This window comes from Pseudomonadota bacterium (assembly GCA_039024915.1).
Classification (GTDB): Bacteria; Pseudomonadota; Alphaproteobacteria; order Rhizobiales; family MH13; genus MH13.
Window position 1 is genome coordinate 230,687 of record JBCCPK010000007.1, and the last position, 57,671, is coordinate 288,357.

Genomic DNA, 57,671 nt, shown 5'->3' on the forward strand with positions numbered 1-57,671 from the left:
TGAGATCTTTCGCTGCTTGCGAGTTGCGGTAGCTGAAACCCATATCCGTATGGCTCAGTGTTATAAGCTCCCCGGAACGGGTCACAGCATCGACAGACACAACGCGTTCGGTGGTTTCGACCCCATTGGCTCCAGCGTTCATCCTCAGCGCACCGCCAAGGCCGCCTGGGATACCGTGATAGAAGTGAAACCCGCCAAGCCCAGCATCGAGAGCGGCCGCTGCAAGCCGTTTATCGGCCATCCCCGCTCCTGCCGTTATGCGCATCCCATCTACCGCCACCTCGTTGAAGGGCCGGGCCGTCAGCCGAACGACCGCACCGGGAATGCCTCCATCGCGTATCAGAGAGTTTGAGGCCAGCCCCATGACATGAACGGGCACATCACCTGGCAGCGCCGCCAGAAACAGCTGAAGATCTTCAACGTCTGCGGGAACGAAATAGAGCGCCGCTGGGCCGCCCACACGAAACCAGGTGAAGGGCGCGAGAGGTTGGTTTGTGCGCAGCTTCCCTCGTAAGCGCTGCGTTGCGTCGCCGATACGTGTCAGAAGATCGTCGCCGTCCACCACCGTCATCCAGCCTGTTCGGAGAGTTGCTGGGGCAACGCATTGGCCCATTGCGTGATTGTGCCCGCACCTAGACAAATGACGCTGTCGCCCGCCTCCGCGACGCCAGAGATTGCGTTTGGTAGGTCCTCTGGCCCATCGATCGACGACACGTAACGGTGGCCGTGCGCTCGGATCGCAGCAACCAAATCGTCGCGCGATGCTCCTTCTATGGGCTGCTCTCCGGCCGCGTAGACTGGCGCCACCACAACGCGGTCAGCATCGTTGAAACAGGCGGCAAACTGATCAAACAGACTTTGTAGACGCGTGAAACGGTGTGGCTGAACCACAGCGATGACTTTGCCTGACGTCGCATCGCGCGCTGCTTTCAACACCGCGCTGATCTCAACCGGATGATGACCATAGTCATCGTAGATGTCGACGCCCTTCCAAGTACCGGTATGCGTGAATCTCCGTTTGACCCCGGAAAAGCGTGCCAGCCCCTCACGGATCGCATCATGAGGAATTCCCAAATGATGCGCGACAGCAATACCAGCGGTCGCGTTCAGCAGGTTGTGCAGGCCAGGCATCGGCAGCGAAAGGCCGTTTATGCAGTCGATCTGATCTGAGCCTCGGGCGCGCAGCTCGATCGCAAAATGGGAGCGCGGCCCCTCCATCCGAATGTTGACTGCCCTGACATCGGCTTGCGGGTTCTGCCCATAAGTAATGACGCGCCGATCCTCGATTCTGCCGATCAGGCTTTGAACCTCGGTATGATCGAGGCACATGACCGCAAAACCATAGAACGGCACGTTCTCGACAAATTGCTCGAACGCGGCTCGCACACCTTCGAAGTCGCCATAGTGATCGAGGTGCTCCGCATCGATATTGGTCACCACCGCGACATCGGCGGGAAGCTTGATGAAGGTACCATCGCTTTCATCGGCCTCGACGACCATCCATTCGCCCTCGCCCAGCCTGGCATTTGTCCCGTACGCGTTGATGATTCCGCCATTGATCACGGTCGGATCGAGACCACCAGCATCGAGCAGACTGGCGACGATGGATGTGGTCGTGGTTTTCCCATGCGTTCCGCCAATCGCTATCGCTGATCTGAGCCTCATCAGCTCGGCCAGCATTTCCGCACGTCTTACCACCGGGATGAAGCCTGCGCGCGCGGCCTGAAGCTCGGGGTTGTCTGGCTTGATCGCAGACGACACAACGACAACGGCAGCACCCTCGACATTTTCTGCACCGTGACCGACGGACACAGTGATTTCCATGTCACGCAGCCGTTGGACGTTCGCATTATCGGATATGTCCGAGCCCTGGACAGTATAACCGAGCGTGTTGAGCACCTCGGCGATACCCGACATACCTATCCCTCCAATGCCAACAAAGTGGATTGGTCCGATCTCCTCAGGAAGACGCATTGTCAGACCTCGCGTTGCTGGGTGACGGCTGCGTACGGGGGATGGCTTCGGTCGCACCAGCAACGGCTTGAACTTCGTCAGCCAGCCGCTCGACAGCGTCGGGGCGCCCGGTATTCTTCGCTGCGGCTGCCATGGCAGACAACTCGTCTGCGCCATCATCAACCAACCGCGTCAACAGTTGGGCCAAGCGCACCGGCCCAATGTTCTTCTGAAGGCTCACAATCGCCCCGCCTTCTGCCTCGATACGTTCGGCATTTTTGGCCTGATCATGGTCCAGCGCGTGTGGGTAGGGGACCAGAATGGAAGGGCGGCCAATCGCTGCCAACTCAGCCACAGTCGAAGCGCCCGATCGCGCAATGACCAGGTGGGCGGCAGCCATCCGTGCCGGCATGTCGACAAAGAAAGCACCAAGATCGTTGGGAATACCCATCACTTCATAGGCGTCGCGAACCCGAACCATATCTTCGGGGCGACACTGTTGGATGACACGAACCCGCTGGCGGACAGGCGCATCGCACTGTTCTAAAGCGGCCGGCACCAAGTCCGCGAAGACCCGTGCCCCCTGACTGCCGCCGAACACAAGAAGGTCAAACGGAGCGTCATCTTTTGGTATGCGGTAGGCGGTTTGCGATGCGGCTAGAACATCACCGCGGACGGGGTTGCCCGTGTGGATACGGTCGGCACGGACGCGTTTGGCAATACCATCGGTCTGCACAAAGCTGGTAGCAATGAGCTTAGCGTGCCGCGCCAGAGCGCCGTTTGCCCGGCCCAGAACAGCGTTTTGTTCATGAAGGACGATTGGTATTCCACGCATTCGGGCGGCAACAAGCGGTGGCAGTGTCGGATAGCCGCCAAAACCGACGATGGCGTCAGGGCGCTCTTTGCCCAAAAGCCCAAAGGCTTTTGTAAAGCCCTTACCAAGCGTGATGGCGCCACTTAGCGCCTTGAGTGGTGCACGTGGGGAGAGCGTCGCTGACGGGACAATGTGTGTTCGCCGAGCTGGGAACGAAACACCGTAACGATCAGCACGTTCGTCGGTCATCAGATCGACTGTATGACCGCGTTTCTGTAACGCTTCGCTCAAGGCTTGCGCGGGAAACAGGTGTCCCCCTGTACCCCCAGCGCACAAAATGAAATATGCCATCCGCCGCCTATACGGTCCGCTCGTTGGCTCGGCAAGCGCCCGGCGCCGCGAGCGTCAAGACGAGCGACCTTGCATTGACCACCGCCATGGCGACAGCGTGTGGCCGGTTGAGGGCTGCCCGGTTCGCGTTGCAGGTGTTCGGCGCGTCAATGCGAGCAGGATCCCTGATGTGATGCCAACAGAAAACAGTGAAGAGCCGCCATAGCTCAGAAATGGCAGAGTCATACCCTTGGCCGGCAGAAGCTGTAAGTTCACGCCCATATTGATGGTGGCCTGCATGGCGAGAAGCCCAACCAGGCCGACAATCGTGAAACGACTGAACAGGTCTTCCACTGTCAGCGCGCATCGAACGGCGCGCAGGAAAACAAAAAGGTAGAGTGCGACAATCATCAGGCACACGAGGATACCGAACTCCTCTGCGATCACCGCGAACAGAAAATCGGTGTGGCTGTCGGGAAGATGCTCTTTAACGACGCCCTCCCCAGGCCCCCGCCCGAAAAGTCCTCCCTCCACAAACGAGTCGATGGCTCGGTCTGTCTGGTGGTTGTCACCGCTTTCAGGGTTCAGGAACCGGTCAATCCGGCTCGCCACATGCGGAATGAAGACGTAGGCCGCACCAATACCCGAGAGGGCAAGCGAACCAAGCACTCCGATCCAAACCCAGCTCATGCCGGCTACGAAGAACAGCAAGCCCCAGACACCTGTAACGAGAACAGTCTGGCCAATATCCGGCTGGGCAATAAGAATGGCACCGGTCAGCACAAAAAGACCTGCCGCCATCAGATTGGCCTTCAGATCTGGCCGCTTCGCATGCTCAGCAAAGAGCCACGCGCACACAACGACGAGCGCGGGTTTGACAAATTCCGATGGTTGCATCTGGAAGAAACCGAGATCGACCCATCGCCGCGAGCCCTTGATCTCAGCACCGAACGCAATTGCAAGCAGCATGCCGCCAATCGCTCCGAAGAACAGCAGGAGGCTGAGCCGGACGATCAACTGCTTGTCCATCATCGACAGGGCCACCATTAAGCCCAGTGTTGGGATGAGGAAAACCAAGTGCTTGTGGACGAAGTGAAACTCATTTGACAAGTTGAGGTCGCGAGCGATTGGCGGACTTGCGGCAAACGACATGACAATGCCGATCGTCAGCAACAGGAGCATTGTCAGCAGCGACACCTTGTCAATCGTCCACCACCAGTCGCCCAGCGGAGAGCGATCGGCGCGCGTTAGTCGATTGGAATCGCTCGCAGGGGAGGACGTGCCAACGTCAGATAACGGCTTGCCTGAAGCCATAGGCGGTACTCACTACACTACACGCTCGCGCTTGCTGCCTCTATCCAGGTTGCAACCGCGCGCTTAAACGCCTCACCACGCGCTTCGAAGGATGCATACTGATCCCATGATGCGCATGCCGGAGATAGCAGGATGGTTGCAGATTGAGCGGCTGTCTCTGCCGCATCGTCCGCCGCCATTTGCACCGCCACATCAACAGTTCCGGCACGGACGAACTCAAGCTTTCCATCCAGGGTCGCCGCGAACCGTTCTTGCGCCTCCCCGACTAGATAAGCTTTGACGATTTGCGGAAACAAACCGTTAAGGGGCTCGATCCCATCACTTTTTGCCTGACCCCCAACGATCCAGTGGATCTTGTCAAAAGAGCTTAAAGCGCGGGCTGCCGCGTCTGCGTTGGTGGCTTTTGAATCGTTCACAAAGCGCATCCCACGCCATGTTGCGACTGGCTCCATTCGGTGGGCGAGCCCCGAAAAGCTGCGCAAGGCCGAAGAAAGCGCGGAAGGTTCTGTTCCAAGCGCCAGCAAACTTGCCGCAGCAGCACACGCATTTTGCGCATTGTGCGAGCCTCGCAGGCTCTCGACGCCTTCGAGGGAAAACAGGCGTTCCACCTCCCCGCTTTGACTACGCATGATTTCGCTTCCCCTGGCGCACAAACCGTCGGGCAAGGACTTCGTCACGCTGATACGGGTCACAGGCTTACCGGCCTTTACGCAACGCTCTGCGATCGCGTCGGACCAGGGATCATCGACCCCGACAATGGCATGCTGCGACGCCGTGACGAGCTTTTCCTTCACTGCCGCGTAGTTTGGCATTGTGCCGTGCCGTGCGAGATGATCCTCGGAGAGGTTAAGGTGGACGCCCACGGTCGGCGCAAGCCCGGGCGCCAGATCGATCTGATAGGACGAACACTCGATCACATAGGTACGCCCCGGCGCGAAAGCTGGCAGCTCCAGAACTGGCACCCCGATATTGCCGCCCATGGCAGCATCAACGTCCAACTCATGCAATGCATGAGCGATGAGGGCAGTCGTGGTCGACTTACCATTGGTGCCAGTTATGGCGATCACCGGCGCATCCGGGGCATCCGCTGCGCGCTGCGCAAAGAAAAGATCGATGTCGCCGAAAATCGGCACGCCGTGCCTATTAGCCAGTACGACGGAGACATGGGGCTCAGGGTGGGTCAGCGGGATGCCCGGCGAGAGAACCAGGCCATCAAGTTCCGACCAACGCATCGCCTCAGGCTTGGTAAGCTCCAGCGCCTCCTGTGCAGCGCGCGAGCGCGCGCCCTCGCCATCATCCCAGCAGACAATAGTCGCTCCAACCTTCTGCAGAGCCAAAGCCGTTGGCAGGCCAGAGCCGCCAAGCCCAACGACCGCCAGCCGCTGTCCGGCGAAGACTGTTGGGGCGATCATCGCAACTTCAGGGTCGAAAGGCCCGCGAGTGCGAGCACAAACGCAATAATCCAAAAGCGGATGACAACCTGCGGTTCGGTCCAGCCAAGCTGCTCAAAATGGTGGTGGATCGGTGCCATACGGAACACGCGCTTACCGGTGAGCTTGAAAGAAGCGACCTGAATGATGACCGAGAGCGCTTCAAGCACGAACAAACCGCCGACGATGGCGAGCACGATCTCATGCTTGGTCGCCACCGCGATGGCGCCCAACATGCCGCCGAGCGCCAGTGAACCTGTGTCACCCATGAATATCTGAGCCGGGGGGGCATTGAACCACAGAAAGCCGAGCGATGCGCCAATCACCGCGCCACAAAGGACCGCAAGTTCGCCCGTTCCCGGCGTAAAATGGATCTGCAAATAGTCCGAGAAGATGGCGTTACCAGCAAGATAAGCGATCAGACCAAACGTTGCCGCCGCAATCATCACAGGAACAATCGCCAAACCGTCAAGCCCATCCGTCAGATTGACGGCATTACCGGCGCCGACGATGACCACAGCCCCAAAAAGGATGAAAAACCAGCCCAGATTGATCAGAAGATCCTTGAAGAACGGGAAGGTCAGTTGATTGGCCAGATCGGGAGTGGAGACCACCGACAAAACGTAGACGGCACAAGCGGCAATGACGAACTCCACCACAAGGCGCGCCTTGCCTGAAAACCCGGCGTGCGACTGCTTGGTCACTTTCAAATAGTCATCGTAGAAGCCGATGCCGCCAAAACCCGCCGTTACAAACAAAACCGTCCAGACCAGCGGGCTCGTAAGGTCCGCCCACAGCAAGGTGGAAAACAGGATTCCGAACAGGATCATCAGACCGCCCATGGTGGGCGTTCCCTTTTTGGTCAACAGATGCCCTTCGGGTCCGTCTTCCCGGATCGGCTGGCCCCTGCCCTGCCGGACGCGCAAGGCACGAATGATGGTGGGTCCGAACAAGAAAACGAACAGCATGCCCGTCACTGTCGCCCCGCCGGTGCGAAAGGTTATGTACCGAAAGACGTTGAACAGCGGCACCTGATCGGAGAGTTGCGACAACCAGAAAAACATGACTTTGAAGGTCCTTCCTCGATCGCTCGACGGTCAGGCGCGCTCGGCACTGCTGAAGCGGTCTATGATCTTTTCTACCAGCGGCCCCATCTTGCTGCCCAGCGATCCTTTGACCATGACCGCGTCGCCAGGTGTCAGATCATCAAGCATGGGTTGGGCCAGTTCGTGCGCCGACGCGCCATAGTGACCGCGCATGTCCAAGGGTACAACGCGCCATAACGCCCGCATCAGCGACCCACTGGCAAACACTTTATCAACCTTCGCCGCGACCAACGCCTGCGCCAACCCGGCATGCATCGCCTCCGCCTGCTCTCCAAGCTCCAGCATATCGCCAAGAACAGCGATCCGCCGACCCCGCGGGCCGACTGGCATCCTCGAGAGCACCATCAGGGCCGCTTCGACCGAGGCAGGGTTGGCGTTATAGCTCTCATCCAGAAGCGTGATGGGGTCGCCTGCGGTATCGAGTATGTGTTGCCTGCCGCGACCTTCGGGCTGCTTCATTGAAGCCAGTGCCATTCCGGCCCGGGCCAGATCGATACCAAGAGCTGAGCATGCCGCGAGCACGCCCAGAGAGTTGATCACCAGATGCTCACCTGGCGCGCCAACCTTGTAGGTCAATTCGCGTCCGGTAATGCGTGCATTGACGCTGGAACAGTGAGGTAACAGCGCAACTTGAAGCAACTCAGCATCAAGACCAGCGCCGTGTCCAAACGTCAGAACTTGATCCGCGCCACAGCCCTTCGCACGGTCGATAAGCAGTTGCGACAGGTCAAGGTCACCATGAAGAACGGCAATCCCGCCATTCTCAAAACCTTCAAAGATGTCTGACTTTTCGCGCGCGATCGCTTCCAGCGAGCCGAGGTTTTCCAGATGAACCGCCGCAACGGTTGTGATCATTGCCAGGTCGGGTCGCACCAATCGCGACAGCGGAGCTATCTCACCGCGGGCATTCATTCCGATCTCAAAGACACCAAAATCAGCGTCGCGGGGCATCCTGCACAAGGTGAGCGGCACGCCCCAATGATTGTTGAAGCTCTTGACGGGTGCGTGGGTAACGCCAAAACCCGATAAGATGAGCCGAAAGGTCTCCTTGGTAGACGTTTTTCCAACAGAACCGGTTATCGCAAGGATACGCGCCTTGGTCCTTTCCCGTGCGGCGCGAGCCAGCGCGACCATACCATCGTAGGCGTCCGGAACGATGACCAAACCGCCACGAGGCGTTTCAATATCCGACGCTTTCTCGTCCGAGACCAATGCCGCCGACGCGCCCGCTTCAAGTGCTGCAGCCACGAAATCATGGCCATCAAAGCTGTCCCCCTTGATAGCGATGAACAAATCGCCCGGCGCAACCGTCCGGCTATCGATGGAAACACCGGAAACGTCGGATGGCTCACCTTCCAGGCAGCCACCCGTTGCAGCAACAATTTCGTCGATCGTCCAAAGCGCTTGAACCATCACGCGCCCTCCGCAAGCAGGCGCTCGATGACCTCATGATCGGAAAACGGGTGTTTCACCCCGTGAATTTCCTGGCCGGTTTCGTGGCCTTTTCCAGCGACCAGCAGAATATCGCCAGCATTCAACATCGCGATGCCCGCCTGGATCGCATCCCCGCGCTCGCCAATTTCAAGGGCGTCGGGAGCTCCATCAAGGACCGCCTTGCGAATGAGCGCGGGGTCCTCGGTTCTGGGATTGTCATCGGTGATGATGACCGCGTCGGCAAAGTCGGCTGCAGCGGCCCCCATCAAAGGGCGCTTGCCACGGTCGCGATCACCACCAGCGCCCAGGACAATGGTCAGCTGGCCATCTGTGAAGGGACGCAAGGCCTTGAGCGCTTCTTCGACCGCGCCCGGCTTGTGCGCGTAATCGACAAAGACGCGGCCACCGCGCTTGCTTTCACCAACGAACTCGAGCCGTCCGCGCGCCCCCTTGAGGCCTTCCAATGCAGAAAAGACGTGAAGCGGGTCGCAACCCGCACTGATCGCAAGGCCAGCAGCAACCATTGCGTTTGCAACCTGAAACAGGCCGGGTAGCGGCAGTGTGATTGACTGTGTCGTGCCTTCAAAAGTGAAAGAAACCTCCTGCAAAGGCCCAGTCGGTTTCACCGTCTGAACGGATAGATCACCGCGGCCCATCCCGGCCGTCAAAAGGGTCTGGCCGCGCGCTTGCGCGAGCTGCACCATGCGCTCTCCGTAGGCATCGTCCAGCCAGACGACGGCGCGCCCATCCGCCGGCAGCAAGGGGTCAAACAACCGGGCCTTTGCGGCAAAATACTCATCCATGGTAGGATGATAATCGAGATGATCCCTGCCGAGGTTGGTAAACGCCGCCGCCTTTAAAGCGACGCCATCGAGACGCCGCTGGTCGAGGCCATGGGAGGACGCTTCCATGGCCAAATGGGTGACACCGCCATCAGCAAGATCCTTCAACGCCTGGTGTAAGGAAACCGAGTCCGGCGTCGTCAACGCACCGGCCTGCGCCCCCTCGTTGCGGGTGATCCCCAGTGTCCCCATCGCAGCGGCTTCGTGACCGAGAGCCTGAAATAGCTGGCGCGTGAACGCAGCTGTGGAGGTCTTTCCCGAGGTGCCGGTGACCGCGACAATTGTCTGGGGCTGCCGCGCAAAAAAACGGGAGGCAATCAACGCGAAGCTTCGCCGCGCGTCAGCGGCGCGCAATTCTGTGACCCCAGGCGGCAAATCGACTTGCACATCACGGTCAAGCAATATGATGGCTGCGCCATCGATAACGGCTTGCTCGATAAAGTCTTTGCCATGACGCGCTGCCCCTTTGAGGGCCGCAAACAGGAAACCGGGCTGAACCCGGCGGCTGTCGAGCGCCAGACCCGCAACGGCCTGCTTGCCGGAACCTGAGACAATCTCGGTGTCTTTATCGATAAGCGCATCGAGGCGCGGGGAGCCGGTCATGCCTTGCGAAATCTCGTGCAGCAAATGCCTGTTAGACGTCCAATGATTCTGCGCTCTGCGCACCGCTACCGCCGGGCATAAGGCATTTCCTTCCAGCCGTCACGCCACAGCTCCTTCAGCTTACCCAGCGCTGATCACTGAACGCGGTCGGCCTGTGGCACCAGACCGAGCAATGGCCCGATACGCTCCACGATTTGCCGGGTCATCGGGGCGGTGTTGAGGCCTGCCGTTGCGCTGCGCTGACCCTCTGCTGGCTGGGGCTCATCAAGCACGACAATCATGGCGTAAGCGGGGTCATGCATCGGGAAGGCGGAAACGAAACTGTTCAACCGGTGATCACCTGAATAGGCACCATCAACGATCTTCTCGGCCGTCCCGGTCTTTCCCCCGACGTCGAGGCCATCCACAGCAGCACGCCGACCAGACCCATGATCAACATTCGCTCGGAACATCTGCCGCATGTGCGCGCTGGTCTGCTCCGACAAAACCCTACGCGCCGCACTCATAGCATCGGTCTCCTCGCGCGGCAGGAAGGTCGGTTCGATGTAGATCCCACCATTTACAGTAGCGGCGACCGCCGCCAACATCTGCAGGGGTGTGGTCGTCAAACCGTGACCGAAAGATATTGTCGCTGCCGACAGCCTCGACCATTCGCCTTCGGGGTAAAAAGGCCGTGCTGCGCCGGGTAGCTCGACATCAAGGCGCGAGAGAAGCCCAAGACGGTCGTAGTACTCGCGCTGCACGGGGATACCCATGGCTTCGGCAATACGAATGGTGCCGATGTTCGACGAAGATGTGAAAACTTCGCTGGTCGACAAAATCGCTCGGCGGGCATGGAAGTCATTGATCGTCGAATTGCCAATGCGAATTGGCCGCCGGGCGTCGTGCATCGAATCCATGGTGATAGCGCCGGAATCAAGGCCGCCCGCAATCGTCAATACCTTGAAAACCGAACCGAGCTCGTAGACGCCACCAACCGCGCGATTAAGCGCGGCATCCTCGCCGAGACCATCACGAGTATTGGGGTCGAAATCGGGTAGCGAGGCCATGGCCACAACTTCCCCTGTGCGGACATCAAGGACTGCAGCTGTGGCACCGATAGCGCTGTAGGTATCCAACGCCTGCGCAAGCACCTCGCGCACAACATGCTGGACCCGAACATCGATCGACAAGGCTTGAGGCGCAAATGCCACGTCCAGATCATCAAGAAACCCGAACTCTGCCAGATTGGCCAGTGGACCCTGATCGAGATACCGCTCCATGCCCGCAAGACCTTCATGGTCGACGTTTACGGCCCCCAGTACATGCGCCGCCAAACGTCCGCCCGGATAGAACCGGCGATTTTCTTCAAGGAAACCGACGCCCGGTATGCCTTGGCGCATCAGGGTATCGCGCTGCGACGGTGTCAGATCCCGCGCGATCCATTCGAACTGGCTTTCCCTTTCAAGCCGAGCGCGTAGCGCGTCACGGGAAAGGCCTGGCATGGCCTGCGAAAGCCTATCAATGGCATCGTCCACATCAACCAGAATTGACGGATCAGCATAAACCGCGGTCGCCGGCACATCTGTGGCGAGCAGAACACCGTTCCGATCAACAATATCCGGCCGGCTGGCTCGGATTTGCTCTTGCGGCGTTGCAGCAAGCACGGGAGCAGCAGGTGAGCGGGCCGCAAGTTCCAAAAGTCGCCCGCCGATAACAGCATAGACGCAGCACAAGATGATCCCGAACCAGACAATTCTTCCGCGCGTTTCCGAAGCCAGCGTCTTTGCTTCGCCTTGAATGCGGATCGGATGATCGGAGGCGCCTTGATGACCCGGCTTATCGGACGTGCTGACGTTCTCCACCATTGCCTGTGCGTGGCGCAGTAGATGCCCCGGCCCGTTCACCGCTCCGGGCATCGGGCCGCACGTGCTACTGGCCGGGGGAACCATACTCATTGCATACGCTCCAACAAATCACCGATACCGTCAGAAGCCGCAGGCGGTGCGACGATGAGGGATGGCCGTTCGCCCGGTGGCATTTCCGCAGCCGCGCGCAGGGGCTCGTCGGGCGATGCAGCTTGTTCGCGCTCGAGGATGTCAGCCAGAAGACCATCAATCAGACTGGCGGGCTGACCGTCGAGATCAATCGGCGAACCATCGTCGCCCGCGTCGTCTTCGGCGCTGATCGACCCGGTGGCCTGCTCAACCAGTTCCGAGCGAAACGGTAAATCTGACAACCGCACATAGTGTTCCGAACTGATCGGCTCCAAAGCGAAGACGTCGGGCATCGCCGAAACGATCGCAGCGATCCTGGCAGGCTTTTCCAGAGCCGCCAGATCGGCTTCGAGCAAACTGACGTCCTCATTCAAAAGCGTAATGGACCGTTCGAGATCACGGCGGGTGTCATGCGCCTGCTCGGCCTCATGCTTCACGTCATAAACATAGGCGGCGCCGACAATCACCAGCGCAAGGAAAAAGCCGTCAACCACGCGCATGCTGGTCTCCCGCAACCTTGCGAAAGGCGGGTACCTTGCGCCCACCACTCTCGATCAACTGCGGAACGCCCAATTCACGGGCGAAACTGACGAACTGTTGGTCCGTCAATTCATCGCCGCGCGGCGTGCTAATACGGACACCCGCTCGCAGTTTGGCCGAACGTGAACGAGGGTTGGCCTCCAGTTCACCGTCTGTTGGGACGACCGGCCGCCGCGTAACAACCTTAAAGCTACCCTGTTTGTGACCGAGCTCCGGCATATGCCGTGAGCCCGCATTCGCTGGCCCGGCCAAAAAGCGCTTCACGATCCGGTCTTCAAGTGAGTGGAAGGTGACCACCACCAGGCGCCCACCGGGCTTCAGCGATCGCTCAGCGGCAAGCAGCGCGCCCACCAATTCATTCAACTCATCATTGACGGCAATGCGCAGCGCTTGAAAGGTGCGGGTTGCGGGATGGATCATTGGTCCCTGCCCTCGGGACCGTGGGGGCAGCAGTTTTTCGATAAGATTGGCAAGTGCACCGGTTGTTTCTATGCGCCAGTCCTGCCGCACCTCGCAGATCAGGCGTGCAATCGCTCGTGAGCGGCGCTCCTCGCCATAGCGGTAGAATAGGTCCGCCAGGGCCGTTTCGCTCCACTGGTTGACGATGTCAGCAGCGCTCAGTCCTTCACCGCTCATGCGCATGTCCAGCGGTCCGTCATGCCGAAATGAAAAACCGCGTTCAGCTTGATCAAGCTGCATCGATGACACACCGATATCGAGAACCAAACCATCAACCGGCGCGAGATCATGCTCGCGCAAGGCGTGATCAATCTTGGAAAATGGGCTTTCGACCAGCGTGAACCTGTCGGGGTATCGAACTTGCAGCGCCTGCCCGGCTGCAATCGCTGCCGGATCCCGGTCAAAGCCTATGACCTTTGCACCCGAGCTCAGCAAAGCCTTGCTATATCCGCCTGCCCCGAAGGTCCCGTCGACAATGCGGGCTTCATCAAGTGGCGCCAAGGCTTCAAGCACCTCATTAAGAAGAACAGGAACGTGCGGGGTGGTGCTCATGAGCGATCCTCGCCCCCGCTGCCTTGAGCTGCGAGGGTTGCGCCAGACTGATCGCCCCAAAGAACCCGCCGCGCCTGCTCGATCGCTTTTTCGCGATACCGCGCATAGCGTTCGGGTGACCAAATTTGAAACTTGTACCCCTTGCCGACAAAGATCAGCTCGCGCTCGATGCCCGCCAGGGACTTTAATCGAGGCGAAAGCGAGATACGCCCCTCTTTCTCGACGGAAAGGATCTCGCTCTCGCCAAAGAAGGCGGTCGCAAGCAAGTCGTAGTCGAACGAAGTGGGGTCCAAAGCTGCGAGTTTTGCGTCCAGCATGCCCATCAGTTTCGAGCCGCCCGCATCGATCGACTGACCGTCTGGACTTGGTATGCAGTACAGCCCTTCGAAGCCGTCCGCGCGCAGAACCTCGCGGTAAGCCTTGGGTATGCTGACCCGGCCCTTGACATCCGTTCGCATCTCGAAAGTCGAAACGAAGGTCTGCATCGCGCTGATACGCTCCACCAAAACCATCGAATTCCGTAAGGGCACTCGATGAACTGTCAGACATAGCTTCGCCGGTCCGCCAAACCGCTTCAGCGGGCGAGGAAGTTAGTCTGCATGACGCCCCAGAGTGATTTTGGGTTACCATGGGATTTGATGGGTCACAATGGGAAAGGCCCCGTAAATTCATCCAATCACGGCAACAAGACACCGCTACTCACGACTAAAACATCATTAAGCTTAATGGCTGGTTGCCAACTTCCAGCGTCGTGCTGACAGGAATTGTTGTGCGCGTAGAGTGGGATGGCACCAACAGCTGAGGGATCGATCAAATTGTGACAACCCCACCCACACAAATTCACAGCCGGCAAAATGATTGCGGAAAAAAATTTGCGTAGCGAGCGCTGGGTGGGGGTGCCAGTCGGCCTGTAAGCCGGGTTCTGTCCCTTCGCGGTGCGAATTGGGCAGCCATTCCTCTAGGACGCCTCTTGCGAAACGTCTCAAGCAACCAACCCGAACACCTCACCTGAAGATGAAGCTGACACCAAAAAGTGTCACGGTGTTCCTATTTGGTCTTGCTCCCGATGGGGTTTGCCTTGCCGTTCGCGTTGCCGCGTCCGCGGTGGGCTCTTACCCCACCCTTTCACCCTGACCCCGAGCGAAACCCGAGGCGGTCTGCTTTCTGTGGCACTTTCCCTGGGGTCGCCCCCGCCGGGTGTTACCCGGCACCGTATCTCCATGGAGCCCGGACTTTCCTCCCGCGCCGGACAAGTGGCGCCGGCGACTGCCCAGCCGACTGGCGATGCAGCACTGGCACGCCCCTCAAGCTGCGGTCAAGCTGCGTCGGTAGACGCCTTCGAGGGTTCGGCATCCTCAAGTCCGGCGGCAACTTCAACCGCGTCAAGCACCTGGATAGCGGCCGGGTATACAGTCATGCGGCCGCGAAGGATCGATAAAGACCGAGCCAGCGCACGCCTTTCCCGGTCGCTGACGCAGCCCTCAAGTATGTGTCGTTCCAGCGTGTCAATCGCTTCGTTCAGCGCTGGGGAGCTGGATCGCTGCCGCAGCAATCGTGCCAAAGTACGCACATTGGAACGAACCGTATCGAATGCGGCTGCAGGGATGGGCTTGAAGGGCGGATCATTATCGGTATCCGCGGCACCAACCGACGCTTCAACCTCTTCGACCTCGCCATCAGCATCGATGGGCTGCGGTTGCACGGCCTCTGGGGTGTCCGTAAGGGGGGCACCTTCGCCCGCATCTTCGGCTGATCCGCTTTCATCGTGGAGCGCTTCAATTGCGCTTGCCGCGAGGCCAGCTTCCACCGACCCATCGCTTCCCTCGGGACCAACGGCCTTATCGCTCGGACCTTCCGGCGTCTCAGGGACTATAGTTGCAGCATCTAGTGCCCGGGCCAATTCAGCAACCCGTTCGTCCTCGCTGTCCTCTGAGGGTGCGGCCGGCGCGGGCTTCTGGCCAGGATCGTTCGCTGCCTCGAGCCGCAAGGCTGAGGTAATGGCATCTGCTGCGGCCTGCGCGGGATCAACGACCGCTGTTTCATCCCGATCTTCGGCAGCTGGCGGAACCAACGCAGATGATGGGGCAGACGCCTTATCCCCGATCTCGTCTTCAGGGCCAGACGATGCGGCCTCGGCTGGCGGTTCAGACGCAACCTTGGCCTCCTCCTCGGGAAAGATCGGCAAATCGATGCCAGGAAGCAGAACTTCGCGCCTTGAGTTTGACGAAACGCCTGACGATGACGCGCTCGATGTGCGCTCGTCGTCGGCCAACGGGACCTGCACGGGAATAGGAACCGGCCCCAAGGACGAACTTACGGGCGCGGAGACCAACGGCTGCGCTGCGCTGACCCGTGGACGGTTGGCTTGCCTCGATTGCGGCCGGCTGTGGCCCGCCCCCTGGAGTGCCGGCCCGAAATCCACGGATCGATGTTCGGCGTGGATATACAGCGATGACGCGACACGTTCAGGATCGGTCCACAACCGCTCGAAAGCCTCCAGACACAAATCGAGGAACGCCCGGTCTTTCGATGGCATGGCCAGCACATACCCGTTCGACAGGATCAAGCTCAGATGTTGCCGAGGCCTGAGGATAAAGCACCCTATAGCCGCCCCGATGACAGGCACGAGGCTCGCGGCGAACATGGCATAATCGGGATTGAAGAACTGGAGGGTCTGGGCGAAGGCAGCGCCAGACAGGCCCAAGGTCAGGACAAGCAGAACCAGCATCGCCAGAAATGACAAACGCACGCCCGGTGTGTCGAGGCGCGCTCCGACAATCGCGTCCCGGCGGACAACGACCCCGCCCGCCGAAAGGCGTTCGCCCTCCAGCGTGATTGACTGCACCCATTGGACCGCTTCGCTCAACACGCGATGCCGCACTCCCACCAGCTGCCCCGGCCATTTGCAGACCCGGCGTCTTGCCCAGCTTAGGCGATAAGGGCCGAAAGCAACTGATGCAAGGTTGAAACGGTCGAGCTGTCAGCCACTCCGTCCACGCGCGCCGGGCGAAAATGCCTCTGAAAGGCGCGAACGACGGCCTGTGTCTGCGCATCGTAGTGGCCAGACGTCGCCACCTCGTACCCGTACAGTTTCAACATGCCCTGAAGCGCCGCAACCGGCTCGCCGCTATCACCGATCGCCATGAACCTCCCGTCGGCTATGGGTGCAGCGGGAACATGATGCCCAATACCCGCAGCGGCCAAACGGTCCCACGGGAACAGTTCGCCGGGGTCTTGCTTCCGGTCGGGCGCTATATCGGAGTGCGCCAGCACATGCTCCTTCGCTATCCGGTGGCGCTCGACGATTGCTTTAGAAAGGGCGACAACCTGTTCGATCTGCTTATCGGGAAAAGCCCGGTAACCGTGCTCGTGGCCGGGATTGCAAATCTCGATGCCAACCGACCGCGCATTGATATCGTCGAGACCTTTCCAGGTCCCACGGCCCGCGTGCCATGCCCGCTCACCCTCATCGACCATCTGAACGATGCGGCCATCTTCATGGATCACGTAATGGCAAGAGACTTTCGACTGTGGATTTGCCAACCAGCGAACCGCAGCAGCGTCGTCGCGCATTCCGGTATAGTGCAAAAGCAGGATATCGACCGGGGCGCCTTTTCGGCTGTTGAAGTTGGGCGAGGGCACCACTTCGGCAAAATCGGGATAGGCCATCATCAGGCGCGTGCGCCCAGTTCGATCTGATCGAAGGCCGCGTTGATCGCCGCGAGCCGCTCGGTTGCAATCTTGACGAACTCGGCCGGAACTCCGCGCGCCATCAGGCGGTCTGGATGGTTCTCCGCCACAAGCCGACGGTAGACCCGCTTGATCTCATCGAACGGCATATCCGCGTTAACGCCCAACACGATGTAGGGATCGACTTCACCTTCGAACACGTGACGCGCGCGAATGCGGCGATAGGCACTATCATCGAGCCCAAACTCCCCTGCAACGGTTTGAAGGTAGGCCGCCTCCCGGTCGTGCAGGACACCATCAGCCATTGCGATATGAAACAGACCATCGAGGATGTCCTCAAGGATCTCGTGCTCCCCCTCGAACAGGCCACCGATCTTTCTGGCGTAGGCGTCAAAGCCCGCCACATCTTGCTTGGCCAGGTTATACAGCCGCGAAACGTTCAAGGCCTCCTCCGCGGGGAACTCGACCAAATCGCGAAAAGCATCGATCTCGTCGTTTGTCACGACGCCATCGGCCTTGGCCATCTTCGCTGACAAGCCTATCATTGCGACCGTGAACGCAACCTGACGGCGCTCTTCTTCAGTGCTCACCAAGTTGCGGAGGCTCTCGACCACGCCGCCCAACGCGGCCCCGGTGCCATATGCGACCTTGCCGATAAGTGCGCTGAGCGATGACCAGATCGTCGTGGGCATTGCGTTCACATCGCTGCGGCGGCGCGGGCAGCCTGATCGTACGAACCAGACAGGGTGCGCATCATCGCAGCCACCTTCGAGATGTCGCTGCCATCAAGGTTGAGCGTCTTGACAGCGTCAATGAACAGAGCTTCTCGCAACTCTCCGTATCGGGTGCACACGTCGGTTCCTTTAGGCGTAATTACGACGGTTTTTTCTTTGCCCTTGCGGCCCGTTTCGACGAGCCCACGTTCCGCGAGCTTCTTGACCGCATAAGTGACCAGATGCGTATCTTCGATGTTCAGAACGAGGCAGATATCGGCCAGTGTTTTCGGCCGATCCCTGTGATTAACGAGGTGCACGACCAGCACCTCAAGAGGTGAGAGGCCTTCCTCGCCAGCTGCCGTCATGCAACGCGTCATCCACCGGTGGAAAGCGTTGACGGTCATCGTCAGCGCAAACTCGAACTCCGATTGCGCGGGAATGGCGGAACGCGCCAGGTGTGCCGAAGACACCACTGGGCCAACGGTGGGCTTCGGGCTCAGTTGTTCGACAGCATCGTTTCGGGCAGCCATAGCGCGATCTCCGGAAAGGCCACCAGGAGCACAGTACCCAGCACAAGCAGGCCGAAGAACGGCAACGCGTACAGTGCAACCTGGAAGATGTTGCGGCCCGTCATGCCCTGAATGACAAAAAGATTGAACCCCACCGGCGGCGTGATTTGGCTCATCTCAACAACAAGCACCAGGAAGATGCCGAACCATATCAGATCGATGCCTGCTGCCTCGACCATCGGCAGGATAATGGATGTTGTGAGGACCACAATCGAAATGCCGTCGAGAAAGCAGCCCAGAACCACGAAGAACAGGGTCAACGCAGCAAGCAGCATATAAGGTGACAGCTCCATGACGCTGATCCATGACGCCAGTTCTCTGGGAATACGCGTGTATCCCATTGCGACCGTCAGGAACGCCGCGCCAGCGAGGATGAAGGCGATCATGCAACTGGTGCGGGTGGCGCCGAGCAACGCTTCAGTAAAACTCTCCCGTGTCAGCGTGCCGGAAAGCCACGATAGAACCAAAGCACAGAAGACACCGACGGCCGCCGCCTCCGTTGGAGAGGCAAGTCCTGCGTAGATCGAGCCAATCACAGCCACGATTAAAAGAATGACCGGCAAGAGCCGCCGAGTTGCAGCGATACGGTCGCGCAGAGGAATGGCATCTTCCGAGGCAGGCATCTTATCCCTGTTCGTGAGCGCCCAGACGGCAGTGAAACCCATGAACAGGGTTGCAAGCATGATGCCCGGCAACACGCCTGCAATGAAAAGCCGTGCGATCGACTGTTCGGTGGCAGCGCCATAAACGATCAAGATGATCGAGGGCGGAATGAGCAGACCCAGTGTCCCGGATCCTGCCAAGGTGCCAATTGCGATGCGCGGGTCATATCCCCTTTGCGCAAGCTCTGGCAGCGCCATGCGCCCAATCGTGGCGGTCGTGGCCGCCGACGAGCCCGAGACCGCCGCAAAGATGGTGCAGCCCAGTATGTTCACATGCAGCAACCGTCCAGGTAGCCCGCGCATCCACGGTGCAAGACCGGCGAACATGTCTTGGCTGAGCCGCGAGCGAAACAGAATTTCGCCCATCCAGATGAACATGGGCAGCGCGGTCAGCTCCCAGGAGTTGAGCTTACCCCAAATGGTCGTTGCCATAACGGTTCCGACCGGAACATTGGTGGCGATCACGATCCCCACAATAGCCACGGCAGCAAGGGCCAACGAGACCCATAAGCCTAAGGCCAAAGCGGCAAGCATTAACCCGCCCAACAGTAGCGCGAGCGTCTCAATCGCCATTAGACGCGCCCTTCGCTTGGATTGGAGCTATCCACGACAGGCGCATTGAGCGCATCGGCCTTGCGCTCTTCCCACGCCTGGTAGGTTGGAATGCCCTGGGTCACCACACGGGCAAACTCATCAAGCAGCGAGATTGCAAAGACGATCAGACCAGCTGCCAAAGCCGATTGCGGAATCCACAGCCGAACCGGGATCACCCCAAAAGAAACCGAGTTGAACTGGATGGAATCGATCACAAGCAGCACAGCATGGTAGGACGCGTAGGCTGCCAGGGCAGCGCCCAAAGCCAGAACAAGCGCCTCCAGCCATCGCCTAACGTGCAACGGCACAGCCTTGATCAGCATCGAAACACGGATGTGATCAGCTCGTCGCAGTGTCGAAGCAAGCGCCAGAAAGGTCGCCGCAACGAAAAGAAAGCCCGCAATCTCGTTGAGGGAGGGCACCGTTAGGCCGAGGATCGGCAAATTGAATGCGCGCAAAACGCCATCAACGATCCGGCCGAATACCTGAACCAAAACAAGGGCCGCGATCAGACAAAGGCAGGCGGCGGCGGCAAAAGATGATGCTTTATAGAGCCCGTCGAGAACCGATCGCATGAAGGCCTCCCTTCGCCAGCGATGTGAAAAGGCTTCAGTGGAAAATGGGCGGCGCCTTCAGCACCGCCCAATCCCTTTTTCTTACATTCCGTCTTCGTAAGCCTGGATGACCGCCTGGCCAGCCTCACCGGCCTCCGAAAGCCATTCTGCCGTCATGGTCTGCCCGATGCTGGACAACTGAGTGGACAGGGTATCGGACGGTTCAACCACCGACATGCCATTTTCCGAGAGGGTCATTGTCTTTGAGCCGGTTTCCTCTTCTGACATGGCCCAACCGCGCGTCTCGGCGGCCTCAGCGGCTTCCATCAGAGCGGCCTGCTCTTCTTCTGTAAGTGCGTCAAACGCGCTCTGATTGACGATCACCATGTTCTTGGGCAGCCAGGCGCGCGTGTCGTGATAGGTGGAAACGAAGTCCCAGGCCTGCGACGCAACGCCCGTCGACGGCGAAGTGATCATGGCATCAACGCGGCCGGTCGAGAACGCGGTCGGGATGTCGCCGGCTTCGACCTGCGTCGGCACCGCACCCATCAGGCTGGCAAGTCTCTCGGTCGCAGCATTGTAGGCACGGAAGCGCACCCCATCCATTTGCGTCGCATCGGTCACTTCCATGCCCGCGTAGATGCCTTGCGGTGGCCACGGCACGGCAAACAGAAGCATCAAGCCCTCTTCCGCCAGGAGTTCGGCGATTGCGGGCTCGGACGCTGCCCACAGCGCCGCGGCTTCTTCGTAGCTTGTGGCGAGGAAGGGAATGGAATCGATGCCGTAAAGCGCATTTTCGTTCGACAGCCGCGAGATCAGCACTTCACCGATCGGCGCAAGCTGACGGCGAACCGAATCCTTGATCTCCGGATGGCCAAACAATGAACCCGCCGAATGGACGGTGATATCCAGCGTGCCACCGGTCGCTTCACGCACATCATCGGCAAACTGTAAGATGTTTTGCGTGTGAAAGATGCTGTCACCGTACGGCGTCGGCATATCCCAGGCGGTCTGCGCCCAGGCGCCTGATGCCGCCATCGAAACAGCTCCAGCAAGAGCCATAGTCTTGAAGACGTTCATAATTTTCCCCTCTGTAACCTACGTGCTCGGGGGCCTTACGCCCGCCTGCACGCTTATTGCTGACGGAGCAGCAAGGGGAGGTTGACGCCACACTGACAATTTGTCAACATTTTACCAGTGATTAGTTGTTGTTGCGCTGCACAAGCAGTGAGCATGCCTAGGTTTTGCTCACGAGGTAGCGCGCAGATGGGGGTGCGGACACCATGGCGAAGACACAAATGGCCGGGGCGGAAGACGCCTCAGGTGGCCGATGGGATTTCTGGATCGATCGCGGTGGCACCTTTACCGATATCGTCGCGCGCACACCGCAGGGTGAGCTGCGGACGATGAAGATGCTTTCGGAAAATCCCGAAGCCTATCGGGATGCCGCCGTTGAAGGCATTCGGCGTTTCATGGACGTTGCTGCCGGCGGCAAGGTGGCTGCCGATCAGATCGCCACCGTCAAGATGGGCACCACGGTGGCCACCAACGCACTTCTTGAGCGCAAGGGTGAGCCGACGGCCCTTCTGATCACGAGGGGTTTTCGCGACGCCTTGAAGTTAGGCTACCAGGCTAGACCCGACATCTTCGCCAAGAACATTATTCTCCCCGAACAACTCTATGATGCCGTCATCGAGATTGATGAGCGCGTTCTGGCGGACGGCACGGTCGAGTTGGAGATCAAAGATGAGGCGATCGACCGGGCGCTCGATGCCGTTGAGAAAGGCGGCTACAAGGCGATAGCGATTACTCTCATGCATGCCTACGCCTACCCCGAACATGAGCGACGGATCGCAGAACGCGCCCGAGCACGCGGGATCCCCCAGGTTTCGGTGAGCCACGAGGCATCACCGCTGGTCAAACTGGTCGGGCGCGGCGATACGACGGTGGTCGATGCCTATCTTTCCCCGATCCTGCGCCGCTATGTGAATCAGGTTGCTGACGAATTGGGTGTCGAAGGCTCCGGCTGCCGCCTGATGTTCATGATGTCTTCGGGCGGATTGACGGCCGCCGACCTCTTCCAGGGCAAGGACGCCATACTGTCCGGGCCCGCAGGCGGTGTTGTCGGTGCAGTGCAGACCGCCGCGATGGCCGGTTTCGACAAGATCATCGGTTTTGACATGGGCGGCACATCCACCGACGTCTCCCACTATGCCGGCGGCTACGAACGCGCCTTCGACACGGAAGTTGCCGGCGTCCGAATTCGCGCGCCGATGATGCGCATTCACACGGTTGCCGCCGGTGGCGGTTCCATCCTGCACTACGCCGACGGCCGCTTCCAGGTTGGTCCGGACTCAGCGGGAGCGAACCCAGGACCCGCCTGCTACCGGCGCGGCGGCCCGCTTGCGGTGACCGATGCAAACGTGATGGTTGGCAAACTGCAACCCGACCTGTTTCCCGCGATCTTCGGACCCGATCAGGACCAGCCGATCGACGCAGAAGAAGTCAGCAGAAGGTTTGCCTCGCTTGCCGCCGAAATCGGCGATGGCCGAAGCCCTGAAGAGATCGCCGACGGCTTCCTGCGCATTGCGGTCGAGAACATGGCGAATGCGGTCAAGACCATCTCCGTGCAGCGCGGGTACGATGTGACCAATTATGCACTGGTCTCGTTCGGCGGCGCCGGTGGCCAACACACCTGCGCCATCGCCGACAGGCTGGGGATGACCACCGCGCACATCCACCCCTATTCCGGTTTGTTGTCGGCTTATGGGATGGGGCTTGCCAGCATCTACGCATCCCGAACGAAAGCGCTTGTTGAGCCACTGGGTGGCGAAGCTCAAGCGGCACTGGACGCCCTTATCGATGAGCTTCGGAAACAGGTCTTCGACGAATTAGCTGCCCAGGGCGTCGGTCGGCGGGCCGTCCGATGGTCACCTGTCCTGCATCTGCGCTACGAGGGCACCGACACGACAATCGACCTCGACTTCTCCAGCCGCGACATCTGCGCCGTGCGCACGCACTTTGAAGCAGAGCACAAGGCGCAATTCGGCTTCACCTATCCTGGCCGCACAGTGATCATCGAAAGCGTGGAGGTTCAGGGTGCAGACGCCACAACCGCCGGTCGACCCGAGGAGGAAGTCTCCACCGTCGAGGGGGAAGCACAGGCCTACAAGTCAACGCGCATCTTCACCGGCGGCGAATGGCACGACGCAGCGATCTTTCGCCGCGCCGACGCTCATCCAGGGCAGACGGTCACCGGACCGGCAATACTCGTCGAAGACCACCAGACGGTGGTCATCGAACCGGGCTGGCAGGCGCAGATAACGGCGCGCGACCATCTGGTTCTCAAGCGGATTGAAGCAAAGAAACGCGACAGCGCAATCGGCACCGACGCAGACCCGGTGATGCTCGAGGTCTTCAACAACCTGTTCATGTCCATCGCCGAGCAGATGGGCGAGACACTGCAGAAAACATCCTCCTCGGTGAACATAAAAGAGCGGCTTGATTTCTCCTGCGCGGTCTTTGATCGCCATGGCGCACTGGTCGCGAACGCACCGCACATGCCGGTGCATCTAGGGTCCATGGACCGCTCGGTCGAAGCCATCATCCGCCAGAACGAGGGGTCCGTTCGGCCCGGCGACGTTTATGCGCTGAACGCCCCCTACAATGGCGGCACGCACTTGCCCGATATCACAGCCGTCACGCCGGTCTTCGATGAAGCCGAGACGGACATCCTGTTCTGGGTCGCCTCACGCGGGCACCATGCGGATGTCGGTGGAACGGCGCCGGGGTCCATGACGCCACTTGCCACCTCTGTGGAAGAAGAAGGCGTCCTGTTCGATAACTTCAAAGTCGTCGACCAAGGCGTCTTTCAGGAAGCCGCGTTACGCACGCTGCTGACCGACCACCCCTACCCTGTCCGCAACCCTGACCAGAACGTTGCGGACCTCAAGGCGCAGATAGCAGCCAACGAGAAGGGTGTGCACGAGATGCGCCGGATTACCGAGCAATTCGGATGGGACGTCGTCTCGGCCTATATGGGCCATGTTCAAGACAATGCCGAAGAGAGCGTGCGGCGGGTTCTCGAACGGCTTGACGACTGTGAGATCGAGTATCCGACTGATCAGGGCGCTGTGATCAAGGTGCGCATTGCGGTTGATCGTCAGAAGAGGGAAGCGACCGTCGATTTCACCGGCACCTGTGAGCAGCAACCCAACAATTTCAATGCACCTGAACCGGTGTCGAGAGCCGCGGTGCTGTACGTATTTCGCGTTCTCACCGAGCAGCCGATCCCGATGAACGCAGGCTGCCTGAAACCGATCAAGCTGATCATCCCAGAAGGCTCCATGCTGCGCCCAAGCTTCCCTGCTGCGGTGGTGGCAGGCAATGTCGAAACGTCGCAGCATGTGACCAACGCGATGTTCTGCGCCACCAAGGCGCTTGCCGCCGCGCAAGGCACAATGAACAATCTCACATTCGGCAACGCGACCTACCAGTACTACGAGACCATCTGTTCCGGCGCGCCCGCTGGGCCTGGCTTCTCGGGCACCTCGGGCGTCCATACACATATGACGAACTCACGCCTTACGGACCCGGAAGTACTGGAAATGCGCTTCCCGGTTGTCCTTGAAGATTTCCACATCGAAGAAGGTTCGGGCGGGCGCGGGCATTGGTCAGCAGGCGATGGAACCCGGCGCGCAATCCGGTTCTTGGAAACGATGGACTGCGCGGTTCTGTCTTCCCATCGCCAAATTCCACCACCTGGCGTTGATGGCGGCGAGCCGGGGCGACTGGGCAGAGCCGAGGTGCGCCGCAACTCCGGCGACATGGAAACCCTGCGCAGCTGTGACCAAACGGTTCTGCAGCCCGGGGAAGCGATCATCATGACCACGCCAACGGGCGGCGGATATGGACGCAAGAGTTGACGAAAACAGCGTTTAGGCGCTTGGTCGTGTCATGACTATCGAACTCTATCTCGCCTACGTCTTCGCCACTGTGGTGGTGCTTGCAGTTCCCGGCCCAACCATCCTGCTCGTCATCTCGTACGCGCTGAGCCAAGGGCGGCGCGCGGCCTTGTCCACCGTACTCGGAGTTGGCCTCGGTGACGCAATCGCCGTCACGGTCTCGCTCGCCGGGCTTGGCGCCATCATGGCGGCTTCGGCGACGGCATTCACGGTGCTTAAGTGGGTGGGCGCGGCGTACCTGATCTATCTGGGGGTCAAGATGTGGCGGACACAGCCCCAGCTGAGCCTCAGCGATGAACCATCTGTCTCGGGAAGGCGCATGACCGTTCACACAACGATCGTGACCGCGCTAAACCCGAAAGGTATCGCCTTTTTCATCGCGTTCCTGCCGCACTTTCTCAACCCCACCGCGCCTGCAGCGCCCCAGCTCATTGTGCTGGGTTCCACGTTCGTGGTGCTCGGCGTTGTGAACGCTGCGATCTACGCCCTGCTCGCCGCCCATCTGCGCAGCAGGATAACCCGGCCCTCGACACTGCGCTGGGCAAATCGCGCCGGCGGCACCATGCTTCTTGGCGCCGGCCTGATGACGGCAGCATTGCGGCGAAGCTGAGCCGTCAAATTGTGTGCACTGCAGCGGATTTGCGCATGATAAATGCGTAAGGCATTGAACTTACGTCAATTGTGCAATGCAGCGACGAATTTTGTTTTTGAAAGCGAATTGCTCGGCTAATCTTCGCCGCGTAGACCTTTAGGGAGGCCTCACACATGAACGGACAACGCGCGTTAAACCTCGCAATTGTCTGCATCGCATTCGTCTTTATCGGTGCCATCGTTTTGGGGGTCATGTAAGCGCGACCTCACAGTTGTGCATTCTTTCGACCTGAATTGGCAGCCGATCCGGCCACAAAAACAATAACAATGGCCATAAATAAAACGGCGCCCGCTGGTCGGGCGCCGTTTTTGTTATTTAGAGCAAACAAGTCGCTACGCAGCCAAGGCTTCAATCTGCTGCTTGGCTTTCGCCATTGATGCGTCTGCATCCAGCATCAGCCGGTCGGCCGCCACAACGCTCACGTCGGTAATACCGATGAAGCCAAGGATGTGCTTGAGATAGGGCGTTGCAAAGTCGATGTCGGAACCCGATTCCGTCCCGCCCGATGAAATGACGATTGTCGCTCTCTTTCCTTCAAGCAGCCCAACCGGGCCCGTATCGGTGTATTTGAACGTCTGGCCGGCGCGAGCGATCTGATCGATCCAGGCTTTTAACGCGGACGGCACCCCGAAGTTCCAGATGGGCGTCGCGATCACCAAATGATCGGCGGCTTTGACTTCTGCGACCAGTTCATCAGAGACGGCCAAAGGTGATTTATCTTCACCGCCGAAGGCTGCGCCGATCCACGAACCGTCGACGACGGGGATTCCGCCACTGACGTCGCGGGTGACAACGCTGTCGGGACCCAGTTTTTCGATCACCTGATCAGCAAGCGTCCGGCTGACCGACTGCTCACCACGGGGAGAAACCAGAATTTTCAAAACGGCATGTGCCACGCTTGTGCTCCTTTCAATATCGTTGGAGCGAAGGTGGCGAATGGTGGTCGTTTAGAGAAGACGGACGAATGGCAACGCGCCGTTCGCAATTGGACAACAATGAACAGGATACGGGCGTACCGTTATTGCGCCGCCTGCGTCAGGATCTGCGCTGGATCGTAGGCAAGAACCGGGCGCAGCCACATCTCGGCGGTATCTACATCCCACCCTTTCCTGGCGGCATAATCTTCGACCTGATCGCGTTCAACCTGTCCGACGCCGAAATAATAGCTCTGCGGATGAGCAAAATAGAGCCCCGATACCGAGGAACCCGGCCACATCGCGTAGCTCTCGGTCAGCGTAATACCGGCGGCACTCGTCGCGTCCAGCAGCCGGAACAGGGTCTGCTTTTCGGTGTGGTCAGGTTGAGCCGGATAACCAGGCGCAGGACGGATCCCGGCATAGTTTTCCTTGATCAGCTCTTCAGGCGAAAAGCGCTCATCGGGCGCATAGCCCCAGAACTCCTTGCGGACGCGCTCGTGCATATGCTCGGCAAACGCTTCGGCCAGCCGGTCGCAAAGCGCCTGGATCATGATCTTGCGATAATCGTCCGCGCCCGCGAGAGCTTCAATAGCCGCTTCCTCACCATGACCCGCGGTTACCGCAAAACCGCCGATATAATCGTCTTTTTCGGCCACGAAATCGGCAAGCGCTACCTGCGCGCGCTCCGAAGTCTGCCCGCGCGAGCGGCTGATCTGCTGGCGCAGTGTGTAGAAGGTCGCAAGCTCGACCGTCCGGCTTTCGTCGGTGAATGCAACAACATCATCACCGCGTCGCTCTGCTGGCCAGAGCCCAATCACGGCCTTCGCGGACACCAGGCCAGAATCGACGATCTCGGCGAGCATCTTCCGCGCGTCATCAAGAAGTTCGCGCGCAACGGGCCCGCGCTCAGGGTGATCGAGCAGCGCCGGATAGGTGCCCTTAAGCTCCCACGTGGCGAAGAATGGGGTCCAATCGATGTAGGGCACAAGCGTCTTGAGGTCGTACGTCTCAAATGTCCGCGTGCCCAGCATCGCGGGCTTAACCGGCGGATGGGCTGCGAAGTCCGGCACGAAGGCCTTTGCTCGCGCTTGCATGATCGGTAGGCGCGCTTTCGTCGCCTGCGCTCGCGCATGTCCCTCGGCAATCCGGGTGTATTCGGCCGATGTCTCGCCAAAGTAATCGGCCTTGCCATCGCCCAAGGCCTTCTGACACACGCCAACCGCGCGGCTTGCGTCGGTAACATAGATCGCCTGGCCTGCGTCGTAAGCGGGATCGATCTTGACCGCTGTGTGAACCCGGCTGGTGGTCGCACCACCAATCAGCAACGGAATGGTGAAGCCCTGCCGCTGCATCTCAGAGGCAACCGAGACCATCTCGTCCAGCGAAGGGGTAATGAGACCCGAAAGGCCAATGATATCCGCGTCGATCTCGCGCGCTTTATCGAGGATTTGCTGACCGGGCACCATAACGCCCATGTCGACAACTTCGTAATTGTTGCACTGCAGGACCACCCCGACGATGTTCTTGCCGATATCGTGCACGTCGCCCTTCACAGTTGCGAGCAGAACCTTGCCGGCCGATGGCGCGTCGGTGAGGCCCATCTCCTCTTTCTCACGTTCCATGAACGGCATCAGATAAGCGACGGCCTGCTTCATCACGCGCGCCGACTTAACGACCTGCGGCAGGAACATCTTGCCCGACCCGAACAAGTCACCGACAACGTTCATGCCGTCCATCAACGGACCTTCGATGACGTGTAAGGGCCGTTCAACTGATTGCCGCGCCTCTTCGGTGTCATCGTCAATGTACTCTGTGATGCCATGCACGAGCGCATGCTTGAGGCGTTCGCCAACCGGCGTCTCGCGCCAGCTGAGGTCGACCTCGCGTTTCTTCGCGCCACCGCCCTTGAACTCGTCGGCAGCATCGACGAGGCGCTCGGTCGCATCCGCGCGGCGGTTGAGGACCACATCTTCCGCCAGCTCTTTCAGGCGTGGATCAAGCGCATCGTAGACCCCAAGCTGCCCGGCGTTCACGATACCCATATCCATGCCTTGGGCGATGGCGTGGTACAGGAAAACCGTGTGCATGGCTTCGCGCACCGGTTCATTGCCGCGGAACGAGAAGCTCAGGTTGGAGACCCCGCCAGATACGTGGGCATGAGGCAGCTGCTGACGGATGAAGCCCGTGGCGCGGATGAAGTCGTTGCCATAGTCGGCATGTTCTTCGATGCCTGTGGCCACGGCAAAAACATTGGGGTCAAAGATGATGTCCTCAGGGGAGAGGCCGACGGTGTCGACCAGAATGCGGTAGGCCCGCTCACAGATTTCCGTCTTGCGTGCATATGTGTCGGCCTGGCCCGTTTCGTCGAAGGCCATCACGACGACCGCCGCACCGTAGCGCCGGCACAAGGTCGCCTGCTCAATGAACGCCTCCTCGCCTTCCTTCAGCGAGATCGAATTGACGATGGGCTTGCCTTGCAGACACTTCAGACCCGCTTCGATGACCGTCCATTTTGACGAATCGACCATTACCGGCACGCGGGCAATATCAGGCTCCGCCGCCAGCAGATTGAGGAAGGTGACCATCGCCTCTTCGGAGTCGAGCAGGCCCTCGTCCATATTGATGTCGATCACCTGCGCTCCGGCCTCAACCTGGTCGCGGGCAACGTCCAGCGCGGTGGCGTAGTCGCCGTTCTTGATGAGCTTGCGGAACTTCGCCGAGCCGGTGACGTTGGTGCGCTCACCGACGTTCACGAAGGGAATATCTGGCGTCAGCTCAAACGGTTCGAGCCCCGACAGGCGCATCCGCGGTTCAATTGAAGGGATGGTGCGCGGGGACTGATCAACAACCGCCGCCTTGATCGCTGCAATGTGCTCTGGCGTTGTTCCGCAGCACCCACCGACAATATTGACCAATCCAGCCTCAGCAAACTCACCAAGCATGCCTGAGGTTGCCGCCGGGCTCTCATCATACGCCCCGAATTCATTGGGCAATCCGGCATTGGGGTATGCGCACACCAGCGTATCTGCGACCTTGGAGAGCGCTGCGATATGTGCCCGCATCTCCTTCGCACCAAGCGCACAGTTGAGGCCGATGGAGAACGGCTTGGCATGCCGCAAAGCATTCCAGAACGCTTCGGGCGTCTGACCAGAAAGCGTGCGACCCGACAGATCGGTGATCGTGCCGGAGATCATCACCGGCAAACGGACCCCAAACTCCTCGAAGACCTCCTCGATTGCGAAGAGGGCCGCCTTGGCGTTTAGTGTGTCGAAGATCGTCTCCAGCAGAAGTAGGTCGGCGCCGCCTGCCACGAGACCGCGCGCGGCCTCAGCATAGGTTTCGCGCAGATCGTCGAACGATACAGCCCGAAAGCCAGGGTTCTGCACGTCCGGAGAGATCGACGCCGTTCGGTTGGTCGGACCCAGAGCGCCAGCAACGAAACACTGCCGAGCAGGGTCGTTGGCCATCACAGCGTCCGCCGCCTCGCGAGCCAGCTTCGCGCCTTGCTCGTTTAACTCATAGGCGAGCGACTCCATGCCGTAATCGGCCTGAGCGATCTGCGTCGAGGAGAAGGTGTTGGTCTCAACGATGTCCGCACCGGCTTCGAAATAGTTGCGGTGGATCGCGCGAATAGCGTCAGGCTGCGTGAGGATCAGCAGATCGTTGTTGCCCTGAACATCCATGTGCCAGTCGGCAAAGCGTTCGCCGCGAAAGTCCTCTTCGGATAGGCGCAAATCCTGTATCTGCGTGCCCATCGCCCCATCGAGCACGATGATGCGCTCTCGGGCGATTTCAGCTAACGCTTCAAAGGCATGATGACTCTTTAGCTCAACCACAGAAAGCGCTCCTAAGCCACTGCCGCAGCTTTAGAAGTGATGGGCAAGACCGGCGCGGTTGCGGCTTGCTCCTGCGGCCGCATCCCAAGCAGATGACAGATCGCGAAAACCAGATCGCTCTTGTTCATGGTGTAGAAATGGAAGTCCTTGATGCCATGCCGGCGCAGGCTTTCCACCTGTTCAGCCGCCACTGTCGCCGCTACCAATTCGTGCGTTTTGGGATCGTCGTCCAGACCATCAAAGCGCTGGGCAATGGCACCGGGAATGCGCGCCCCGCACCCTTTTGCGAACCGTGCGATGGACTTGAACGAGTGGATCGGCGCAATGCCCGGGACGACAGGGATTGTAATACCGGCATCTGAAACCCGGTCGAGGTAACGGAAGTAGTCGGTATTATCGAAAAAGAACTGGGTAATTGCACGCGTCGCACCGGCGTCAACTTTACGCTTGAGGACGTCGATCTCGGTCTCCCAGTCAGGGCTTTGCGGGTGCCGCTCCGGATAGGCGGATACCGAAACCTCGATGGGATGACGTTTGGTGATCGCGGCTACCAATTCGGCGGTATCCTGGTAGCCCTCTGGATGCGCCGCGTAGGCACATGACACGCCCTCCGGCGGATCGCCGCGCAACGCCACAATATGCCGAACGCCAGCCTGCGCGTAGGCGTCAACCACAGCGTCGACCTCCGCCCGCGTTGCGTTCACGCAGGTCAAATGCGCAGCTGGCGCCAGCTTCGTCCGCGTTTTCAACGCTTCCACCGTCCGGTGTGTCCGCTCACGGGTCGAACCGCCTGCACCGTAGGTGACGGACACAAACTTGGGCTGCAGCGGTGCTAACCGTTCGATAGAGCGCCAAAGGGCGGTCTCCATCTTCTCGCTCTTTGGCGGGAAGAACTCAAAAGAGACGTTGATGCGCTGCGTTTGGTAAGCGGTAAGCATTGTCCGACCTTTACTCGTGGTACCGGTTAGGCGAGCACGCTCGCATTGGAGAGAACAGGTGCATCGACCAGGGCGCGAGGGTCGCGCGCCACCCAGATATGCACCGGGAGCTGTTGATGATGTGTGGACTGATCGCGTCCCAACGTCTTTACCGGCTCAACCGACAAGCCCAGAGCGCTCAACCAACGCGAAACTTCATCCGCATCGAACCCAAGACGGCGATGCTGATGATCAGAACGAAGGCGCTCGACCCCATGGGGAGCGAAGTCAACAATCAACAGCCGTCCGCCGGGCGCAAGGACACGGCACACCTCAGCAAGCATGGGCCTGGGATCATCAAAAAAATGCATCACCTGATGCAGGGCGACGAGGTCCTGCGATTGTGCCGGTATGCCCAGCGCATGACCGTCACCTTGCCGCACCTGCGCGTGATTGATGCCATGTTCGATCAAAGTGGATCGCGCGACCTTGAGCATCGCGGGGCTGGGATCGATCCCGGTCGCCTGGCGATAGAGATCCGCCAGCAAGACCAGCATACGACCGGTCCCGGTTCCGATATCAAGGAAGGAGTCCACACGCGCCTTGCCAAGCACCTTGAGGATTGAGGCTTCAACGTCCGCCTCCGGAACGAGATCGGCACGCAATGCGTCCCAGCGCGCCGCATGGTCGTCGAAGAAACTCTGCGCGCGCTGGCGCTGCTCCTCTTTCAATCGGACTAATCGGTCCTGATCCTGCGCGAGAACATCACTGCCCTTGCCCAGATGCGCGTACGTCGCCTGCCACAGGTCACGGATGTCTGCCGCGTCAGACAGGCGGTAGTAAACCCAGGCACCCTCGGGGTAGCGTGTGATCCAGCCAGCATCGGTGAGAAGCTTCAAATGTCTGGAAAGGCGGGGCTGACTTTGCCCTAGGATGGTCGTCAGGTCTTTGACGCTCAAATCGCCGCCTTGCAAAAGAGCGAGCAAGCGAAGCCGCGTGGGCTCTGCCATCGCTTTAAGGCGATCAATTCCGATGTCAAAGCTATCTGCCATAGTGACCTAAGGACATAAATATATCTTTATGTCTGCATAACTCACCAGACCGGATCAAGCAAGCACGACCTGCTGCCCGCAAGCCAAACCAAACAAAGAAAAGCCCGACACAGGGCCGGGCTTTGCGTTGACGTAGAGAATGCCGGTGGCGGTCAGGCCGCGACTGATTTTTGGCTCACCCGCCATTGCGATACGATTTCGCGTGCCGTTTGCGCGTCAATTGTCCCGTAATCTGCCTCAGCCTGCTCGCGTGCTTCTCGGTCGAGACGCCGCAACCATGGACCAACGCGCAGGAACGCATCAACGGTTTGCTGGCTGAAGTCGAGCGCCCTGCACATGATCAGGAACGGTTTAGGGTCCGAACGCACACACCAGTGCTTGGCATCTTCAAGCGGAACCGCAGCGCACAGTGCAAACATAACGACTGCTTCAGGAAAACGACCGGCGCGAGCCATCGCAATCACCGAGTCTTCGCTGATCGGGTCCTTTTTCGCTGCAAGCGATACCGACCGGTACGCCGCATCGAAATCGTAGCGCGAGAGCCATTGCTCATTCGACAGGCGCTCCGCAGCGAGACTTGCGGCCTCCGTGACGCGCTTGGCCACCTCGGGCCGCCCGTGCTTGAGTAGCTTACGCCGCACGTTGACAGTCGCCACCTCGACCAGCGCGCGCACCACGGCGACGGGCAGGTCATCGCGATCTGCCAAGGTCTCCTGTAGCTGTTCGTCGTGGGAGGCGTCCTGAACAAGCTTGGAAAACGAGCTTTCGTAGAACCGCGCGCCGCCGTTGCGGGTCAGACGCAGCTTGACCGGCCCATCGCCTCGATCAACCAGCACCGCACTGACCATAGGCGCAACCGTGTTTCGGCCGGCAATCGCTTCGAGATGGTCGTTGTCCGCTTCGCCGGCGATCTTGATGAGGTCCGTATCGGTGAGAACCGGGCTTTGCTCCAGCACGGGCCGCGCCACGTTGATCGGCTCGAGCGCCAGCTTTCTTACCATTTCTTGAGGTGCATTGGTCAGGGGCGCCAGCTTTTCGGCGACAAACGCCAAAGCTTCTTCCTCAACAAGGTCCGCCAGGCGCACAAGAACGGAATCGTAAACCGCCAGCAACTCCGGGTTTATCCGGTCGTTGGACATGGAATAGAGCTGCGCAACATGCGTCATCAGCTGATTGCGCTGCTCTTGGGTATGGGTCGTTTCGACCCGATCAAAATCCACCAATTCGCTCATAAGGTCCGCACCATAAAAAAGGCTTTGATTGCGAACTCTAGCAGTGGGAGATGGCAGTTCCCTGAATGGTTTGGCTCAACTTTTACTCAACAAAATCGAATTCGCCGCTATCGACGAAACGGACGAACTCACTAAGCGACCGTTCCCATACATCCAGGTAGCGGCCGAAGCGATCGGCGGGGATCGGCGCATCGCCGAACCAGACGTCGAGTTCGAGGGTGAGAATGTTGACCTCCGGCGTGTAAACCTTGGTCCAGCGCTGCTCGGCATTCCAGCCATTGACGTCTTCGATGCCCGTCGTTCCGTCGCTTGCCCGTTCCGTCCGCAGCGCAATCGATGAGCATGACCGGTGGTCCGTGCAACCGTAAAACAGGATGTGGTAATCGACATTGCCGACGCTGGTTTCGATGAACGGATCGCCAAACTCATCGATGGTCGCGAGCGCTGTCTGACCCCGATCCCGCAGGACTTTCAAGATACCGCCAGCATCGGATGCGCTGACATCTTCAGCCTGCGCGCCGGAGGTGGCAAAGGGGAGAACAGCTAAGGTGAAAGCTAAGCAGAAGACGCCTAACCCACGGGAAAAACAAGATTTATTTAACACGCAGTCGGACCACTGATCAGCTTTGGGGCGGCGTGCACTGGCGAAACGGGCCACTATTCCAGGGCTCCAGGAAACGCCCATTCTCGTCCATCGCAAGCCATGTCAGCGACAGCGTATCGCCACGCCGAACAAGGTCAAGCTCATAGGGGCGTTCGACGGTATCTTCACCGCACAAAACGCGCGCCCGCCAGGTCTGCGCACCATCGCGCTCACCGAAATCGTCGAGCCGCAAGACCCGGCAATAGAAGTGCCAGCGGCTGATCCACTGCCCCTCGAACCTGTAGGGCGCATCGCCCGCGCTCTCGACCACCGCATCGACACCCGCATCCGCCTGCGCCGCGCAGTGGCTGTCTTCGCCCCAATGGCCGGTCAACTCGCCGGGAACCTCGTCCGCCCATCCGAGCGACGTGCAGAAGGCCAAGGCGGCCAAACTTGTCAAAATTTGTCTGCTCATAGGCCGGACATATGGCAGGGCCATAGGCTCGGGAAGGCCGACCCTTGCGCGCCCGGATCACCATTGCGTGATCATGAGGCGCACGCCAAGCATCAGCCTTCCCAGATCCACTGCTCCGGCACCTGCACGGTCGCCGTGTCACCGACCGCGACCGGACCAGGTTTTTCGACCCAACCCACAAGCCCGCGCTTGCCGACCGCCGCCTTCGGGAAGGTCAGCGCCAGCGCCTTGGGATCCTGATCGGGAAAGTGCGCTGCGATGGAATCGCCCGCAAACCGGCATGGCGCATTTTGCCCGTCGATCTTGATGGTCGCGCCGCCAGCCTTCGGGTCACCAAAGAACAGCAGGCTGCGCGGCGGGAGCATCGACAGGTTCGGGACGCCATCGAGCACCATGTTCGCACCGATCCATTCCGGCGCGATCCGGTCGATGCCCATCGCTGACGCAGACTGGGCAAGCTCATCGGCTGCAACAATGGACAGCTGCCGCTCGTTGCGCATCTCGCTACCGCGCTTGTACCAAGGCTCCCGGCCGCCCGACGCCCGCGTCAGCCCGGCATGTCGGTCGCCCGCGATACCCTCATAGGTGAGGTCCAAACGCTCAACCGCTTCCGACGCCAGCGCGCCATCGAGCGAGGCAAACAGCCCGGTGAGACGGGCTACGAAGCGCTTGGCGTTGTATATGCTCACGTTCGGCTACCTTGTCAGCCGCTTGTAGGTCACACGCTTCGGGTTCACGCTCTCCGGGCCCAGCCGGCGGATCTTGTCCTGCTCATAATCGTGGAAGTTGCCTTCGAACCATTCCACATGGCTATCGCCTTCAAACGCGAGCATGTGGGTGGCAAGACGATCGAGGAACATCCGGTCGTGCGAGATGATCACCGCGCAACCGCCATATTCCTCCAGCGCATCTTCGAGCGCGGCCAGCGTCTCGGTGTCTAGATCGTTGGTCGGCTCATCGAGCAAAAGCACGTTCGCGCCCGACTTGAGGATCTTGGCCAGATGCACGCGGTTGCGTTGACCACCCGAAAGCGTGCCCACAGGCTGCTGTTGGTCGCCGCCCTTGAAGTTGAAGCTTGAACAGTAGGCGCGCGAATTCACCTCGCGCTTACCAAGCTTGATGATTTCATCGCCGCCCGAAATCTCTTCCCAGACCGTCTTCTTGGCGTCGAGCGCATCGCGGCTCTGGTCGACATAACCAAGCTGCACGCTCTCTCCGACCGTGACGCTGCCCGCATCAGGCGTCTCTTGCCCCGTGAGCATCCGGAAGAGCGTCGTTTTACCGGCACCGTTCGGTCCGATGATTCCGACAATGCCGCCCGGCGGCAGGTTGAAGTCGAGATCATCGATCAGCAGCTTGTCACCAAAGCCCTTCGACAGGCCTTCGACCTTGATAACATTGTTGCCGAGCCTCTCCGCCACGGGGATGACGATCTGCGCGGCGCTGGGCGACCGCGCATCGGCCTTGGCGAGCAGCTCCTCATAGGCGTTGATGCGCGCCTTGGATTTTGTTTGGCGCGCTTTGGGGCTGGCGGCGATCCACTCGCGCTCGCGCTCCAGCGCTTTCTGCCGCGACGCCTCCTCACGGCCTTCCTGTGACATGCGCTTGGCCTTGGCTTCAAGATAGGCGGAATAATTGCCCTCGTATGGAATGCCACGCCCGCGGTCGAGTTCAAGGATCCAGCCGGTGACATTGTCGAGGAAGTAGCGATCGTGGGTGATGATCAGAACGGCACCGGGGTATTCGCGCAGATGCTTTTCCAGCCATGCAGTGGTTTCCGCGTCGAGGTGGTTCGTCGGCTCGTCAAGCAACAGCAAATCGGGCTGCGACAGCAGCAGCTGGCACAGCGCCACCCGGCGCTTCTCACCGCCCGACAGGTTTTCAACCGACGCATCGCCCGACGGGCAGCGCAGGGCGTCCATCGCTTGCTCCACCTGGCTTTCGAGGTCCCACAGGTTCTGGCTATCGATGAGGTCCTGAAGCTGAGCCCCCTCCTCCGCCGTTTCGTCGGAGTAGTTCATCATCAGCTCGTTGTAGCGGTCGAGAATGGCCTTCTTGTCCGCGACGCCCTCCATGACGTTTTCCATCACCGTCTTGTCGGGGTCGAGCTGCGGTTCCTGCGGCAGGTACCCTGCGCTCTTGCCGTCGGCGAGCCAAGCATCGCCAGTGTGCTCACTATCGAGCCCGGCCATGATCCGCAGCACCGTGGATTTACCGGCGCCATTGGGCCCGAGAATGCCGATCTTGGCATCGGGGTAGAATTGCAGGTGGACGTTATCGAGAACCTTCTTAGCGCCATACGCCTTTGAAAGCCCCGACATGTGATAGATGAATTGACGCGCCATGAACGCTCCGCACGCTTGAATTGTGGATGAGGGAAGTTCGCCGCCTTCTAGCGCTGGATGCGTGCCCGCGCAAACTGAAAGGCGGCGCTGCGCGATTGAGTCAGCCAATTCGCGCAACTGGCATGCGCGAAACGACCAAAATGGCGCGCCGAGGCTAAGCCGAAGCGACCTTTTTTCTTGGTCTGCGGTCGGGGGCTCTACGCTCGCAATATCATTCAAATTTTAGACAAAACTATCGCTCTCAAATTAATCGATTTGCCAGAAGTTCGCTGTACGAAGGGCAAAATGTCACTCCTTTGAGGGCGAAGCTGTGAGCCTTTTTAGCACCCTGCGAGATCATGTTCTGCGCGCCGTTTGCCGCTTCCGCGAGCAGCAAACAGGTGCCGTCGCCGTTACGTTCGCGATCACCATTCCTGTGGTCCTGACGCTGACCGTCGTCACCTACGACTATACCAACGCCGTGCGCTTGCGCAGCATGGCCTTACAGGCTCTCGATGCCGCCCTTCTCAGCACAGCAAGGCAGCTTTCCATCGGTGAGATTGAAACGAGCGAGATTGACACGACCGTCAATGATTTCTTCAAAGCCAATATCATTGGCAAAAACCTCGATGCGCAGTGGGTTGGGGACGTTGCCGCAAATTATGACCCATCAACCGACCTGTTAAGCGGGACCGTCGAGGGGACATCGCGAGCCCTGTTTACCGGCATTGTGAACCCCCAAGGTGTCGGAATAAGCGTTGCGTCAGCCGTCGCGGTCGATCGCCAGCTCATCGAGTTGGCGTTGGTGCTGGATGTTACCGGATCCATGGACGGTCCGAAGCTCGAGGCGCTGAAAGAGGCTGCGCGGGCCTTGATCGCGACGCTTTTGCCATCCGACAATCGAGGCTTGGCTGACGCACAGGTCCGGATTTCCATCGTGCCATATGCCGACCTCGTGAATGTTGGAACGTTCGAGCGGGACGTCACCGGCTACACGTCGGGTGAATCGTGCGTCTATGAGCGCAGTGGCGCGATGGCCTTCGATGACACAGCCCCGGTTGGCCCGATCGCGGGGTTTGGCGACGACGATGACGGCGAAGTCAATGTTGCTTCCATCGAGTCGGGCGATCGCGAAGAAAAGACGATCATCAACGATCCCCGCAACTTCCGCGGCTACGTCTGCGACTATCCGGCGATCGCCCCGCTCACATCGGATGCCGGGTCGCTCTATGACCAGGTCGATGAGCTAAGTGCTGGCGGTTGGACCGCGGGCCACATTGGCATCCAGTGGGGCTGGTACACGCTTTCAAACGAATTCCACGATGTTTGGCCGCACGAATCTGTGGGGCGCAGCTACGGACGCCGAGACACCAGAAAAGCGATGGTGGTCATGACGGATGGCGCCTTCAACACCTGGTACGACGACGACAATGGTGATGCCTTCCGGCAGTCAGAGACGCTTTGCCGATCCATCAAGGACATCGGGATCACGATCTATACGGTTGGCTTCCAGACCGGCAGCGCGGAAGAGGCGTTCCTGCGGGACTGCGCCTCAGGGCGAGCGAACTACTATGACACAACGACAAGAAGCGCGCTGGTCGCCGCGTTTGAAGCGATCGCCGACAATTTGAACTCGATCCGCCTGGCACAATAGAACGTCCATCGTCCCGGCCATTGCTGCAGAAGCGATGGTCGGAGATAAGACGCGCTGCTGTCACCTTTGCGACGAGAAGTGCGTCTGCAAATAGCCCAAAATGATCTCCCGCTGTTCGGAACCATAATCGGGCATGTTCTGCTCGTTGATCATCCAATCCCAAAGATATTCCCATCGCGCATCGGTGAGCCGCTGCTGGGCGAAGGTTTGCGCCGAGTGGCACGGCGTGCACGAATAATAAGTGTCTTCGACGCCTGCGGTATCGGGCAGATTATCAAGGTCCTCCCGCAGCGCCACGTCAACGCCTGACGATCGCTGACCGCCAAGCATCGGGTTACCCGCGCCGCCCATGGGCGAAAGGGGTGACAGGGGTGCAACAACGCTTGGTGCGGTCATCGGGTTGGGCGCAACCGGTGCTACCGGTAAAGCGGGAGCGATGGGCTGGCCCTGCACCATGGGATTGGGAAGTGGCACCATTGGGTTTGGAAGCTGCCCGGCCATCGGATCAGGCACCGCCATTTGAGCCGACACGCTCGGCATAAGCGCGCCCATCAATGCAATGGCTGCCAAGCATGAAAGACTTTTTCGCATCAGTGGTGTTCCCGCATTCACCAGTCAAATGGTCTGCGGGGTCGATCCCGTTTTCCGACCCCGCAGCTGAGCTTACCGCCGAAGCGAGCTAGGCAACAACAACCGCAATCCGGTGGATCATGTTGTTGCCATAGCCGCGCGGATTCCACCCGGGCGTGCTCGGCGGCTGCGTGCGTCCCTGTTCGTCGGTCGCCCGCGTCCAGACCTCATAGTAGCCGGCCTGTGGAACCGTGATGGAGGCTGAAAAGTGCTGCCAAGCGTAGCGGTTGCGCGGCGCGGCGAGCGATGCAGGCTGCCAGGTTTGGCCAAAGTCGATTGAGGTCTCGACCATGGCCACCTCACCATCGGCCCACGCATGGCCCCGAATAGAGAAGGTCTGACCGACCTGCGTTCCTGTCGGCGGGTTGGTGATCAGCGATTTGACCGGCATGGTGGTCATGACCACCATGTCTTCTTCGGGCACCTCGGTTCCTGGCGCGACCGGGTAGGCTGGCATGCGGTAGGAGAAACCGCCCATCTTGGCACCGTCGTGCTCTTGATCACGGACCCAGATGCGCGTCAGCCACTTCTGTGAGGCCGATCCCGGATAGCCCGGCACAACCGTGCGCAGCGGGAACCCATGGATCCCTGGCAGATCATTACCGTTCATGCCGAACGCGATCAGCGAATCCTCTTCCAACGCTTTTTCAATGGGAATACCGCGGGAAATCGCTTCGCGCGTTGGGTCGCCAGACAGATGGGGATCGTTGCCATAGTGGCCCGTGTAAACGGCGCTTGGTTTGAGCCCTGCCGACTGCAGGACGTCACGCATCCGCACGCCGGTCCATTCGGGGCAGCCGATTGCGCCCGTTGTCCACTGATTGCCCGATGCACCGGGGTTGAAGAACGCTCGCCCGTTACCGCCACATTCCAAGATAAGCTGACGGGTGATAACTTCGTAATTACTGCGCAAATCATCGAGTGTCAGCTCGAGCGGGGTGTCGACCTCGCCGTCGATCGTCAGCGTCCAATCGGTCGCATCCATGGTGAAGGCCTGATCGGGCACCATACCGTTATTGCGCACAAACAAACGGCTGGCAGGCGTAACGTTGTCGTCAAGAAGGTGCGGCGCCGTCTCAGCGTTCACCGGCCGATCATTGAGAAGCGTCAGGCCGTCCTTGTCGGCCATGGCGTCCATATCTTCCATGCCCTGGGCGCGCGCGAGACCGACCGGCCTGTAGCCCTCGGGCAGATAGCGGCCAAAGGGAATTCCAACACCCATGGCAGCGGTCAATGCGGCAAGGCTCGCACCTTTCATAAAGGCGCGGCGGCCCGGATCGGGCTGGGCGGCATCGGCGGCGTGTTCCGGCCCGTCATCCACAGCTATTGAACTGAAGTCATCCATGGTTTGTTTCCTCCTCTGGCCGCCGCCCTCGTTTATCGTGGCGTGCATGACCGTACAGGCAAGGTTAGGCGAGCAAGCGGTGAAGGCAAGCCGTCGTGCCCGACCAAGTGTCCAGTCACTTTATGCACCACAGCCCGATAAGCGGCGAAACCGTTGCAAACCGACACTCTGTGACCTACGTCACGCCTTCGCCGATTTCGATCGCGCATACTTCCGCTGCGCTCCGCACTTGGCGCGCCAACACAATAAAATACGGTGGGCCATGTCCCTCGACCCGCTCGCCATTCTGGCGATACTCTTCGGGCTACAAGCGAAGCATTTCCTGTTCGATTTTGTCTTTCAAAGTGATTGGCAGGTTCGCAACAAAGGCATCTATGGCCACCCAGGCGGCATCGCCCATGCTGGCCTGCATGGTGTGGGCACTCTTGTCGTGCTTGGCCTATGCAGCGCTTTTGGTGTTTTGAGCTTGCCGCTGGCGGCGGCTTTGGCGATCGCTGATTTCGCCATTCACTACCATGTTGATTGGGCAAAGGCGCGGATCGCCCGCAAGCTCTACCTGACGCCTGAACGCTCTGGCTTCTGGGTCGCGCTCGGTGCGGATCAGGCCGCCCATCAAGCGACGTATCTTCTGCTGCTAGTCGTGCTGATCGCCGCGCTTTGAGCGCCTATCACAGAAGCAAACTGCCCAGACCGAGGCCGACCATGAAAGCGCCCGCCAGGAGCGCCAAAACGACTGGCTGGCTAAACAACTCCTTCGCTCTGCGATCTGCACTGGCAGCATCGTCGTCACCGCTACCAAGCATTTGGTCGACAAACGTGGTTTGTGCTTCTTCGGCCCCGGCTTCGAACTGATCGAGGTAGGCCTGTCTCTGCGCGGCATCGACGCCGCTTCGGTCAAGGCTCTCTTCCAGACGATTGCGGGACCGGTCGAAGAAATCGCGCATCGCGCGCAGGCTTGTTGGCGGCGCTTGGTGCAGCGCTTCAAGCAGTAATTTGGAAAATACAGGCACGCTCGCGCTCCGGCGACGACTCGAATTGCGGTATTACAAGGGCAAATCGAAGGGGACCGCAACAAATCGGCGATCAAGGCCCTCAAACCCCAGTTGATAAACGCTGATCAAAGCAACCGCCCGGCCGGGGGACGGGTCAAACGGCCTGATGATGGCCGCGATGCCATAGCGCTCGGGGCAGCCGCGAGAACTGGGAATACCGGTATCGCGATATACGGTCCGCGCGGCCTGGCTCTCGCTTTGAAGGCTGAGCCTGAACCCATGTGGCTCGACCATCCCAAAACAGTCGACCCTGGCCGGGAGCGGAAAGCGCTCAAGGCTGAGCACCCAAAGATCGCCAAAGGGCGATGCGACGGGCTCTTTGTAGAAGGCCATGCGCTCCTGTTGCGAGCCGACTTCCGTGGGGCCGGAGGCGGCAATGAGCCGGTGGGCAGCCGTGATGTCGTACTGGTTGAGAAGCGGCCGCGCTTGAACAAGCGCTTCGACGCGCACCGTGTGCAGCATCTGCATGAAATCGCTTCGGCCACCGACCTCCTGTTCGGAGCGGGACACGCGGATCGGCGTTCCGCTCACCCAACGGTCAGCCTTCAGGTCAATGATGAAGATGTCCGAGTATGGCAGGCCGGCGCCATCGGCTATGCCAAACTGCTCAAATGCGAAATGCTCGCCATCGGGCGAATAACCCAATATGCGATACTCCGCTAAGTCCGCCGCCCCCGCAGGGCCGGCAGCCGAGAGCAGTATCGCTGTTACCCATGCCACCAAGCGCACCAAAATCGCATTCATTTCGTCAAATCCTTCAGGCCCATACGTATGACAGACACCCCTCCGATAGACTGGGATGAAGTGGACGCGATCTATGATGCCGCGCGCAAGGCCGATGTGACAGGCGACACGGCGACGGCCACAGTTTTGTACCGGCAGCTGCTGACAATCGACCCCGACGATCATCTTGGCGTCATCCTCAGGTTAAGTCGGTTGGATGGCACCCTGCCTGAGAAGGCACCGGACGCTTACGTTGCAACCCTGTTCGATCAGGTTGCGGAGCGTTTTGAGGCGATCCTTGTGGATCAACTCGGTTACGCCGTGCCCTTGATGATTTCCCAGATGCTCACGGAGCGAGGTGTACCAGCCTCCAACCGCTGGCTTGATCTGGGCTGCGGCACCGGCCTATGCGCCATGGCGTTGGAAGATCAAACAGCTCATCGGGTGGGCGTCGATCTCGCGCCCACCATGGTGGAGATTGCCAGCGAGTTGGACCTCTATCAGGAGCTTGCGACCGGTGAAATCGTTGAGTTTCTCGTGAACCGGCCCATTGCAGCGCCCTTTGACCTGGTAACGGCAGCCGATGTTCTCCCGTATGTCGGTGCGCTGGAACCCTTGCTTGCAGCGCTCGGTACCCATGTCAGCGCTGGCTCGCACTTTGTTTTTTCAACCGAAGCACTCGGCGAAGACAGTCCTTGCGAAGGGTTCGCTTTGGGTGAACACAAGCGCTTTGCCCACAAGCGCCGCTACTATGAGACCGCCCTGAACGCTCATGGCTGGACGGTGGAGGCCGCGAAGTCCGTGATGGTGCGTCTTGAACAGGAAGAGCCCGTGATGGGTGATTTGGTCCTAGCGCGCAAACACTAGCTTTCGCGCGTATGCAAAAGCTGATCGCGTTCAACATCTTGAATTTTGTGCAGTGCAATATAAACTGCGCTCGCCTCTCCAATGCGCATCCCTGCCGCTCGGATCAAGGCGCATACAAAGGAGAGCTTCCATGAGCGGTCTGATCCTGACGGTCGCGCAGCAAAAAGGCGGATCAGGTAAGACAACCCTGTCCGCGCATCTCGCAACGGCACTGTCCTATGCGAAAATGCGGGTGGCGGTTCTCGACTGTGATCCGCAAGGTTCGCTCGGTGAGTGGCTTGAAGAACGCGAAAACAGGCTTGGGTCTGACAGCACGGGCCTCACCTTTCGCACCGCCTCAGGGTGGGGTGCCCGCCGCGAAGCGCGCTCGTTGGCCAAAGACCATGACGCTGTGGTCATCGACACGCCGCCTAAAAGCGATACGGAGGCCCGCCCGGCCATCGAAGTCGGCGACCTCGTGATCGTTCCGGTTCAACCATCTCCCATGGACGTCTGGGCCTGTGGCTCGACCATTGAGCTTGCACGAAAGGAAAATACGGCGACGCTGCTCGTGCTTAATCGCGTACCGCCGCGAGCGGCGATCACGGCGGAGATGACTGACGCGCTGAAGGATGTAGATTCGAAGCTTGCCAAATCGCGCATCGGCAACCGGGTCGGCTTTGCCGGCGCCATGAGCCTTGGCCTGACCATCATGGACACCGACCCAACCGGCAAGGGCGCAAGCGAAATCGATGCGCTTCGCAAGGAAGCGGTCCGCGCCGCAAAAGCTGCGGTCAAAGCCAACGCCTGACAGGCCTGTCCTGGTCCGGTTTACACGGGATCGGCGATCGTCTGTTTCACACCGCGCTGCCTGTGTTTTTGCCAAACCTCAGCAATCGCCGATGCGACGCCTGCGCGGCAGCGTTGGCGATCCTTTTCGCTCCAGATCTGCCCTTTACCGGGCGCTTCATCCGTCTTCTTTGGTGGGGCGAGGCGCTGCTTGTCTCCATTAGACAGGTTTGCACTGAGGATCGTTTGCGCGTCACTGAGGGCAAACCCACAAATTCCACACATGATGACCCTCTCTCGCTGGCGCCGACACAAAATGCTAGGCCCGTGAAAGCACATCATGCGCTGGCGCGGGCGGCAAGTTAGCGCTAGCACAGACCCCAGGGGATCGGCTTTGAGAGGCATCAAAGCGCCACCAACGATTGCGGATCACATGCGTTTTACCATCACCCACGCGACGGACTATGTGTTCAGTGCCCCTGTGGAGTTGCATCCGCATCGGATCATGATGAGGCCACGCGATGGCCACCATTTACGCATCGTTGACGCGTTGTTGTCGATCAGTCCAAACGCAAGCACGGTCTGGTCGTTCGACGTTTTTGGCAATTCGATCGGCACCTTGAGCTTTGCCGGCGCGGCTGATCGGCTCGCCATAACATCGACGCTCGACATCGAGCGGTTCGCTGCAAATCCCGAAGGCATGCTGGTCGATGGTCGGACAGCCAGATACCCGCTTGAGTACAGCCCGGAGGAGCGGCGCGACCTGGCCACCTTGCTTCTCATGGATGACGAGCGGGGCCTACCAGCCCTCGAAAGCTGGATCGAAGGACATAACCTGCGCGGGTCCGACGACGCATTAAGTCTCGCGCGCGCTTTGATGGAGAGCATTTATACCGGGTTCACCTACGAAGCGCGGTATTCCGAGGGTACGCTTTTGCCATCGCAGATGCTTGAGGCCGGCTCCGGCACCTGCCGCGACTACGCGTTCTTTATGATGGAGGCGGCGCGCGTCGTGGGCTTTGCCGCCCGATTTGCGACCGGATACCTGTATTCCCCCGCTCTCGACAATGCCGACGGGCCCACAACCGTCGGCGCCGGTGCGACGCACGCCTGGGCAGAGCTGTTCATTCCCGGCGTTGGTTGGATAGACTTCGATCCGACCAACAATCTGACTGGGTCCGCCGATCTCATCAAAGTGGCGACGGTCCGCAAACCCTCCCAAGCCATCCCCGTGTCGGGTAGCTTCACGGGCCCACAGGGCGCCGGCGGCCCACCGCAGGTCAGTGTCACCGTGGCGCGGACAAACTGAGGAAGCACCCATGAACACCTTGCGTTGCGTTTCTCCAATCGATGGCAGTCTCGTCGCCGAACGCGATTGCCTGAGCCTTGTGCAGTCTCAAGAGCTGATCGCGCGCACAAGAAAGGCCCAGTCGGGCTGGGCCAAGGTTCCCCTCGATGAGCGCATCGCGATGGTACAGGCTGGGGTGTCGAACCTGGGAGCGATGAACACCGATATAACGGTTGAATTGGCGCAGATGATGGGCCGCCCGACGCGCTATGGCGGTGAGTTTGGCGGCGTGAAAGAACGCGCCGACTACATGGCGGGGATCGCCCCGTCCGCGCTTGCGCCCGCTATCGTTGAGGATTCGCCAGCCTTCGAGCGGCGCCTCGAACGCGAGCCTCAAGGCGTTGTGCTCGTGATCGCGCCCTGGAACTACCCGTATTTGACCGCGCTGAATGTTATCGTACCCGCCCTGATGGCCGGTAACGCCGTGCTCATCAAGCATGCCGAGCAGACCCTTCTTGTTGGTGAGCGCATTGCAAGCGCCTTCCAGATGGCGGGTGTTCCGGACGATATCATCGCCAACGTCTTCATCGATCACCCCACCGCTGAAGCGCTGATGGCACAGGGCCTTTTTGACACGGTGACCTTCACCGGATCCGTTGCCGGCGGTCAGGCTGTGGAACGGGCGTTGGCGGGAACCTTCACCAACACGGTCTTCGAATTGGGCGGCAAAGACGCGGGTTATGTGCGCGCCGATGCCGACCTTGATGCGGCTGTCGCCGGCTTGATCGACGGCGCGATGTTCAATTCCGGGCAATGCTGCTGTGGTATCGAACGCATCTATGTCCATGAGAGCCATTATGATGCGTTTGTGGACAAGGCCGTCGCACTGACCAAAGACTATGTGCTCGGCGATCCTCTCGACCCAAAGACCACCATTGGACCGCTGGCACATGCGCGCTTTGCGAAAACCGTTCGCGAACACACCGCTGCCGCCCTGGCCGCTGGTGCAGTGGCTCACCTTGCCCCCTCACCCGCAGATGATGGTGGTGCTTATGTCAGTCCGCAAATCCTCACACATGTCGACCATTCGATGACCGTCATGAGAGAGGAGACCTTCGGCCCAGTCGTCGGGATCATGAAGGTCAACGGCGACGCACAAGCAATCGAGCTGATGAATGACAGCCCCTACGGCCTGACGGCTTCGATCTGGACATCGGACGCAGAAGCGGCCGCAACGATAGGGGCCGAACTCGACAACGGGATCGTCTTCATGAACCGATGCGATTACGTCGATCCCGCCCTGTGCTGGACAGGATGCAAACAGACCGGTCGCGGCGCATCTCTATCCGTTTTGGGCTTTCACGCGGTCACGCGGCCAAAGTCCTACCACCTGAAAAAGCAGCTCTGACGCGGCCGATCACTCCCGGCACGCACGATGCAACAGGATGCCGCAGGCAAAGCGCTGCTTTCCAGTTGCGAATGACTTGCAACTGCGTTGACATTCTGCAAATCATTCTCATAATCGTTCTAAACAAGAGGTCTGTCTTCGAAAGGGAGCAACTACCGATGACAACGCGTCCGCGCGACAACGACAAGCAGGAAAAAAGCCAGATGGGCACCGAGGGACAACCCTTGCCCCGCGTTCGGAAATCGACTGCCTTTTTTGCTGCAGTATTTGGCGCGTCGATTGCGCTGCTGGCGGTACAGGCAAATGCTGGGGATCGCTTGAAAGTTATTACCACGTTCACGGTCCTGGCTGACATGGCCCAAAACGTCGCCGGCGACGCGGCAGACGTCGTATCGGTTACGCAACCGGGTGCTGAGATCCATGGTTATCAGCCCACGCCGCGCGATATACTGGCCGCTCAGGACGCCGATCTCATTTTGTGGAACGGCCTTAACCTCGAACTGTGGTTCGAACAGTTCCTCGACAATCTTGACGGTGTACCGTCCGCAATCCTGACCGATGGGATCGATCCGATCGCCATCGGCTCCGGTAGCTATGAGGGGCTGACCAATCCGCATGCATGGATGGGGCTCGAAAACGCCCTCACTTACGTGGACAACATCGAAGCAGCTTTGAGCGCGCAGGATCCGGCCAACGCTGAGGTCTACGCGGCCAACGCTGAGGCATACAAAGCCGAAATCGAAGCCACGGTCGGCCCGTTGCGTGAAGCGGTCATCGCGATTCCTGAAGACCAGCGCTGGCTTGTCACATGCGAGGGGGCGTTCTCCTACCTCGCCCGCGACTTCGGCATGCAGGAACTTTATCTGTGGCCGATGAACGCCGATGCTGTCGGCACCCCGCAGCAGGTTCGCCGCGTGGTCGACACCGTCAATGACAACAACATCCCCGTCGTGTTCTGCGAGAGCACGGTCAATACCGACCCTGCGGAGCAAGTGGCACGCGAAACCGGCGCTTCCTATGGCGGCGTGCTTTATGTGGACAGCCTGTCGGAAGCCGATGGACCTGTACCGACCTACCTTGATCTGTTGACGGTCACCGCGCGCACGGTGGCCGAGGGGCTGACCGAGGCGATGAATTGAGGCGACCGCTCGAGGACGTGATTTGAACCTCACCGTAGCCAAACAAACAGACGCCAACATCCAAACGGGCGTTGGGACCATCGGTCTTACCGCCCAAGGCGTTTCCGTCACCTACCGCAATGGCGTCACGGCGCTGACGGACGCCAGCTTTGAACTGCCAACGCACACGATAACCGCCCTTGTGGGCGTCAATGGCGCGGGGAAATCAACGCTGTTCAAGGCGTTGATGGGATTCCTGCCCCTCGACGCCGGTGACATTCGTCTTTTGGGACTATCGGTCGCCCAGGCGCTCAAAAAGGGCATTGTGGCGTATGTGCCCCAGGCCGAGGATGTTGACTGGTCGTTTCCGGTTCTTGTCGAAGACGTTGTCATGATGGGCCGGTACGGTCACATGAATGCGCTGCGCATCCCCAGCAGGGCGGATAAGCGTAGTGTCCGGGAGGCTCTTGAAAGGGTCGGCATGGCCGACTTCATGGGCCGGCAGATTGGCGAGCTGTCTGGCGGACAACGCAAGCGCGTTTTCCTTGCGCGGGCGCTGGCGCAGGATGGACAGATCATTCTGCTGGACGAACCGTTCACCGGCGTCGATGTCCAGACCGAGGAAGCCATCATAACTTTGATGCGCGAAATGCGCGACGAGGGCCGCGTGATGCTGGTCTCAACGCACAACCTCGGCTCCGTCCCCGAGTTCTGCGACCGAGTCGTGCTGATCAAGGGCACTGTGCTTTGCTACGGCCCAACCGAAACCATCTTCACTCAGGAAAATCTCAGCCGCGCCTTCGGCGGGGTCCTGCGGCACTTCGTGCTCAGCGGCGATGATTTGCACGACGATGATGATGCGCGGCAGGTCACGATTTTGACCGACGATGAACGGCCGATGGTCATCTACGACGACAAGACCCGAACCACGGGCGATGGCGCTTCATGAGCGTTCTGTTCGAGCCATTCACCTACCAGTACATGCTCAACGCGATGTGGGTTTCCGCTCTCGTGGGCGCGGTGTGCGCGTTCCTTTCGGCCTACCTGATGCTGAAAGGTTGGTCCCTGATCGGCGATGCGCTCAGCCACGCCATCGTGCCCGGGGTCGCAGGCGCCTACATGCTGGGCCTGCCGTTCGCCTTCGGAGCCTTTCTTGCCGGCGCCCTTGCTGCCGGTGCCATCCAGTTTCTCGGTCAGCGCACAGGGCTGAAGCAGGACGCGGTGATCGGGCTGATCTTCACGGGCTTTTTCGGCCTGGGACTGTTCATGGTTTCGGTCTCGCCCACACCAATCGATGTGCAGACCATCATTCTGGGCAACATTCTGGCGATCTCGCCCACCGACATCCTGCAGCTTGCGATCATCGGCTTCGTGTGCCTGGGCATCCTTCTTCTCAAATGGAAGGACCTGATGGCCGTCTTCTTCGATGAAGACCATGCACGCACCATCGGCCTGAACCCACAGCGCATGAAATTCATGTTCTTCGTGCTCTTATCGGCGGCAACGGTGGCGGCTCTTCAGACGGTGGGGGCCTTTCTGGTGATCGCCATGGTCGTCACGCCCGGCGCAACCGCCTATCTTCTCACTGACCGCTTCCCGCGCCTGTTGGCCCTGTCAGTGGCCATGGGCACGCTGACCTGCCTGTTTGGCGCCTACATCAGCTACTTTCTTGATGGCGCGACCGGCGGCGTGATCGTGGTCCTGCAAACGCTGCTGTTCCTTGCTGCCTTTGTGTTCGCACCCAAACACGGCCTGCTGGCAAACCGGCGCCGGGCGCGCGAAGCCACTGGCGGGGTGCAGGCATGATCGAAACGGCGCTGCTGCCCTTCCAGTTCGGCTTTATGCAACAGGCGTTCGCGATTGCGGCGATCCTTGCGGTACCGTCAGCGATCCTGTCGTGCTTCGTCGTCCTGAAAGGATGGTCGCTGATGGGCGATGCCGTCAGCCACGCCGTGCTGCCCGGGATCGTCCTTGCGTATCTGGCTGGCATCCCGATCCTGATCGGTGCCTTCATCGCGGGCATGATCTGCGCGGTGGCGACCGGCTACATCAACGATAATTCCCGGGTCAAACAGGACACCGTCATGGGTGTGGTGTTCTCCGGCATGTTCGGGCTTGGCATTGTAATCTACGCCTCGGCGAACACATCGCTCCACCTCGATCACATCCTGTTTGGAAACATACTGGGCGTGAATGCACGGGACCTTTGGGTCTCCGGCATCATCGCCGCACTCATCACAGCGGGGCTTCTTCTGTTCTGGCGTGACTTGCTCCTGCACGCCTTCGATCCGGCTCAAGCTCAAGCGCTCGGACTTTCGACACGCACGCTGCATTACGGCCTTCTGTCCGCCTTGTCGCTTCTGATTGTTGCAACCTTGAGCGCGGTCGGGATCATCCTCGCAATTGGTCTTCTGATCGCTCCCGGCGCAATCGCGTTCCTTGTCACCAAGCGCTTCGGGCACATGCTCTGGGTAGCTGTTGCGGTGACGCTCGCATCGAGCTTCATCGGCATTTACGCAAGCTTCTGGATCGACTCAGCGCCTGCGCCAACCATCATCCTGACGCTGACGATTGCCTTCCTGATTGCATTCGGGTGGAAGCAACTTCAACCCAAACGCCAGTCGCCAACTACCGCGAACCGAACGCTGGAGGCATCGCAGCCTGCGGAATGATTGCGCCGGAATGGCCGATCACCGCGATCGCAAGCTCATGGGCACCTTTGGCCGCTGCGTTCGGGTCGAGGCCGGCCAGCCGCGCAGCCAGATAACCGCCATTGAAGGCATCGCCAGCCGATGTCGTGTCCACAACCGCGGACGCCCGGCGATAAGCCCCCCGTTCGTAGCGTTCCCCGCCAACGGCAAGGTGTGGGCCGTTGCTACCGTCCTTCAAGGCGATCTCCGGCACGCCCAATGACACGAGCCGATCGATGATCGCATGTGCGCTTGCATCGCCCCAGATGGCCTCCTCATCGTCACGCGAGGGTAACCCAAGTGTGGTGGCAGCCCACATGGCGGACATCGTCGTGCGGGCGTCCTCGATGCTGTCCCAGAGGATGGGGCGATAGTTGCTGTCGAAAACCACCGCTTTGCCAGTGTCCTTAAGCGCGGCACACGCTTCAATAAGCCTCGCGCGGCCATCGTGCGGGAGGATCGCCAGCGAAATGCCCGACAGGTACAACACGTCCAATTGCGCCAGTCGGTCCAGGTCGAGCCCCTCCGGGCCAAGCATCGAACGGGCGGCTGACGCGCTGCGCCAGTACCGGAAGGACCTCTCGCCGCGATCGTCAACCTCGATGGCATAAAGGCCGGGCAGGCGCGACGAGATGCGCGCAATACCGTCGGTGCCGAGCCCTTGGCCGCGCATAAAGCCGACCATCCGATCAGAAAGGTTGTCCGTGCCCAGCGCTGTTAGGTAATCGACCGAGACGGTGGAGGCAGGCGACATCCGCCGCAGATAAACAGCGCAATTCAAGCTGTCGCCCGCCACCCCAAGCGCCACCCTCCCGTCGGAGGCGCGGAGGTCGGAAAGCTCCAACATCGGTTCGCCGAGACAGGCGATGCGTGCGGGCCGGCCCCCGCCGGTAAGGCTGACAAAGGGATCGCTCATCGGGCGGGTGTAGCTGGAGCAAGCGACTTGGGAAAGGCCAAGACCGTGAAGGCTTGCTCGCTCTGGCCACCCCGCGTAGGTTCGCGGCCCAAACACGAAGGCTGACAAATGCCCGTCCCTCGCCTCAGCGCATCTGCACTCTCGCCACCCATTATCCCGGTCATCGTTTTGCACGACGCAGACGATGCCTTGCCCCTTGCCGACGCTTTGGCCCAAGGAGGCCTGACCAGCGTGGAGATCACCTTGCGCACCCCGGCTGGCCTTCCCGCCGCGACGACCCTTGCGCGATCACGGCCAGAGATGCTGGTTGGTGTGGGAACGGTTCTGTCGACCGATGATCTGACCCGTTGCATCGATGCAGGCGTTGCGTTCACCGTCTCACCCGGGCTGACCCCTAGTTTGCGGGATGCAGTGGCCAAATCGCCAATCCCGCATCTGCCAGGCTGCCAGACAGTTTCCGAGGTCATGACCTGCCAAGAGGCCGGGCTGATGGATGTCAAACTGTTCCCCGCAGCGCTCGCGGGCGGAACCTCGATGGCTAAGGCCATCGGTTCGGTTATGCCCGACATGCGCATCTGCCCCACTGGCGGTATTACCGCCCAAACAGCGGCGCAGACACTCCAAGAACCCAACATTTTTGCTGTCGGCGGAACCTGGCTGACGCCGGCCGATGCCATTCAATCCAAGGACTGGGCGCGTATCCGCGACCTCACCCGCCAAGCTGTCGAAAGTCTCCAAGCATGAGCCGCAAACCCAAGCCGCAAATCGTACCCTACACTGCCGCACTCGATCGCTATCAGCGCATGACCTACCGGCGGTGTGGCCGCTCGGGGCTGGACCTGCCGCTCATTTCGCTGGGGCTGTGGCACAATTTCGGCGAGGATACGCCGCACGCGACGAAGCGCGCTATGTGCCGGACCGCATTTGACCTCGGCATCACCCATTTTGATCTCGCCAACAATTACGGCCCACCACCGGGCAGCGCCGAGGAAGCCTTTGGCGATATCCTGCGTCAGGACCTTGGGCGTTATCGCGATGAGCTGATCATCTCATCAAAGGCTGGCTACGACATGTGGCCCGGACCTTATGGCGAATGGGGCAGCCGCAAGTACCTGATCGCATCGTGTGATCAGAGCCTCAAACGCATGGGGCTCGACTATGTCGACATCTTCTATTCGCACCGCTTCGACCCGAACACGCCGCTTGAAGAGACCATGGGTGCGCTCGACACGATCGTGCGGTCAGGCCGCGCGCTTTACGCTGGCATCTCGTCCTACAATTCCGAGCGCACGCGCCAGGCGGTCGCGATCCTCAATGACCTAGGCACGCCCTGCCTCATCCATCAGCCCAGCTACAATCTGTTCAATCGCTGGGTGGAGCGGGACGGCCTGCTCGATACGCTCGATGATCTCGGTATCGGGTCCATCGCCTTCACGCCGCTCGCACAGGGGCTGCTGACCAACAAGTATCTCAACGGCATCCCCGAGGGCAGCCGCGCTTCCCAGGACAAGTCCCTCGACACGGGCACCATCTCCGAGGAGACGCTTGCTGCAGTCCGCGCGCTCAACGAGATTGCGCAGGCTCGCGGTCAAACACTGGCGCAGATGGCCATCGCCTGGGTTCTGCGCGACGGGCGCGTCACCACCGCCCTGATCGGCGCATCCAAGCCGAGCCAGATCGAAGACTGTGCGGGCGCAATTGACAACCTCGAATTCTCGCAGGATGAGCGCGACGCCATCGACCAGTATGCCAAGGACGCCGGGGTGAATCTATGGGCACGGTCGGCGGAACTCGACGACTGACACAAGTCGCTAGGCCGCCTGGGCCTCATTGACCGCTTCGTCAAAGGCTTCCCACTGGAGGTTGCCGGCATATCGCCATGCCATCCGCCCTTGCGCGTCGAGCGCAAACAGCTGCAGCCAGCGATTATCGAACAGGGCACGCACGTCCGGATGCCGGTCGAGGATGTCGCTCATCGCCTCCGTCGGCGCTTCGATGCACACTGAAAGCCGCAGCGGATCGTGCACAAGCCCTTCTCCGTCATGGACCGATTGCCAAGGCAAGCCGGGCTGGAGGAGCCCGCCATTGCCCTCGACCACACCGATACCGCCAACCACGTTGTGGATCAGCTTGTTGCCCCCGCCAAAGGCCGTGGGAGCGACAGTGGAGCCGTAATACTGCAGGCTGATCCAACTGGCGACGACCACCGGCGCGGTCATGATCAGTTCGAGAACGCCAAAGCCCTCGTCTTTGCTCCACGCATAATCGTGCAGGAAAGCTCGGCCTTCGAGCGATCGTCCAGCGGTGCGGCTGCGCGGAGCGGCGATGAACGCTTTGCATCCCGCAAGCGCCCATTCAGGCCGGGTTTCCGCCCAGTCGATGGTGCGCTGCGTGATCGCAGTTTCCGCATCGGCTCGTGGCAGCCGCAGCGCCCGCTCGGCCCGCGTAACTTGGCCGGCAGCTTCCAGCCACCGTTTCACCTGCGCCAGCACCTCTGCATGATCGGTGAGCGGCTGGTCGCCTTCATAGAGCGTCACCGCATCTGAGGTGGTATCATGCAAACCGGCCAAAAAAAGCGTGTCGTCGGGAATTGAGATACCCTTTTCAACAAGGCCCTCCCGCACGTCTTTGTGGTTCAGCACGGCCGCAAGAAGCCGCGCATTTACCTCGCCGGAATAGCCGCCGCACGCCCCGCAATGCAGTGCGCTCTTGTGCGGGTTGTTCGTGACGTTGGCGCCATGACCCGCGAGCAGAACGATTTCAGCAAAACCATCGGTCAGAGACATCGCGCGCAGAACCGTATTTGCGGCATCGACCATCTGCGGGACGGTCAGCGCCGGGTCGAGCCGCGGCGCCGGATCGGCCGTTTGGGGCTTTGCTCCGAAACCAAGCGAATCCCGCACCAGCTTGTAGGCGTAAAGCGGCCCCGTAGCTTCGACAAAAGCAAACGATGAAACCGCGGCAAGCTTGAAACGGCCCCATGCCCTGTGGGCACGTTTGCGGAACCGGGCCTGGAGCGCCTTCTCTTCATCGGCATCTGTCCCTGAAACCGATTGGAGCGCGGGATTGATCAGGACTGGCAAACGCAACTCCTCTACATCGGAGGCGAAGGCCTTGTGGGCGGGCGTGATGCCGAAGAACCCGGCGAAGCCGAGCGTCTGAACCGCTGGATCGACCGCCTCCAACGCGCGGCGGAACACTTCCGACCGCACATCGATGCAAAACGCCGCCTGGAGCAAAGGCCGCTCACCGCTTGCGTCTGTCCGCCTTTCGGCCAGCAGGGCCGCAAGGTCGGCCTGCTCGGACCGCTCACGCGCTTCCTGCAGAATCGCATCTACGATCAGGTCCGTCCCGGGTTCGGCCGGCTTGGCGTGCTCGGCCGTCACGGCCTCCCACTGCTCGGATATCGCATCGCCGCACAGGTGCAGAAGGGCTTCCTCCCATATCAGCCTGATCGCAAGAAGATCGGTGGCGGTCCGGTCGTCAGTCTCCGCAAGATCGGCCTTCCACAAACGGTACCGGGCGACCTGGGCCCAACCGCCCCAACGCATGAGAAGGGAATGGAAATAGGTGGGTATTGCCGCATCGGTCAGGCCGAGCCGCGCAATAGACCGCGCCAGGGCCTCATCGGCGGTCTGTGGCGCGTCCGCTACGTAACGGGCAAAGCCCGTGAGGCCAGCGATCTCCGGCGTCAGATCATGCGTCGCCACGTCCCGCCATGCGCCATAGGCGCTCTTGCCTTTTGGCGCAGCCCACAAGGCCTGCCCCTCATCGAAATAGCCGCCTGCCCACATGCCAAGGCGGTCGGCGATGAGGGACGGCCAATCAATGCCCAGAGCATCGGTTGCGAGCTCAGCAATGGTGGGTAAGGCAACGGGCTTGGGTCCTTGTGTGCGGACCGCAGCCTTCAACGCATCGAGCGATGAAGGCTTATCCTTATGGTGGCAGGCATCAAGCGCAGCCTGCAAGGCATCATCGGACAGCAGACCAGCATCGATGCGCTCGGCGAACCAAGACCGGTCCATGGTGATCGGCAGCCCGCCAACCCGAGCCAACAAGGCTCCGGTTTGCGCCAAATCCTGCTCCGCTTGGCCGAGGAACGGATTGACCGCCACACTGGATGCCAGCGGCCAGACCGGCGGGACCGCCTGCACGGCCTGCCGAGCTGCCATTAGAGCGATTTTCCTGCGTTGTGAGCCAGACGCTTTCATTGTCGAGGTTCCCTTCTGTGCCACGATCAAGACGCGTTTTTTGGTGCCGCAGCGGCGCGCTGCCGCGACACGCTGTTGGAAGACCAAGCGTTCAATAGCCGGTTGAAAACCGCATTCGCATAGAGCCCGTTGGACAAGTGAACCCGAAGCCCCGCCGCTGCCGGGTGATAGGCCCAGAGCGGGAAAAGCGCCTGTGCCCAGGCCACAAGGCCAAAGCTGATAACGGCGAGCGTAATGAGCGCCCACTCGAGAGGACCCGGGGCTGGGGTGGCCGGGAGGGTGCCCAACAAAAGAAGGTCAGCCAGCGATTGCAGGGCAAAATAAGCCGTTGCGGTGAGCGCCGACGCGATGCCGGTGCGCACCGTCAGCGCGGATGGTGCGTCATCGGCGAGGCCCTGCGCTAACAAGTAGGCGACCCCGAAGATAAGAATAGCACCCAGCGCTATTGCTTGCGGACTCTTGCCGGCAAACCCGAATGTTAAACCGACAATCAAGAACAGGATGATCGCGCTCGCAAACGCTCGCAGAACCGCCCATCCATCGGGAATTGCGACCGGACCTGGCCTCTTGATGCTGGCCACCAGATCAACCGTGCCCCCGGACGCCAGAAAAGCGTGCGCCTTGTAAAGCGAGTGGGCCACAATGTGCAGCAGCGCCAGCGGGAACAGCGCGAGCCCGCATTGCAGAATCATGAACCCCATTTGCGCGACCGTCGACCAGGCAAGCGAGGTCTTCACAGCTGAGGCGGTGAGCATGACGAGACCACCGAATAGCGCGGTAAAGCCGCCGATGATGACCAGCGCCGCCAAAACGCCTGGCGCAAGCAGCATGACGTCGGCAAACCGGATGAGGATGAAGCCGCCAGCATTGATCACCCCGGCATGCAGCAAGGCGGACACCGGTGTTGGCGTTTCCATAACTTCGGTGAGCCAGCCGTGGGTTGGGAACTGCGCCGATTTGAACAGGGCGGAAAACGCAAGCAGTGCAGCGGCAACCATCGCCAGCACGCCGCCGTCACCGGCGCGTGCGGCTTCGAGAATGGCCGCGATATTCGCCGTGTCGTAGGTGAACGCCAAGCACAGCGCAGCAAGCACCAGCGCGGTGTCACCGAAGCGGGCGGAAATCGCTTTTTTGCGGCCCGCACGTTGGGCATCCACCCGTTGAGGGTAAAACAGCAGAAGCTTGTTCAGGAAGGTGCCTGCGCCGATCCAGGCAGCGACCAACTGAAACAACGTCCCCGCCTGCACGAACAGCAAGACACATGCGAGCGTCATGCACAAATGGCCCATGAACGCGCCTTGAGCGCGCTCTCCGTCGAGGTAGGTGTTCGAAAACCGTATGACCACCCAGCCGACGGCGGAGACGAGCGCCATCATCGTGACCGAGACGGCATCGATCCTCGTGGCAAGGCCAAGAATATCGCTCCCGATGGTTGGGGAACTCACCGCGCCCGCGCCGATGAGCATAACCAAACAACCAAGAGCGATACCGAAAGCGGCAACAGCGGCCAACTCCGCATAGGCAAGTGTCTGTCCGGGGCGGAAGTCGGGCCCGCGATAAGCAAAAAGGGCAGCGAGAAGAAACGCTAGCGGTGCGAGATAGGCGATCAGAGCAAGCATTGGCGGGGGTCTCCAAGGGGGTCGCCCGCGCCTTAGCAGCGCCAATTCATCAAAAAAATTACATATTTCTTCAGAAAACGTTCTATCATATAGAACAATGAGCTTGAACTACCATCACCTCCGGCTGTTTCGTGCGGTGGCACATGCGGGAAATCTCACCCGTGCGGCGGAGCAGCTGGCGCTGTCGCAATCGGCGCTGTCGGTCCAGATCAAGCGCCTTGAGGAAGCGCTCGGAAACTATCTGTTCGACCGACAAGGGCGAAGGCTGGTCCTCACCGAAGCGGGACGAATA

General features: G+C 60.1%; 51 protein-coding genes and 1 other RNA gene (2 of these 52 running past the window's edge). 15 read left to right on the forward strand and 37 right to left on the reverse strand.

The features are described from left to right. The 20 genes from murB to AAF739_15285 form a co-directional block, all read right to left on the reverse strand. Positions 1-571: the 5' portion of a UDP-N-acetylmuramate dehydrogenase gene (murB, locus tag AAF739_15190; GenBank protein ID MEM6384016.1), read on the reverse strand. The gene continues 389 nt to the left of window position 1, outside the view; the window shows 571 of its 960 coding nt (coding positions 1-571); its start codon is at positions 569-571; its stop codon lies off the left edge, out of view. Beyond that, positions 568-1,974 (reverse strand): UDP-N-acetylmuramate--L-alanine ligase, encoded by a 1,407-nt coding sequence (gene murC / locus AAF739_15195; GenBank protein MEM6384017.1) that lies wholly within the window; start codon positions 1,972-1,974, stop codon positions 568-570. Before murC ends, murB begins: the two co-directional genes overlap by 4 nt. Further along, a complete protein-coding gene (murG, locus tag AAF739_15200) occupies positions 1,961-3,118 on the reverse strand; it encodes an undecaprenyldiphospho-muramoylpentapeptide beta-N-acetylglucosaminyltransferase (GenBank protein MEM6384018.1) in 1,158 nt (385 codons plus the stop codon). The genes murC and murG overlap by 14 nt, the downstream gene beginning before the upstream one ends. Before the next feature lie 54 nt (positions 3,119-3,172). Continuing rightward, complete coding sequence (locus tag AAF739_15205; protein MEM6384019.1) at positions 3,173-4,411, reverse strand: putative peptidoglycan glycosyltransferase FtsW; 1,239 nt, start codon at positions 4,409-4,411, stop codon at positions 3,173-3,175. Positions 4,412-4,428: 17 nt separating this feature from the next. Further along, a complete protein-coding gene (gene murD, locus AAF739_15210) occupies positions 4,429-5,823 on the reverse strand; it encodes a UDP-N-acetylmuramoyl-L-alanine--D-glutamate ligase (protein MEM6384020.1) in 1,395 nt (464 codons plus the stop codon). After that, complete coding sequence (gene mraY, locus AAF739_15215) at positions 5,820-6,905, reverse strand: phospho-N-acetylmuramoyl-pentapeptide-transferase (protein MEM6384021.1); 1,086 nt, start codon at positions 6,903-6,905, stop codon at positions 5,820-5,822. The genes murD and mraY overlap by 4 nt, the downstream gene beginning before the upstream one ends. 33 nt (positions 6,906-6,938) lie before the next feature. Further along, the gene (locus AAF739_15220) at positions 6,939-8,360 is read right to left on the reverse strand and encodes a UDP-N-acetylmuramoylalanyl-D-glutamyl-2,6-diaminopimelate--D-alanyl-D-alanine ligase (protein ID MEM6384022.1); all 1,422 of its coding nucleotides are present in this window, start codon (positions 8,358-8,360) and stop codon (positions 6,939-6,941) included. Further along, the gene (locus tag AAF739_15225; protein MEM6384023.1) at positions 8,360-9,826 is read right to left on the reverse strand and encodes a UDP-N-acetylmuramoyl-L-alanyl-D-glutamate--2,6-diaminopimelate ligase; all 1,467 of its coding nucleotides are present in this window, start codon (positions 9,824-9,826) and stop codon (positions 8,360-8,362) included. The genes AAF739_15220 and AAF739_15225 overlap by 1 nt, the downstream gene beginning before the upstream one ends. A 134-nt stretch (positions 9,827-9,960) precedes the next feature. Further along, positions 9,961-11,763 carry a penicillin-binding protein 2 gene (locus tag AAF739_15230; GenBank protein MEM6384024.1) on the reverse strand — a complete coding sequence of 601 codons (1,803 nt, stop codon included), beginning with the start codon at positions 11,761-11,763 and terminating at the stop codon, positions 9,961-9,963. Beyond that, complete coding sequence (locus AAF739_15235) at positions 11,760-12,302, reverse strand: hypothetical protein (GenBank protein MEM6384025.1); 543 nt, start codon at positions 12,300-12,302, stop codon at positions 11,760-11,762. The genes AAF739_15230 and AAF739_15235 overlap by 4 nt, the downstream gene beginning before the upstream one ends. Further along, positions 12,289-13,353, reverse strand: a complete 1,065-nt coding sequence (rsmH, locus tag AAF739_15240; protein MEM6384026.1) for a 16S rRNA (cytosine(1402)-N(4))-methyltransferase RsmH — start codon at positions 13,351-13,353, stop codon at positions 12,289-12,291. The genes AAF739_15235 and rsmH overlap by 14 nt, the downstream gene beginning before the upstream one ends. Beyond that, on the reverse strand, positions 13,350-13,865 hold the full coding sequence (locus AAF739_15245) for a division/cell wall cluster transcriptional repressor MraZ (GenBank protein ID MEM6384027.1): 516 nt from the start codon (positions 13,863-13,865) through the stop codon (positions 13,350-13,352). The genes rsmH and AAF739_15245 overlap by 4 nt, the downstream gene beginning before the upstream one ends. Positions 13,866-14,248: 383 nt before the next feature. Beyond that, positions 14,249-14,635: RNase P RNA component class A (gene rnpB / locus AAF739_15250), an RNA gene on the reverse strand. Positions 14,636-14,668: 33 nt separating this feature from the next. Next, on the reverse strand, positions 14,669-16,222 hold the full coding sequence (locus tag AAF739_15255) for a hypothetical protein (GenBank protein MEM6384028.1): 1,554 nt from the start codon (positions 16,220-16,222) through the stop codon (positions 14,669-14,671). A 59-nt stretch (positions 16,223-16,281) separates the two neighbouring features. Beyond that, positions 16,282-17,022 (reverse strand): N-acetylmuramoyl-L-alanine amidase, encoded by a 741-nt coding sequence (locus AAF739_15260; GenBank protein MEM6384029.1) that lies wholly within the window; start codon positions 17,020-17,022, stop codon positions 16,282-16,284. Between the two features lie 2 nt (positions 17,023-17,024). Further along, entirely contained in the window at positions 17,025-17,735 is a 711-nt protein-coding gene (locus AAF739_15265; protein ID MEM6384030.1) for a DnaJ family molecular chaperone, read from the reverse strand. A gap of 5 nt (positions 17,736-17,740) precedes the next feature. Further along, positions 17,741-18,289: a winged helix DNA-binding protein gene (locus AAF739_15270; protein MEM6384031.1), complete on the reverse strand. Its 549-nt coding sequence runs from the start codon at positions 18,287-18,289 to the stop codon at positions 17,741-17,743. Then, the gene (locus AAF739_15275) at positions 18,256-19,563 is read right to left on the reverse strand and encodes a TRAP transporter large permease subunit (protein MEM6384032.1); all 1,308 of its coding nucleotides are present in this window, start codon (positions 19,561-19,563) and stop codon (positions 18,256-18,258) included. The genes AAF739_15270 and AAF739_15275 overlap by 34 nt, the downstream gene beginning before the upstream one ends. Further along, a complete protein-coding gene (locus tag AAF739_15280; GenBank protein ID MEM6384033.1) occupies positions 19,563-20,159 on the reverse strand; it encodes a TRAP transporter small permease in 597 nt (198 codons plus the stop codon). The genes AAF739_15275 and AAF739_15280 overlap by 1 nt, the downstream gene beginning before the upstream one ends. Before the next feature lie 81 nt (positions 20,160-20,240). Beyond that, positions 20,241-21,218: a TRAP transporter substrate-binding protein gene (locus tag AAF739_15285; protein ID MEM6384034.1), complete on the reverse strand. Its 978-nt coding sequence runs from the start codon at positions 21,216-21,218 to the stop codon at positions 20,241-20,243. A 203-nt stretch (positions 21,219-21,421) separates the two neighbouring features. Here AAF739_15285 and AAF739_15290 point away from each other — a divergent pair, with 203 nt between their 5' ends. Together AAF739_15290 and AAF739_15295 are read left to right on the forward strand one after the other, a co-directional pair. Continuing rightward, on the forward strand, positions 21,422-25,063 hold the full coding sequence (locus AAF739_15290) for a hydantoinase B/oxoprolinase family protein (protein ID MEM6384035.1): 3,642 nt from the start codon (positions 21,422-21,424) through the stop codon (positions 25,061-25,063). Between the two features lie 31 nt (positions 25,064-25,094). Next, positions 25,095-25,712, forward strand: coding sequence for a LysE family translocator (locus AAF739_15295; GenBank protein ID MEM6384036.1), 618 nt, complete (start codon positions 25,095-25,097; stop codon positions 25,710-25,712). A 374-nt stretch (positions 25,713-26,086) separates the two neighbouring features. Here the strand turns inward: AAF739_15295 and AAF739_15300 are convergent, their stop codons facing one another. From AAF739_15300 to ettA, 9 genes are all read right to left on the reverse strand, one after another. Next, on the reverse strand, positions 26,087-26,650 hold the full coding sequence (locus tag AAF739_15300; GenBank protein ID MEM6384037.1) for an NAD(P)H-dependent oxidoreductase: 564 nt from the start codon (positions 26,648-26,650) through the stop codon (positions 26,087-26,089). Between the two features lie 122 nt (positions 26,651-26,772). Beyond that, positions 26,773-30,507: a methionine synthase gene (metH, locus tag AAF739_15305; protein MEM6384038.1), complete on the reverse strand. Its 3,735-nt coding sequence runs from the start codon at positions 30,505-30,507 to the stop codon at positions 26,773-26,775. Positions 30,508-30,518: 11 nt separating this feature from the next. Beyond that, the gene (metF, locus tag AAF739_15310) at positions 30,519-31,445 is read right to left on the reverse strand and encodes a methylenetetrahydrofolate reductase [NAD(P)H] (GenBank protein MEM6384039.1); all 927 of its coding nucleotides are present in this window, start codon (positions 31,443-31,445) and stop codon (positions 30,519-30,521) included. A gap of 26 nt (positions 31,446-31,471) precedes the next feature. Further along, complete coding sequence (locus AAF739_15315) at positions 31,472-32,476, reverse strand: metalloregulator ArsR/SmtB family transcription factor (protein ID MEM6384040.1); 1,005 nt, start codon at positions 32,474-32,476, stop codon at positions 31,472-31,474. A gap of 152 nt (positions 32,477-32,628) precedes the next feature. Continuing rightward, entirely contained in the window at positions 32,629-33,708 is a 1,080-nt protein-coding gene (locus AAF739_15320; protein MEM6384041.1) for a DUF2336 domain-containing protein, read from the reverse strand. An 82-nt stretch (positions 33,709-33,790) separates the two neighbouring features. Continuing rightward, the gene (locus tag AAF739_15325) at positions 33,791-34,312 is read right to left on the reverse strand and encodes a YbjN domain-containing protein (protein MEM6384042.1); all 522 of its coding nucleotides are present in this window, start codon (positions 34,310-34,312) and stop codon (positions 33,791-33,793) included. 16 nt (positions 34,313-34,328) lie between these two features. Next, positions 34,329-34,766, reverse strand: coding sequence for a hypothetical protein (locus tag AAF739_15330; protein ID MEM6384043.1), 438 nt, complete (start codon positions 34,764-34,766; stop codon positions 34,329-34,331). A gap of 92 nt (positions 34,767-34,858) precedes the next feature. Beyond that, positions 34,859-35,410 carry a molybdenum cofactor sulfurase gene (locus tag AAF739_15335; protein ID MEM6384044.1) on the reverse strand — a complete coding sequence of 184 codons (552 nt, stop codon included), beginning with the start codon at positions 35,408-35,410 and terminating at the stop codon, positions 34,859-34,861. Positions 35,411-35,461: 51 nt separating this feature from the next. Continuing rightward, positions 35,462-37,111: an energy-dependent translational throttle protein EttA gene (gene ettA, locus AAF739_15340; GenBank protein ID MEM6384045.1), complete on the reverse strand. Its 1,650-nt coding sequence runs from the start codon at positions 37,109-37,111 to the stop codon at positions 35,462-35,464. 310 nt (positions 37,112-37,421) lie between these two features. Here ettA and AAF739_15345 point away from each other — a divergent pair, with 310 nt between their 5' ends. Continuing rightward, on the forward strand, positions 37,422-38,744 hold the full coding sequence (locus AAF739_15345; protein MEM6384046.1) for a pilus assembly protein: 1,323 nt from the start codon (positions 37,422-37,424) through the stop codon (positions 38,742-38,744). Between the two features lie 60 nt (positions 38,745-38,804). Here AAF739_15345 and AAF739_15350 read toward each other — a convergent pair whose 3' ends face one another. Continuing rightward, a complete protein-coding gene (locus AAF739_15350) occupies positions 38,805-39,335 on the reverse strand; it encodes a hypothetical protein (protein ID MEM6384047.1) in 531 nt (176 codons plus the stop codon). 88 nt (positions 39,336-39,423) lie between these two features. Then, entirely contained in the window at positions 39,424-40,719 is a 1,296-nt protein-coding gene (locus AAF739_15355) for a sulfite oxidase (protein ID MEM6384048.1), read from the reverse strand. 262 nt (positions 40,720-40,981) lie between these two features. Between AAF739_15355 and AAF739_15360 the strand changes: the two genes are divergently transcribed. After that, positions 40,982-41,380 carry a DUF3307 domain-containing protein gene (locus AAF739_15360; GenBank protein MEM6384049.1) on the forward strand — a complete coding sequence of 133 codons (399 nt, stop codon included), beginning with the start codon at positions 40,982-40,984 and terminating at the stop codon, positions 41,378-41,380. 7 nt (positions 41,381-41,387) lie between these two features. Here AAF739_15360 and AAF739_15365 read toward each other — a convergent pair whose 3' ends face one another. Together AAF739_15365 and AAF739_15370 are read right to left on the reverse strand one after the other, a co-directional pair. Next, on the reverse strand, positions 41,388-41,729 hold the full coding sequence (locus AAF739_15365; GenBank protein ID MEM6384050.1) for a hypothetical protein: 342 nt from the start codon (positions 41,727-41,729) through the stop codon (positions 41,388-41,390). A 33-nt stretch (positions 41,730-41,762) separates the two neighbouring features. Continuing rightward, a complete protein-coding gene (locus tag AAF739_15370) occupies positions 41,763-42,515 on the reverse strand; it encodes a DUF2259 domain-containing protein (GenBank protein ID MEM6384051.1) in 753 nt (250 codons plus the stop codon). 27 nt (positions 42,516-42,542) lie between these two features. Between AAF739_15370 and AAF739_15375 the strand changes: the two genes are divergently transcribed. Then, complete coding sequence (locus AAF739_15375; GenBank protein MEM6384052.1) at positions 42,543-43,361, forward strand: methyltransferase domain-containing protein; 819 nt, start codon at positions 42,543-42,545, stop codon at positions 43,359-43,361. 130 nt (positions 43,362-43,491) lie between these two features. Next, a complete protein-coding gene (gene parA, locus AAF739_15380) occupies positions 43,492-44,151 on the forward strand; it encodes a ParA family partition ATPase (GenBank protein ID MEM6384053.1) in 660 nt (219 codons plus the stop codon). Between the two features lie 20 nt (positions 44,152-44,171). Here parA and AAF739_15385 read toward each other — a convergent pair whose 3' ends face one another. Continuing rightward, positions 44,172-44,414 carry a hypothetical protein gene (locus AAF739_15385; protein ID MEM6384054.1) on the reverse strand — a complete coding sequence of 81 codons (243 nt, stop codon included), beginning with the start codon at positions 44,412-44,414 and terminating at the stop codon, positions 44,172-44,174. 148 nt (positions 44,415-44,562) lie between these two features. On the opposite strand from AAF739_15385, the gene AAF739_15390 reads away from it, so the two are divergent. The 6 genes from AAF739_15390 to AAF739_15415 all read left to right on the forward strand — a co-directional run bounded on the left by AAF739_15390 (position 44,563) and on the right by AAF739_15415 (position 50,615). Then, on the forward strand, positions 44,563-45,438 hold the full coding sequence (locus AAF739_15390; protein MEM6384055.1) for a transglutaminase family protein: 876 nt from the start codon (positions 44,563-44,565) through the stop codon (positions 45,436-45,438). Between the two features lie 10 nt (positions 45,439-45,448). After that, entirely contained in the window at positions 45,449-46,825 is a 1,377-nt protein-coding gene (locus AAF739_15395) for an aldehyde dehydrogenase family protein (protein ID MEM6384056.1), read from the forward strand. A gap of 203 nt (positions 46,826-47,028) precedes the next feature. Next, entirely contained in the window at positions 47,029-47,964 is a 936-nt protein-coding gene (locus AAF739_15400; protein ID MEM6384057.1) for a metal ABC transporter substrate-binding protein, read from the forward strand. Between the two features lie 22 nt (positions 47,965-47,986). Next, positions 47,987-48,892, forward strand: a complete 906-nt coding sequence (locus AAF739_15405) for a manganese/iron ABC transporter ATP-binding protein (protein MEM6384058.1) — start codon at positions 47,987-47,989, stop codon at positions 48,890-48,892. Beyond that, positions 48,889-49,749, forward strand: a complete 861-nt coding sequence (locus AAF739_15410) for a metal ABC transporter permease (GenBank protein MEM6384059.1) — start codon at positions 48,889-48,891, stop codon at positions 49,747-49,749. Before AAF739_15405 ends, AAF739_15410 begins: the two co-directional genes overlap by 4 nt. Beyond that, entirely contained in the window at positions 49,746-50,615 is an 870-nt protein-coding gene (locus AAF739_15415; protein MEM6384060.1) for a metal ABC transporter permease, read from the forward strand. Before AAF739_15410 ends, AAF739_15415 begins: the two co-directional genes overlap by 4 nt. Here AAF739_15415 and AAF739_15420 read toward each other — a convergent pair. Then, complete coding sequence (locus tag AAF739_15420) at positions 50,572-51,549, reverse strand: sugar kinase (GenBank protein MEM6384061.1); 978 nt, start codon at positions 51,547-51,549, stop codon at positions 50,572-50,574. The genes AAF739_15415 and AAF739_15420 overlap by 44 nt on opposite strands. A gap of 108 nt (positions 51,550-51,657) precedes the next feature. On the opposite strand from AAF739_15420, the gene eda reads away from it, so the two are divergent. Both eda and mgrA read left to right on the forward strand, forming a co-directional pair. After that, positions 51,658-52,293 (forward strand): bifunctional 4-hydroxy-2-oxoglutarate aldolase/2-dehydro-3-deoxy-phosphogluconate aldolase, encoded by a 636-nt coding sequence (gene eda, locus AAF739_15425; protein ID MEM6384062.1) that lies wholly within the window; start codon positions 51,658-51,660, stop codon positions 52,291-52,293. Beyond that, positions 52,290-53,351: an L-glyceraldehyde 3-phosphate reductase gene (mgrA, locus tag AAF739_15430; protein ID MEM6384063.1), complete on the forward strand. Its 1,062-nt coding sequence runs from the start codon at positions 52,290-52,292 to the stop codon at positions 53,349-53,351. The genes eda and mgrA overlap by 4 nt, the downstream gene beginning before the upstream one ends. Before the next feature lie 9 nt (positions 53,352-53,360). Here the strand turns inward: mgrA and AAF739_15435 are convergent, their stop codons facing one another. Further along, positions 53,361-55,760, reverse strand: a complete 2,400-nt coding sequence (locus tag AAF739_15435; protein MEM6384064.1) for a DUF2309 domain-containing protein — start codon at positions 55,758-55,760, stop codon at positions 53,361-53,363. A 26-nt stretch (positions 55,761-55,786) separates the two neighbouring features. Further along, on the reverse strand, positions 55,787-57,379 hold the full coding sequence (locus AAF739_15440; protein ID MEM6384065.1) for a proton-conducting transporter membrane subunit: 1,593 nt from the start codon (positions 57,377-57,379) through the stop codon (positions 55,787-55,789). Between the two features lie 97 nt (positions 57,380-57,476). Between AAF739_15440 and AAF739_15445 the strand changes: the two genes are divergently transcribed. After that, positions 57,477-57,671 carry the start of a LysR family transcriptional regulator gene (locus AAF739_15445; GenBank protein ID MEM6384066.1) on the forward strand. The gene runs 687 nt beyond the window's last position, so 195 of the gene's 882 nt are visible here — the first part of the coding sequence; the start codon lies at positions 57,477-57,479; the stop codon falls past the right edge of the window.

What these genes read in the sequence shown, in the direction of transcription:
- metF (MEM6384039.1), bottom strand. Translation starts at nt 31,445, where the DNA reads ATGCTTACCGCTTACCAAACGCAGCGCATCAACGTCTCTTTTGAGTTC.
- AAF739_15290 (MEM6384035.1), top strand. Translation starts at nt 21,422, where the DNA reads ATGGCGAAGACACAAATGGCCGGGGCGGAAGACGCCTCAGGTGGCCGA.
- AAF739_15420 (MEM6384061.1), bottom strand. Translation starts at nt 51,549, where the DNA reads ATGAGCGATCCCTTTGTCAGCCTTACCGGCGGGGGCCGGCCCGCACGC.
- rsmH (MEM6384026.1), bottom strand. Translation starts at nt 13,353, where the DNA reads ATGAGCACCACCCCGCACGTTCCTGTTCTTCTTAATGAGGTGCTTGAA.
- mraY (MEM6384021.1), bottom strand. Translation starts at nt 6,905, where the DNA reads ATGTTTTTCTGGTTGTCGCAACTCTCCGATCAGGTGCCGCTGTTCAAC.
- mgrA (MEM6384063.1), top strand. Translation starts at nt 52,290, where the DNA reads ATGAGCCGCAAACCCAAGCCGCAAATCGTACCCTACACTGCCGCACTC.
- AAF739_15410 (MEM6384059.1), top strand. Translation starts at nt 48,889, where the DNA reads ATGAGCGTTCTGTTCGAGCCATTCACCTACCAGTACATGCTCAACGCG.
- AAF739_15230 (MEM6384024.1), bottom strand. Translation starts at nt 11,763, where the DNA reads ATGAGTATGGTTCCCCCGGCCAGTAGCACGTGCGGCCCGATGCCCGGA.
- AAF739_15295 (MEM6384036.1), top strand. Translation starts at nt 25,095, where the DNA reads ATGACTATCGAACTCTATCTCGCCTACGTCTTCGCCACTGTGGTGGTG.
- AAF739_15205 (MEM6384019.1), bottom strand. Translation starts at nt 4,411, where the DNA reads ATGGCTTCAGGCAAGCCGTTATCTGACGTTGGCACGTCCTCCCCTGCG.
- AAF739_15330 (MEM6384043.1), bottom strand. Translation starts at nt 34,766, where the DNA reads ATGAGCAGACAAATTTTGACAAGTTTGGCCGCCTTGGCCTTCTGCACG.
- AAF739_15270 (MEM6384031.1), bottom strand. Translation starts at nt 18,289, where the DNA reads ATGGCTGCCCGAAACGATGCTGTCGAACAACTGAGCCCGAAGCCCACC.
- ettA (MEM6384045.1), bottom strand. Translation starts at nt 37,111, where the DNA reads ATGGCGCGTCAATTCATCTATCACATGTCGGGGCTTTCAAAGGCGTAT.
- AAF739_15370 (MEM6384051.1), bottom strand. Translation starts at nt 42,515, where the DNA reads ATGAATGCGATTTTGGTGCGCTTGGTGGCATGGGTAACAGCGATACTG.
- AAF739_15220 (MEM6384022.1), bottom strand. Translation starts at nt 8,360, where the DNA reads ATGGTTCAAGCGCTTTGGACGATCGACGAAATTGTTGCTGCAACGGGT.
- AAF739_15400 (MEM6384057.1), top strand. Translation starts at nt 47,029, where the DNA reads ATGGGCACCGAGGGACAACCCTTGCCCCGCGTTCGGAAATCGACTGCC.
- AAF739_15275 (MEM6384032.1), bottom strand. Translation starts at nt 19,563, where the DNA reads ATGGCGATTGAGACGCTCGCGCTACTGTTGGGCGGGTTAATGCTTGCC.
- murD (MEM6384020.1), bottom strand. Translation starts at nt 5,823, where the DNA reads ATGATCGCCCCAACAGTCTTCGCCGGACAGCGGCTGGCGGTCGTTGGG.
- AAF739_15315 (MEM6384040.1), bottom strand. Translation starts at nt 32,476, where the DNA reads ATGGCAGATAGCTTTGACATCGGAATTGATCGCCTTAAAGCGATGGCA.
- AAF739_15265 (MEM6384030.1), bottom strand. Translation starts at nt 17,735, where the DNA reads ATGCCCACGACGATCTGGTCATCGCTCAGCGCACTTATCGGCAAGGTC.
- murC (MEM6384017.1), bottom strand. Translation starts at nt 1,974, where the DNA reads ATGCGTCTTCCTGAGGAGATCGGACCAATCCACTTTGTTGGCATTGGA.
- AAF739_15235 (MEM6384025.1), bottom strand. Translation starts at nt 12,302, where the DNA reads ATGCGCGTGGTTGACGGCTTTTTCCTTGCGCTGGTGATTGTCGGCGCC.
- AAF739_15225 (MEM6384023.1), bottom strand. Translation starts at nt 9,826, where the DNA reads ATGACCGGCTCCCCGCGCCTCGATGCGCTTATCGATAAAGACACCGAG.
- AAF739_15385 (MEM6384054.1), bottom strand. Translation starts at nt 44,414, where the DNA reads ATGTGTGGAATTTGTGGGTTTGCCCTCAGTGACGCGCAAACGATCCTC.
- AAF739_15320 (MEM6384041.1), bottom strand. Translation starts at nt 33,708, where the DNA reads ATGAGCGAATTGGTGGATTTTGATCGGGTCGAAACGACCCATACCCAA.
- AAF739_15415 (MEM6384060.1), top strand. Translation starts at nt 49,746, where the DNA reads ATGATCGAAACGGCGCTGCTGCCCTTCCAGTTCGGCTTTATGCAACAG.
- AAF739_15435 (MEM6384064.1), bottom strand. Translation starts at nt 55,760, where the DNA reads ATGAAAGCGTCTGGCTCACAACGCAGGAAAATCGCTCTAATGGCAGCT.
- AAF739_15360 (MEM6384049.1), top strand. Translation starts at nt 40,982, where the DNA reads ATGTCCCTCGACCCGCTCGCCATTCTGGCGATACTCTTCGGGCTACAA.
- AAF739_15245 (MEM6384027.1), bottom strand. Translation starts at nt 13,865, where the DNA reads ATGGTTTTGGTGGAGCGTATCAGCGCGATGCAGACCTTCGTTTCGACT.
- parA (MEM6384053.1), top strand. Translation starts at nt 43,492, where the DNA reads ATGAGCGGTCTGATCCTGACGGTCGCGCAGCAAAAAGGCGGATCAGGT.
- AAF739_15285 (MEM6384034.1), bottom strand. Translation starts at nt 21,218, where the DNA reads ATGAACGTCTTCAAGACTATGGCTCTTGCTGGAGCTGTTTCGATGGCG.
- AAF739_15440 (MEM6384065.1), bottom strand. Translation starts at nt 57,379, where the DNA reads ATGCTTGCTCTGATCGCCTATCTCGCACCGCTAGCGTTTCTTCTCGCT.
- AAF739_15355 (MEM6384048.1), bottom strand. Translation starts at nt 40,719, where the DNA reads ATGGATGACTTCAGTTCAATAGCTGTGGATGACGGGCCGGAACACGCC.
- eda (MEM6384062.1), top strand. Translation starts at nt 51,658, where the DNA reads ATGCCCGTCCCTCGCCTCAGCGCATCTGCACTCTCGCCACCCATTATC.
- AAF739_15395 (MEM6384056.1), top strand. Translation starts at nt 45,449, where the DNA reads ATGAACACCTTGCGTTGCGTTTCTCCAATCGATGGCAGTCTCGTCGCC.
- AAF739_15350 (MEM6384047.1), bottom strand. Translation starts at nt 39,335, where the DNA reads ATGCGAAAAAGTCTTTCATGCTTGGCAGCCATTGCATTGATGGGCGCG.
- AAF739_15280 (MEM6384033.1), bottom strand. Translation starts at nt 20,159, where the DNA reads ATGCGATCGGTTCTCGACGGGCTCTATAAAGCATCATCTTTTGCCGCC.
- AAF739_15390 (MEM6384055.1), top strand. Translation starts at nt 44,563, where the DNA reads ATGCGTTTTACCATCACCCACGCGACGGACTATGTGTTCAGTGCCCCT.
- AAF739_15375 (MEM6384052.1), top strand. Translation starts at nt 42,543, where the DNA reads ATGACAGACACCCCTCCGATAGACTGGGATGAAGTGGACGCGATCTAT.
- AAF739_15260 (MEM6384029.1), bottom strand. Translation starts at nt 17,022, where the DNA reads ATGGCCTATCCCGATTTTGCCGAAGTGGTGCCCTCGCCCAACTTCAAC.
- murG (MEM6384018.1), bottom strand. Translation starts at nt 3,118, where the DNA reads ATGGCATATTTCATTTTGTGCGCTGGGGGTACAGGGGGACACCTGTTT.